Source organism: Massilia jejuensis (assembly GCF_042656795.1).
Taxonomy (GTDB): Bacteria; Pseudomonadota; Gammaproteobacteria; order Burkholderiales; family Burkholderiaceae_D; genus Telluria; species Telluria jejuensis.
Genome location: NZ_JBHSMS010000047.1, coordinates 56,751 through 113,400 on the forward strand (window position 1 = coordinate 56,751; position 56,650 = coordinate 113,400).

47 protein-coding genes, 3 tRNA genes and 1 pseudogene (2 of these 51 only partly in view) are annotated in these 56,650 nt (G+C 68.1%); 17 read left to right on the forward strand and 34 right to left on the reverse strand.

Annotation, left to right across the window (positions count from 1 at the left end; all coding sequences use genetic code 11):
• Positions 1-880 carry the 5' portion of a phosphoribosylformylglycinamidine synthase gene (gene purL, locus ACFPOU_RS15590; protein ID WP_379723052.1) on the reverse strand. The gene continues 3,170 nt to the left of window position 1, outside the view, so the window shows 880 of its 4,050 coding nt (coding positions 1-880); the start codon lies at positions 878-880; the stop codon falls past the left edge of the window.
• Between the two features lie 155 nt (positions 881-1,035).
• Between purL and ACFPOU_RS15595 the strand changes: the two genes are divergently transcribed.
• Positions 1,036-2,676, forward strand: a complete 1,641-nt coding sequence (locus tag ACFPOU_RS15595) for a tetratricopeptide repeat protein (RefSeq protein WP_379723055.1) — start codon at positions 1,036-1,038, stop codon at positions 2,674-2,676.
• Positions 2,677-2,724: 48 nt separating this feature from the next.
• Here the strand turns inward: ACFPOU_RS15595 and ACFPOU_RS15600 are convergent, their stop codons facing one another.
• Positions 2,725-6,336: a hydantoinase B/oxoprolinase family protein gene (locus tag ACFPOU_RS15600; RefSeq protein ID WP_379723058.1), complete on the reverse strand. Its 3,612-nt coding sequence runs from the start codon at positions 6,334-6,336 to the stop codon at positions 2,725-2,727.
• A gap of 95 nt (positions 6,337-6,431) precedes the next feature.
• Between ACFPOU_RS15600 and ACFPOU_RS15605 the strand changes: the two genes are divergently transcribed.
• A complete protein-coding gene (locus ACFPOU_RS15605) occupies positions 6,432-7,931 on the forward strand; it encodes an NAD(P)H-hydrate dehydratase (protein WP_379723061.1) in 1,500 nt (499 codons plus the stop codon).
• Between the two features lie 33 nt (positions 7,932-7,964).
• On the opposite strand, the gene ACFPOU_RS15610 is transcribed toward ACFPOU_RS15605, so the two are convergent.
• Positions 7,965-8,681, reverse strand: a complete 717-nt coding sequence (locus tag ACFPOU_RS15610) for an ABC transporter ATP-binding protein (protein ID WP_379723064.1) — start codon at positions 8,679-8,681, stop codon at positions 7,965-7,967.
• Here ACFPOU_RS15610 and ACFPOU_RS15615 point away from each other — a divergent pair.
• Together ACFPOU_RS15615 and mnmH are read left to right on the forward strand one after the other, a co-directional pair.
• The gene (locus ACFPOU_RS15615) at positions 8,680-9,306 is read left to right on the forward strand and encodes an arylesterase (protein WP_379723068.1); all 627 of its coding nucleotides are present in this window, start codon (positions 8,680-8,682) and stop codon (positions 9,304-9,306) included. The genes ACFPOU_RS15610 and ACFPOU_RS15615 overlap by 2 nt on opposite strands.
• Positions 9,303-10,358 carry a tRNA 2-selenouridine(34) synthase MnmH gene (gene mnmH / locus ACFPOU_RS15620; RefSeq protein WP_379723071.1) on the forward strand — a complete coding sequence of 352 codons (1,056 nt, stop codon included), beginning with the start codon at positions 9,303-9,305 and terminating at the stop codon, positions 10,356-10,358. Before ACFPOU_RS15615 ends, mnmH begins: the two co-directional genes overlap by 4 nt.
• A gap of 107 nt (positions 10,359-10,465) precedes the next feature.
• Here the strand turns inward: mnmH and ACFPOU_RS15625 are convergent, their stop codons facing one another.
• The 9 genes from ACFPOU_RS15625 to ACFPOU_RS15665 form a co-directional block, all read right to left on the reverse strand.
• A complete protein-coding gene (locus tag ACFPOU_RS15625) occupies positions 10,466-12,382 on the reverse strand; it encodes a SurA N-terminal domain-containing protein (protein ID WP_379723074.1) in 1,917 nt (638 codons plus the stop codon).
• A 158-nt stretch (positions 12,383-12,540) separates the two neighbouring features.
• Positions 12,541-12,617, reverse strand: a tRNA-Asp gene (locus ACFPOU_RS15630).
• 18 nt (positions 12,618-12,635) lie between these two features.
• Positions 12,636-12,712, reverse strand: a tRNA-Asp gene (locus ACFPOU_RS15635).
• Between the two features lie 79 nt (positions 12,713-12,791).
• The gene (locus ACFPOU_RS15640; protein ID WP_193685894.1) at positions 12,792-13,064 is read right to left on the reverse strand and encodes an HU family DNA-binding protein; all 273 of its coding nucleotides are present in this window, start codon (positions 13,062-13,064) and stop codon (positions 12,792-12,794) included.
• Positions 13,065-13,262: 198 nt separating this feature from the next.
• Positions 13,263-15,668, reverse strand: a complete 2,406-nt coding sequence (lon, locus tag ACFPOU_RS15645) for an endopeptidase La (RefSeq protein WP_379723077.1) — start codon at positions 15,666-15,668, stop codon at positions 13,263-13,265.
• 271 nt (positions 15,669-15,939) lie between these two features.
• A complete protein-coding gene (clpX, locus tag ACFPOU_RS15650) occupies positions 15,940-17,208 on the reverse strand; it encodes an ATP-dependent Clp protease ATP-binding subunit ClpX (RefSeq protein ID WP_056335789.1) in 1,269 nt (422 codons plus the stop codon).
• A gap of 165 nt (positions 17,209-17,373) precedes the next feature.
• Complete coding sequence (clpP, locus tag ACFPOU_RS15655; RefSeq protein WP_379723081.1) at positions 17,374-17,991, reverse strand: ATP-dependent Clp endopeptidase proteolytic subunit ClpP; 618 nt, start codon at positions 17,989-17,991, stop codon at positions 17,374-17,376.
• A gap of 65 nt (positions 17,992-18,056) precedes the next feature.
• Positions 18,057-19,397, reverse strand: coding sequence for a trigger factor (gene tig / locus ACFPOU_RS15660; RefSeq protein WP_379723084.1), 1,341 nt, complete (start codon positions 19,395-19,397; stop codon positions 18,057-18,059).
• 31 nt (positions 19,398-19,428) lie between these two features.
• A tRNA-Leu gene (locus ACFPOU_RS15665) sits at positions 19,429-19,515 on the reverse strand.
• 267 nt (positions 19,516-19,782) lie between these two features.
• Between ACFPOU_RS15665 and hpnC the strand changes: the two genes are divergently transcribed.
• From hpnC to ACFPOU_RS15695, 6 genes are all read left to right on the forward strand, one after another.
• Positions 19,783-20,592 carry a squalene synthase HpnC gene (gene hpnC / locus ACFPOU_RS15670; protein WP_379723087.1) on the forward strand — a complete coding sequence of 270 codons (810 nt, stop codon included), beginning with the start codon at positions 19,783-19,785 and terminating at the stop codon, positions 20,590-20,592.
• An 84-nt stretch (positions 20,593-20,676) separates the two neighbouring features.
• Positions 20,677-21,510, forward strand: a complete 834-nt coding sequence (gene hpnD / locus ACFPOU_RS15675; RefSeq protein ID WP_379723090.1) for a presqualene diphosphate synthase HpnD — start codon at positions 20,677-20,679, stop codon at positions 21,508-21,510.
• Positions 21,497-22,915: a hydroxysqualene dehydroxylase HpnE gene (gene hpnE, locus ACFPOU_RS15680; RefSeq protein ID WP_379723093.1), complete on the forward strand. Its 1,419-nt coding sequence runs from the start codon at positions 21,497-21,499 to the stop codon at positions 22,913-22,915. Before hpnD ends, hpnE begins: the two co-directional genes overlap by 14 nt.
• 41 nt (positions 22,916-22,956) lie before the next feature.
• Positions 22,957-23,106 (forward strand): hypothetical protein, encoded by a 150-nt coding sequence (locus ACFPOU_RS15685; protein WP_379723096.1) that lies wholly within the window; start codon positions 22,957-22,959, stop codon positions 23,104-23,106.
• Between the two features lie 4 nt (positions 23,107-23,110).
• Complete coding sequence (locus ACFPOU_RS15690; RefSeq protein WP_379723098.1) at positions 23,111-23,884, forward strand: DUF1700 domain-containing protein; 774 nt, start codon at positions 23,111-23,113, stop codon at positions 23,882-23,884.
• A 10-nt stretch (positions 23,885-23,894) separates the two neighbouring features.
• A complete protein-coding gene (locus tag ACFPOU_RS15695) occupies positions 23,895-24,698 on the forward strand; it encodes a head GIN domain-containing protein (protein ID WP_379723101.1) in 804 nt (267 codons plus the stop codon).
• Here ACFPOU_RS15695 and ACFPOU_RS15700 read toward each other — a convergent pair.
• Entirely contained in the window at positions 24,692-25,963 is a 1,272-nt protein-coding gene (locus tag ACFPOU_RS15700; RefSeq protein WP_379723104.1) for a TIGR03862 family flavoprotein, read from the reverse strand. The two genes, ACFPOU_RS15695 and ACFPOU_RS15700, sit on opposite strands and share 7 nt — an antisense overlap.
• Positions 25,964-26,189: 226 nt before the next feature.
• On the opposite strand from ACFPOU_RS15700, the gene ACFPOU_RS15705 reads away from it, so the two are divergent.
• Both ACFPOU_RS15705 and dctP read left to right on the forward strand, forming a co-directional pair.
• A complete protein-coding gene (locus tag ACFPOU_RS15705; protein ID WP_379723107.1) occupies positions 26,190-26,402 on the forward strand; it encodes a hypothetical protein in 213 nt (70 codons plus the stop codon).
• 219 nt (positions 26,403-26,621) lie between these two features.
• Positions 26,622-27,662: a TRAP transporter substrate-binding protein DctP gene (gene dctP, locus ACFPOU_RS15710; protein WP_379723110.1), complete on the forward strand. Its 1,041-nt coding sequence runs from the start codon at positions 26,622-26,624 to the stop codon at positions 27,660-27,662.
• A 78-nt stretch (positions 27,663-27,740) separates the two neighbouring features.
• On the opposite strand, the gene moaD is transcribed toward dctP, so the two are convergent.
• From moaD to kbl, 6 genes are all read right to left on the reverse strand, one after another.
• Positions 27,741-27,998, reverse strand: a complete 258-nt coding sequence (gene moaD, locus ACFPOU_RS15715) for a molybdopterin converting factor subunit 1 (RefSeq protein WP_379723113.1) — start codon at positions 27,996-27,998, stop codon at positions 27,741-27,743.
• 4 nt (positions 27,999-28,002) lie between these two features.
• Positions 28,003-29,271, reverse strand: a complete 1,269-nt coding sequence (locus ACFPOU_RS15720; protein WP_379723116.1) for a molybdopterin molybdotransferase MoeA — start codon at positions 29,269-29,271, stop codon at positions 28,003-28,005.
• A 2-nt stretch (positions 29,272-29,273) separates the two neighbouring features.
• Positions 29,274-30,749: a threonine synthase gene (thrC, locus tag ACFPOU_RS15725; protein WP_379723119.1), complete on the reverse strand. Its 1,476-nt coding sequence runs from the start codon at positions 30,747-30,749 to the stop codon at positions 29,274-29,276.
• A gap of 87 nt (positions 30,750-30,836) precedes the next feature.
• Positions 30,837-32,222, reverse strand: coding sequence for an L-serine ammonia-lyase (locus tag ACFPOU_RS15730; RefSeq protein WP_379723122.1), 1,386 nt, complete (start codon positions 32,220-32,222; stop codon positions 30,837-30,839).
• A gap of 39 nt (positions 32,223-32,261) precedes the next feature.
• The gene (locus ACFPOU_RS15735) at positions 32,262-33,218 is read right to left on the reverse strand and encodes an NAD-dependent epimerase/dehydratase family protein (RefSeq protein WP_379723125.1); all 957 of its coding nucleotides are present in this window, start codon (positions 33,216-33,218) and stop codon (positions 32,262-32,264) included.
• Positions 33,219-33,243: 25 nt separating this feature from the next.
• Entirely contained in the window at positions 33,244-34,470 is a 1,227-nt protein-coding gene (gene kbl / locus ACFPOU_RS15740; protein WP_379723129.1) for a glycine C-acetyltransferase, read from the reverse strand.
• Positions 34,471-34,661: 191 nt separating this feature from the next.
• Between kbl and ACFPOU_RS15745 the strand changes: the two genes are divergently transcribed.
• Both ACFPOU_RS15745 and ACFPOU_RS15750 read left to right on the forward strand, forming a co-directional pair.
• Positions 34,662-35,240 carry a helix-turn-helix domain-containing protein gene (locus tag ACFPOU_RS15745; protein WP_379723132.1) on the forward strand — a complete coding sequence of 193 codons (579 nt, stop codon included), beginning with the start codon at positions 34,662-34,664 and terminating at the stop codon, positions 35,238-35,240.
• A 177-nt stretch (positions 35,241-35,417) separates the two neighbouring features.
• The gene (locus ACFPOU_RS15750) at positions 35,418-37,064 is read left to right on the forward strand and encodes a DUF4394 domain-containing protein (protein ID WP_379723135.1); all 1,647 of its coding nucleotides are present in this window, start codon (positions 35,418-35,420) and stop codon (positions 37,062-37,064) included.
• Between the two features lie 43 nt (positions 37,065-37,107).
• Here the strand turns inward: ACFPOU_RS15750 and ACFPOU_RS15755 are convergent, their stop codons facing one another.
• From ACFPOU_RS15755 to ACFPOU_RS15810, 12 genes and pseudogenes are all read right to left on the reverse strand, one after another.
• A complete protein-coding gene (locus tag ACFPOU_RS15755; RefSeq protein ID WP_379723138.1) occupies positions 37,108-37,809 on the reverse strand; it encodes an anti-sigma factor in 702 nt (233 codons plus the stop codon).
• Positions 37,806-38,363 (reverse strand): sigma-70 family RNA polymerase sigma factor, encoded by a 558-nt coding sequence (locus tag ACFPOU_RS15760; protein ID WP_379723141.1) that lies wholly within the window; start codon positions 38,361-38,363, stop codon positions 37,806-37,808. The genes ACFPOU_RS15755 and ACFPOU_RS15760 overlap by 4 nt, the downstream gene beginning before the upstream one ends.
• Positions 38,364-38,459: 96 nt before the next feature.
• On the reverse strand, positions 38,460-40,598 hold the full coding sequence (locus ACFPOU_RS15765) for a prolyl oligopeptidase family serine peptidase (RefSeq protein ID WP_379723144.1): 2,139 nt from the start codon (positions 40,596-40,598) through the stop codon (positions 38,460-38,462).
• A 192-nt stretch (positions 40,599-40,790) separates the two neighbouring features.
• On the reverse strand, positions 40,791-41,063 hold the full coding sequence (locus ACFPOU_RS15770) for a tetratricopeptide repeat protein (protein WP_379723312.1): 273 nt from the start codon (positions 41,061-41,063) through the stop codon (positions 40,791-40,793).
• Positions 41,040-41,231: pseudogene (locus ACFPOU_RS15775) on the reverse strand (tetratricopeptide repeat protein); the annotation flags it as partial. The gene ACFPOU_RS15770 and the pseudogene ACFPOU_RS15775, both read right to left, overlap by 24 nt.
• A gap of 18 nt (positions 41,232-41,249) precedes the next feature.
• Positions 41,250-42,182: an SEL1-like repeat protein gene (locus ACFPOU_RS15780; RefSeq protein ID WP_379723147.1), complete on the reverse strand. Its 933-nt coding sequence runs from the start codon at positions 42,180-42,182 to the stop codon at positions 41,250-41,252.
• 188 nt (positions 42,183-42,370) lie between these two features.
• The gene (locus ACFPOU_RS15785; protein WP_379723150.1) at positions 42,371-43,138 is read right to left on the reverse strand and encodes a metal ABC transporter permease; all 768 of its coding nucleotides are present in this window, start codon (positions 43,136-43,138) and stop codon (positions 42,371-42,373) included.
• Positions 43,135-44,034, reverse strand: a complete 900-nt coding sequence (locus ACFPOU_RS15790; RefSeq protein WP_379723153.1) for a metal ABC transporter substrate-binding protein — start codon at positions 44,032-44,034, stop codon at positions 43,135-43,137. Before ACFPOU_RS15790 ends, ACFPOU_RS15785 begins: the two co-directional genes overlap by 4 nt.
• 23 nt (positions 44,035-44,057) lie before the next feature.
• Positions 44,058-45,464 (reverse strand): porin family protein, encoded by a 1,407-nt coding sequence (locus ACFPOU_RS15795; protein WP_379723156.1) that lies wholly within the window; start codon positions 45,462-45,464, stop codon positions 44,058-44,060.
• A 77-nt stretch (positions 45,465-45,541) separates the two neighbouring features.
• Positions 45,542-45,895 (reverse strand): DUF2946 family protein, encoded by a 354-nt coding sequence (locus ACFPOU_RS15800; RefSeq protein WP_379723159.1) that lies wholly within the window; start codon positions 45,893-45,895, stop codon positions 45,542-45,544.
• Between the two features lie 21 nt (positions 45,896-45,916).
• Entirely contained in the window at positions 45,917-46,564 is a 648-nt protein-coding gene (locus ACFPOU_RS15805) for a 3'-5' exonuclease (RefSeq protein WP_379723315.1), read from the reverse strand.
• A gap of 24 nt (positions 46,565-46,588) precedes the next feature.
• Positions 46,589-47,860: an Hsp70 family protein gene (locus ACFPOU_RS15810; protein ID WP_379723163.1), complete on the reverse strand. Its 1,272-nt coding sequence runs from the start codon at positions 47,858-47,860 to the stop codon at positions 46,589-46,591.
• A 157-nt stretch (positions 47,861-48,017) separates the two neighbouring features.
• On the opposite strand from ACFPOU_RS15810, the gene ACFPOU_RS15815 reads away from it, so the two are divergent.
• On the forward strand, positions 48,018-48,473 hold the full coding sequence (locus ACFPOU_RS15815) for a DUF2244 domain-containing protein (protein ID WP_379723166.1): 456 nt from the start codon (positions 48,018-48,020) through the stop codon (positions 48,471-48,473).
• Between the two features lie 250 nt (positions 48,474-48,723).
• Complete coding sequence (locus ACFPOU_RS15820; protein WP_379723169.1) at positions 48,724-49,605, forward strand: cyanophycinase; 882 nt, start codon at positions 48,724-48,726, stop codon at positions 49,603-49,605.
• 90 nt (positions 49,606-49,695) lie between these two features.
• On the opposite strand, the gene cphA is transcribed toward ACFPOU_RS15820, so the two are convergent.
• The 3 genes from cphA to ACFPOU_RS15835 form a co-directional block, all read right to left on the reverse strand.
• Positions 49,696-52,329 (reverse strand): cyanophycin synthetase, encoded by a 2,634-nt coding sequence (gene cphA, locus ACFPOU_RS15825; RefSeq protein WP_379723172.1) that lies wholly within the window; start codon positions 52,327-52,329, stop codon positions 49,696-49,698.
• An 83-nt stretch (positions 52,330-52,412) separates the two neighbouring features.
• On the reverse strand, positions 52,413-53,903 hold the full coding sequence (locus ACFPOU_RS15830; protein WP_379723175.1) for an iron-containing redox enzyme family protein: 1,491 nt from the start codon (positions 53,901-53,903) through the stop codon (positions 52,413-52,415).
• A 114-nt stretch (positions 53,904-54,017) separates the two neighbouring features.
• Entirely contained in the window at positions 54,018-55,151 is a 1,134-nt protein-coding gene (locus ACFPOU_RS15835; RefSeq protein ID WP_379723178.1) for a 6-phosphofructokinase, read from the reverse strand.
• Positions 55,152-55,358: 207 nt separating this feature from the next.
• On the opposite strand from ACFPOU_RS15835, the gene ACFPOU_RS15840 reads away from it, so the two are divergent.
• Positions 55,359-56,650: the 5' portion of an FAD-dependent monooxygenase gene (locus ACFPOU_RS15840; protein ID WP_379723181.1), read on the forward strand. Its footprint extends 229 nt past the window's final position; only the first 1,292 of its 1,521 coding nucleotides appear in the window; its start codon is at positions 55,359-55,361; the stop codon falls past the right edge of the window.

Sequence of the window (56,650 nt, forward strand, 5' to 3'; positions counted from 1 at the left end):
GGGCGTACTCATGGTCCGTGCCCGGGAAGAAGCGCGTCACGACCGCGCCCTCCATGATCGAGGAATTGTCGCTGTAGGCCACCACGGTGCCCTTCGGCTGCAGCTGGTGCGTATTCTTGATCATTCCGAACAGGGATTTTTCCTGCCTGACGCCGTCGATGATCCAGTCGGCGTTGAAGATCTTGTGGCGGCAGTGTTCGCTGTTGGCCTGGGCGAACATCATCAGTTCGACGTCGGTCGGGTTGCGCCCGGCCGCCGTGAACGCGTCGTTCAGGTAGTCGATCTCGTCGATCGACATGGCCAGGCCCAGTTCCGTGTTCGCGCGCAGCAGCGCATCGCGCCCTTCCTTCAACACGTCAATCGATTCGAGCGGCTTGCCTTCGAGTTCCTGGAACAGCTGCGAAGCCTCTTCGGCGTGGCGCAGCACGGTATCGGTCATGCGGTCGTGCAGGAGCGCGGCAACGCTGGCCAGTTCCTCTTCACCGAGTTTCTTGGGCGCGCCGAAGCTGCTGCCGAGGATGCCGCCCTTGAGCACCACCGTATAGGCCACGCCGCGCTCGATGCGGTGCACGTGGGGCATGCCGCAATTGTGCGCGATGTCGGTCGCCTTCGAGGCCCAGGGCGAGATCGTGCCCAGGCGCGGGATGACGAAGAACTCGACGGTGCTGCCCTCGTACAGCGTTTCGGGCACCGGCTCGCCGTAGGTCAGCAGCGCGGTGAGACGCTGCGTGTCGTCGATGGAGAGCGGCGCGGCGCTGTCGACGAAATGGACAAAGCGCGCCTGGACCGCCGCGATCGCGGGCGCGGCCGCTTGCAGTCGGCTCAGGAGGCGTTGGCTACGGAATACGGAGAGGGCATTGGAACCCGGCAGAATCAACATGGCTGGAAGTCGGTTGATGCAGCGTGGCTGCGGGTGGAAGATGGCCCGCTATTATACAGGGTTGACCATGTTGCCCATGCGTCGAGGCTGAGGTAGTTGCCCGCAGGGACGCTTGTGGGTATTGTAGCGAGTGCAAGCGGCGCACGAGCGCGCCCATGAAAGAGACGATGCAAGACAACAGCCAACTGTCGGTCCTGGTAATCGACCCCCATCCCGGCATGCGCGCCAACCTGCAGAACATGCTGAACCTGTCGGGCATCGGCAAGGTCGAATACGCCGTCAATGCGGGCACGGCGATCCGCCAGCTGACGCGCCGCTCCTACGATATCGTCCTCTGCGAATACGACCTGGGCGGCGCTGCGGGCGACGGCCAGGATGGCCAGCAATTGCTGGAAGACCTGCGCCACCACCGCCTGATCGCCCCCTGGTCGATTTTCATCATGCTCACCTCGGAAGCCGTCTACGGCAAGGTGATCGGCGCGGCCGAGCTGGCCCCGACCGACTACGTGCTCAAGCCCTTCACCGCCGACACCATCGGCGCGCGCATCGCGCGCGCGGTCGAACGGCGCGCCCTCTTCCTGCCGGCCTGGCAACTGGTCGCCCAGGGCAATGTGCGCGAAGCGATCCGCTCGGCCGTGGCGGCCGAGATCGCGCATCCCCGCTTCGCCCTCGACTTCGCCCGGCTGCGCGCCGAGCTGCATGCGAACCTGGGCGAGGATGGCGAGGCCGAGGAAATCTACCGCAAGGTACTCGCCTTCAAGCCGCTCGGCTGGGCCGGCCTGGGCCTGGCGCGCGCCCGGTTCGCGCTCGGCCGCGTCGACGAAGCGCGGGAAACGCTGCAAGCGCTGGTCGCCGCCCATCCGCGCCTGATGGCCGGCTACGACCTGCTGGCGCGCTGCCACGAAGCGGCCGGCAAGCACGCCCAGGCGCAACAGATCCTCGAACAAGCCGTCGCCATCTCGCCGCACCTGGTGCGCCGCCTGCGCAAGCTGGGCGAAGTGGCGCTGGCGGCGGGCGACGCAGCGGCGGCCGAAAAATCGTTCAGGCAGGTCGTGAGCAAGGCGCGCCACTCCGAGTTCCGCGACCCGGAAGACCATGTGCGCCTGGTGCAGGCCCTGGTCGGGCGCGGCGACCTGCCCGGCGCCGGTAGCGTCGTGCGCGAGCTGAAAAAGACGGCGCGCGCCTCGCCCGAACTCGATGCCTGCCTGGCGGTGGCGAATGCCGCCGTGCACGATGCGGCCGGTAACCGCGCCGATGCCCTGGCCGCCCTGCAGGCGGCGGTGGCCGCGCTGCGTTCCTGCGGCGGCCTGTCCACCGGCCTGAAACTGGGCCTGGTGCGTGCCTGCCTCGCGCACCGCTTCGACCAGGGCGCGCAGGACGTGATGATGGCGGTGGTGAACGATGCCGGCAGCGGCGTGACCAGCCAGGATGCGCTGGCCCTGTTTACCGAGGCCGGCCGGCGCGACCTGGCCGACGGCGTCCGGCAGCAGCTCACGGCGCAGGCCCGGATCCTGCTCGGCGTGGCCGACGAGAAGCGCAACATGGGCGACGTGCGCGGGGCGGTGCAGACCCTGGTCGAGGCCTTGCACATCGCGCCGGCGAATCTTCAGGTAATGATCGCCGTGGCGGGCGGGGTGCTGCGGCAGATCAACGAGCTGGGGTGGGACCACCCGCTGGGCGAACTGTGTTGCGCGCAGCTGGAGAAGATCCGGGCAATCGATACCGACCATCCCCGGCTGGCATCGCTGGAGGAAGAGTACCTGGCCATGCGCCGCAGGTACGGGATCTCGAGCTAGGCCGGGCGCGGGGCCGCTCCTGCGCCCGGGGCCGCCGCGCGGCGCCCGTCACGGTGTTCCATACCCTCCCCCGCCCGGCGTCTCGATCACGAACAGGTCGCCGGCGGCCATCTCGACCTGGCCGATGTGCCCGACCCGCTCGACGCGCCCGTTGGCGCGCACGACCGTGTTGACGCCGCGCTCGCCCGGCTCGCCGCCGGCCATGCCGAAGGGCGCGTGGATCCGGTTGTTCGACAGGATCGCGGCCGTCATCGGTTCCAGGAAGCGCAGCTTGCGCACGCCGCCGTTCCCGCCATGCCAGCGCCCCGCCCCGCCCGACCCGGGGCGGATCGCATAGCTCTCCAGGCGCACCGGAAAGCGGAATTCGAGGATCTCCGGATCGGTCAGGCGCGAGTTGGTCATGTTGGTCTGGACGACGTCGGTGCCGTCGAAGCCCTCACCCGCGCCGCTGCCGCCGGAAATGGTCTCGTAGTACTGGTATTGTGCGTTCCCGAAGGTGAAATTGTTCATCGTCCCCTGCGAAGCCGCCATCACGCCCAGCGCGCCGTAGAGGGCGTTGGTGATGCAGGTCGAGGTCTCGACATTGCCCGAGACGACCGGGGCGGGATGGCGGGGATTGAGCATCGAGCCGGGCGGGATGACGACCTCCAGCGGCTTGAGGCAGCCGCCGTTGAGCGGAATCTCGTCCGCCACCAGGGTGCGGAACACGTACAGCACGGCCGCCATGCACACCGCCGAGGGCGCGTTGAAGTTGTTCGGCAGCTGGGGCGAGGTGCCGGTGAAATCGATGCGCGCGCTGCGCTTTGTCTTGTCGACCGTGATGGCGACGGCGATCCGCGCGCCGTTGTCGAGTTCGACCGTGAAGGCGCCGTCCTGCAGCGCCGTGATCACGCGCCGCACGGCTTCCTCGGCATTGTCCTGCACGTGGCCCATGTAGGCGCGCACCACGTCGAGGCCGAAGTGCGCGACCATGCGGCGCAGTTCCTCGACGCCCTTCTGGTTGGCCGCCACCTGGGCGCGCAGGTCGGCCATGTTCTGGTCCGGATTCCTCGCCGGGTGGCGCGCGCCGGTGAGGAGCGCGCGCGCTTCCCGCTCGCGCAGCAGGCCGTCGGCGCCGTCGACGAGCTTGAAGTTGTCGATCAGGACGCCCTCGTGCTCGATGTGGCGCGAGTCCGGCGGCATCGAGCCCGGCGTGGTGCCGCCGATGTCGGCGTGGTGGCCGCGCGAGCCGACGTAGAACAGGATCTCGCGCCCCGCCTCGTCGAACACGGGCGAGATCACCGTCACGTCGGGCAAGTGGGTGCCGCCGTTGTAGGGGTCGTTGAGCATGTACACGTCGCCCGCCGCCATGCGGCCCGCGTTCTCGCGCATGACCGTCTTGATGCTCTCGCCCATCGAACCGAGGTGCACCGGCATGTGCGGCGCGTTGGCCACCAGGTTGCCGCCGGCATCGAAGATCGCGCAGCTGAAGTCGAGGCGCTCCTTGATGTTCACCGAATGGGCCGTGTTCTGCAGGCGCAGGCCCATCTGCTCGGCGATCGACATGAACAGGTTGTTGAAGATCTCGAGCATGACCGGGTCGGCCGCCGTGCCGATGGCGCGCCGCTCGGGCAAGGCTTCCACCCGTTTCATCACGAGGTGGTTGTAGGGCGTGACCTCGGCCTGCCAGCCCGCTTCGACCACGGTCGTCGCGTTGTCCTCGGCGACGATCGCCGGACCGTCGATGACGTCCCCCGGCCGCATGCCGGCACGGCGGTAGATGCCGGTCGCACGCCACTGGCCGGCGCCGAACACCGGCACGCTGGCCGCGGGCGCGAGCGGGCCGGTGCGGGGCGCGGGTGGCGCGACCGTCTCGGGCGGCGCTTCCGAGCGGCCCAGCGCTTCGGCCGACACGGCTTCCACGATCAGCGCGCGCGCCGGCATCAGGAAGGAGAAACGGCGCCGGTAGGCCGCTTCGAAGGCGGCCTGCATCGTGCCCGCGTCGGCAAAGTCCACCACCAGCGCCGAATCCGTGCCTTCGTAGCGCAGGTGCACGCGCCGGACCACGGCGATGCGCTCTTGGTCCACGCCCTGGGCGCGCAGGTCTGCCGAAGCGGCATCGGCGAGCATGTCGAGGCGCGCGGCCAGCGCCGCGCCGCCGGCCTCGTGCAAGCGTTCCTCGACCGCCTGCTCGCGCATCGCGCTCTGGTCGGCCAGTCCCATGCCGTAGGCCGACAGGACGCCCGCCAGGCTGTGGATGAAGACCGTCTTCATGCCCAGCGCGTCGGCCACCAGGCAGGCGTGCTGGCCGCCGGCCCCGCCGAAACTGGTGAGCGCGTATTCGGTCACGTCGTGGCCGCGCTGCACCGAGATCTGCTTGATGGCGTTGGCCATGTTCCCGACCGCGATCTCGATGAAACCCGCGGCTACCTGCTCGGGCGTGCGCGCGTCGCCGGTGGCCTCGAGGATGTGCGCGGCAAGCGCGGCGAATTTCGCGCGCACGATGTCGGGGTCGAGCGCCTCGTTCCCGCCCGGCCCGAACAAGCGCGGAAAATGGTCGGGCTGGATCTTGCCGAGGCAGACGTTGGCGTCGGTCACGGTCAGCGGTCCGCCGCGGCGGTAGCTGGCCGGACCCGGATCGGCGCCGGCGCTGTCGGGGCCGACGCGATAGCGGCTGCCGTCGAAATGCAGGACCGAGCCGCCGCCGGCGGCGACCGTGTGGATGCTCATCATCGGCGCGCGCATGCGCACCCCGGCCACCTGGGTCTCGAAGACGCGTTCATAGTCGGAGCAATGAGCGCCGGCGAAGTGCGAGACGTCGGTCGAGGTGCCGCCCATGTCGAAGCCGATGACGCGCTCGAAACCGGCCGTGCGGCTGGCGCGCACCATGCCGACGATGCCGCCGGCCGGCCCCGAGAGGATGCTGTCCTTGCCCTGGAAGGCGCGCGCGTCGGCCAGGCCGCCGCTCGATTGCATGAACTGCAGGTGCACGCCTGGCAGTTCGCCCGCGACCTGGTCGACGTAGCGCCGCAGGATCGGCGACAGGTAGGCGTCGACCACCGTGGTGTCGCCGCGCGCGACCAGCTTCATCATCGGACTCACCGCATGCGAGACCGAGACTTGCGTGAAGCCGATCTCGCGCGCGAGCCGCGCCAGCTGCGCTTCGTGCTGCGTATTGCGGTAGCCGTGCATGAGGACGATGGCCAGCGCGCGCGTGCCGCCGTCGAACACGCGCTGCAGGCCGGCGCGCGCGCCTTCGGCGTCGAGCGGGCGCACGATCTCGCCATGGGCGCCGATGCGCTCGTCGATCTCGACCACCTGGTCGTACAGCAGTTCGGGCAGCACGATGTGGCGCTCGAAGAGCCGCGGCCGGTTCTGGTAGGCGATGCGCAGCGCGTCGCGGAAGCCGCGCGTGATCGCCAGCGCCGTCGGCGCTCCCTTGCGTTCGAGCAGCGCATTGGTTGCCACCGTCGTGCCCATCTTGACCGCCTCGATCCGCGCGGTCGGCAGAGGGTCGCCGGCGGCGACGCCGAGCAGGTGCCGGATACCGGCCACGGCCGCGTCGCGGTACTGCCCGGGATGCTCGGACAGCAGCTTGTGGGTCACGAGTTGCCCGTCGGGGCGGCGCGCGACGATGTCGGTGAAGGTGCCGCCGCGGTCGATCCAGAACTGCCAATCCATATGCGCTCCCTGTCGCTGCAAGTATTCGCGTATTGTATGCGCCGAATGCCCTGAAATTGGCGACAATGCACGAACGGAAAATTTTTAGGAACACCATGGAGAATCGTCTTTACAGCGTCGCGCAGATCCGCGCTGCCGAAGCGGCCGCCGCCGCGCAACTCGAAGCCGGCGCGCTGATGCGCCGCGCCGGCCAGGCGGCGGCCGATGCCGCGCTCGCCTTGCTGGGCGAGGCGCGCGCGCGGCCGGTGCTGGTACTGGCCGGGCCCGGCAACAACGGCGGCGACGCGCTGGAAATGGCGGCCAACCTGAGCGAAGCCGGGGTCGACGTCGTCGTGCTGCACCTCGCCGGCGGCGGCAAGGTGTCGCCGGAAGCGGCGCAGGCCCTGGCGCGCGCCCGTGCCAGCCGCGCCAACTTCGCCGACGTCGCCCTCGACGTGCGCGACTGGGCGCTGGTGGTCGACGGCCTGTTCGGCATCGGCCTGGCGCGTCCGCTGGAGGGGCGCTACCGCGAGCTGGTGACCGGGATCGACGCGGTGCGCTGCCCGGTGCTGGCTCTCGACGTGCCGAGCGGGCTCGACGCCGACAGCGGCGCGGTCGTCGGCCCCAACGGGGTCGCCGTGCGCGCCACCCACACCGTCACCTTCATCGGCGACAAACCCGGCCTGCACACGGCCGAGGGGCGCGACCATGCCGGGCGCGTCGACGTGGCCGGCCTCGGGCTCGATCCGTCCCTGTTCGAGCCGGCCAGGGCCTGCATCGCCGCGCCGGCCATGTTCGCTTCCCGCCTCGCGCCGCGGCGCCAGAATTCGCACAAGGGCGAATTCGGCGACGTGGCCGTCGTCGGCGGCGCGCACGGGATGGCGGGCGCGGCCGTGCTGGCCGCGCGCGGCGCGCTGTACGCCGGCGCCGGCCGCGTGTTCGCGGCCATGCTCGGCCCGGCCCTGGCGCTCGACGCCACCCAGCCCGAGCTGATGTTTCGCGCCGCCCACGACTTCGAGATCGCGGACCGCGTGCTGGTGCTCGGGCCCGGCATGGGCGGCGCAATGGAAGCGATGCGCGCGCTCGGCGCCGGCATCGACGGCGCCACCCCGGTCGTGATCGATGCCGACGGCCTGAACCTGCTGGCGGCCAGCCTGGATCTGCAGGAGCGCGTGGCGCGGCGCCAGGCCGGGACGGTCGTGACGCCGCATCCGCTGGAAGCGGCGCGCCTGCTGGGCATCTCGGCACACGAGGTGCAGGCCGACCGGCTGGGCACGGCGCGCAGTCTTGCCCGGCGCCTGCAGGCGGTGGTGGTGCTCAAGGGGTCGGGCAGCGTGGTGGCGCGCCCGGACGGCGACGTGGCGATCAACCCGACCGGAAACCCGGGCCTGGCGACCGGCGGCAGTGGCGACGTGCTGGCCGGGGTCTGCGGCGCCTTGCTGGCCCAGGGCTGGCCGGCCTGGGAGGCCGCGCTCGGGGCCGTGTGGATGCATGGAGCGGCGGCCGACCGCCTGGTCGAGGAGGGAATCGGGCCGGTCGGGATGACGGCCGGCGAGTTGCCGGCGGCGATGCGCAGGGTGTTGAACGGCCTGGTTGCGAAAAGCGGGCGCGGCTGAACGCGCGCCGGCCGCATGCGCGCGGCCTGGACGCTAGACCAGCTTGCCCGCCGCGATCGTGATCGTGCGCCCGCAGCGCGCGGCCATCGCCGGATCGTGGGTGACCAGCACCAGCGTCGAGCCACGTTCGCGATTGAGTTCGAACATCAGTTGAATGACCGACTCGCCGGTCGCCGCATCGAGGCTGCCGGTCGGCTCGTCGGCGAACAGCAGCGGCGGTTCGGTCACGAACGCGCGCGCCAGGGCGACGCGCTGCTGCTCGCCGCCGGACAGGTACTTCGGATAATGCTTCAGCCGGCTGGACAAGCCGACCCGGCCCAGCATCGCCTCGGCCTTCTCACGTGCCTTGGCGTCGCCGCGCAATTCGAGCGGCAGCATCACGTTTTCCACCGCATCCAGGTGGGCCAGCAACTGGAAGGACTGGAACACGAAACCGAGCTTGGCCTTGCGGAAGGCGGCGCGGCCGTCTTCGTCGAGCGCGAAGATGTCCGTGCCGTCGAGCAGCACCTTGCCGCCGCTGGGCGTGTCCAGGCCGGCCAGCAGCCCGAGCAGGGTCGACTTGCCCGAACCGGAGGCGCCGACGATCGCCAGCGTCTCGGCCGGTTGCACGGTAAAATCGATGCTGTGCAGGATGGTGAGTTCGCCGCTGGCGTCCGCCACCCGCTTGGACAAGGCCGCCACCTCGATGGCGGCGGTCCCGCCTGCCTTGGCAGTGAACTCATTGTTGAATACCTCGGGGTTATCGCGCATGCTTGCTTTTCTCAAGAAATTATTTGTCGCAGGAAGCCTGGGGCTCGCTGCGGCGAGCGCCTATTCTGCACCAAAAACCGTCCTCGTGGTGGGTGACAGCCTGTCGGCCGAATACGGCCTGACGCGCGGCGCGGGCTGGGTGGCCCTGCTCGAACAGAAGCTGAAACGCGAAAGGATCGACGCCACCATCGTCAACGCCAGCATCAGCGGCGAGACCACCAGCGGCGGCCGGGCGCGCCTGCCGGCCCTGCTCGCGGCGCACAAGCCGCACATCGTCGTCATCGAACTGGGCGCCAACGATGGGCTGCGCGGCTTGCCGGTGGAAGCGGCGGCGTCCAACCTGCGCGAGATGATCGCCATGTCGCAGCAGAAACGCGCCAAGGTCATGCTGATCGGCATGCGCATGCCGCCGAATTATGGCCGCGCCTATACCCAGCGCTTCTTCGGCATGTTCGATACGCTTTCCAAGGAATACAAGGCGCCGCTCGTGCCCTTCATGCTCGAGGGCGTGGCCGACAAGCCGGCGCTGTTCCAGGCCGACCGCCTGCACCCGAGCGCCCAGGCGCACCCGATTATCCTGAATAACATCTGGCCGACTTTCTCCTCGCTGATCAAGACACGATGAAATACCCTGCCGTACTGAGTTTTGCCGACATCCTCCCCGAGCTCGACGGGTTCGACGCCATCATCGACGTGCGCAGCGAAGGCGAGTTCGCCCTCGACCACCTGCCGGGCGCGATCAACTGCCCGGTGCTCAAGGACGAGGAACGGGAGCGGGTCGGCACGCTCTACAAGCAGGTCAATGCCTTCGAAGCCAAGAAGGTCGGCGCCGCCCTGGTCGCGCGCAACATCGCCGAGCACCTGGAAACGCGCTTCTCGGACAAGCCGCGCGACTGGAAACCGCTCGTCTACTGCTGGCGCGGCGGCAACCGCAGCGGCGCGATGGCCCATATCCTGGCCAAGGTCGGCTGGCCCGCGATCCAGCTCGATGGCGGCTACAAGGCGTACCGCGCCCATGTCAGCGCCGCGCTCGACAACCCGCCCGAGCTGGCGTGGCGCGTCATCTGCGGCACCACCGGCAGCGGCAAGAGCCGCCTGCTCGAAACGCTCGATGCGCTCGGCGCCCAGGTGCTCGACCTGGAACGCCTGGCCGCCCATCGCGGCTCGGTGCTGGGCCACCTGCCGCACGCGCCGCAGCCGACCCAGAAGATGTTCGAGAGCCGGATCTGGGACACCCTGCGCCGTTTCGACCCGCAACGCCCGCTGTTCGTCGAGTCGGAAAGCAAGAAGGTCGGCAACCTGCGCGTGCCCGACGCGGTGATGGAGCGCATGCGCGGCGCGCCCTGCATCGCCCTGGCGCTGTCGCGCCGGAACCGGGTGCGCCTCCTGATGGAAGACTACCAGCACTTCGCATGCGACCCGCAAGCCCTGAACGGCCAGCTCGACCACCTGGCGCAGCTGCACGGGCGTGCCAAGATCGACGCCTGGCATGCGCTGGCCAACCGTGGCGCGATGCCGGAACTGGTCGAGCAGCTCCTGGTCGAGCACTACGACCCGGCCTATCTGCGCTCGATCGACCGCAATTTCGTGCAGTACGGGCAGGCGCGGGTGCTGGAGCTGGACGACATCGCGCCCGGCGATTTCGCGCGCGCGGCGCAAACGCTGCACGCGGCCTGAAGGGCGGCCCGCGCGGCTGCTTCCGGAAGGGGCGCATGACGTGAAAAAGCCCGGATGCTTGCGCATCCGGGCTTTTCTTTTCGTCCCGGGACCAACGCCCCGGCGCTCTACTCCGCCTTGGCCGGCTCGGCGCCGCCCGCGACGTTGATCTTCACCTTCGACTTGGCCTTGATCGCCTCGACGAAGTCGAACAATTCGGCCTGGCCCGCCAGGCCACCCATCTGTTCGGCTTCCTGGGCACGGCGCGCCGTGTCCACCTGGGCCGGCTGGGAGACCTTGCCGATCCGGTAGACCGCGTAGCCCTGGCCCGGCAGCTCGACGCCGACGTAGGCCGGCAGCTTGGTGACGTCGGCCTTGAACACGGCCAGCGCGCCCTGCGGGTTGATCGCCGGTTCCTTGGTGCGCGACAGGACCTTCACTTCGCCGAACCCGGTGGCGTCTCCCGATGCCTTGGCGGCGGCCAGCTTGGCTTCGCCGGCCTGGCGTGCCAGGCGGAGCGCTTCTTCCTGGGTCACGCGCTGGCGGATCGCCGCTTCGACCTCGGCCAGCGGCCGCTTGGCCGCGGGCTTGAACTCGACCACGCGGCCCGCGATCAGCACGGCCGGCGCGACTTCCACCGCTTCCGTGTTGCGCTTGTTCTTGAGCGCGTCCGCCGCGTACAGCGCAGCCAGGAATTTTTCGTTGTTGAACGGCGCCGCGCCCAGGGCCGGGTTCGGCTTGCGGCCCAGGTTCTCCGCCGTCTGGATGGCCAGGCCCAGCTTGTCGGCGGTAGGCTTGAGGCTGTCGGCCTGTTCGTAGACGCTGTCGTTGAACTGTTCGGCCAGCTCCGAATACTTCTTCGACAGCTTCGATTTCTTCAGTTCGGCCGCGATGTCTTCCCTGGCCTGATCGAGCGACTTCAGGCTCTGCGGCTTGACGGCGGTGACCTTGATGATGTGGTAGCCGAACTCGGAGGGCACGATGCCGGAGACTTCGCCTTCCTTCAAGCCATAGATCGCGTCTTCCACCGGCTTCACCAGCGAGCCGCGCTCGACGACGCCGAGGTCGCCGCCTTGCGGCGCCGAGCCCGGGTCCTGCGACTGGGCCTTGGCAATGGCCGCGAAATCGGCCGGGTTCTTGCGCACCTCGGCCAGCACCGCCTCGGCCTTCGCCTTGGCGGCCGCTTCCTCGGCCGGCTTGGCGTCCTGCGCCTTGGTGATCAGGATGTGGCTGGCGGTACGCTGCTCGGGCGTCGTGAAACGCTTGCGGTTGGCTTCATAGAAGGCGCTCACTTCGGCATCGCCGACGGCGACCTTGCTCTCCACGGCAGCGGCGTCGAGCACGATGTACTCGGCCTTGACGGTTTCCGGAATCTGGAACAGGTTGGCGTTCTTCTCGTAGAAGGCCTTGACCATCTCGTCGGTGACTTTCACCTGCGGCAGGTATTGGGCCAGCGGGAACACCAGTTCCTGCACCGCGCGTTCCTGGTCGTTGATGTCGGACACGCGGCTGGCGACCGAGCGCGGCACGAATGCGGTCGACTGGATCGAGCCGGCCAGCTGCTGGATCGCCATGTCGCGGCGCATGCGGGCGTCGAAGGATTCCGGGGTCATGCCCTGGGCGGCCAGGGCGGCGCGGTAGCCATCCATGTCGAAGCTGCCGTCGGGTTTGCGGAAGGTTTCGATGGCGTTGATCGCCTTGAACACGGCGCGGTCGCTGACGGTGAGGTGGTTGCGTGCGATTTCGGCGTTGACGGCGCGTTCGGCCACCAGGTTGTCCAGCACTTCGCGCTTGGCCTGGGGGGTATCGAACAGTTTCTGGTCGAACTGCGGGCCCATCTGCTGGCGCGCCTGGTCGATCTGGCGGCGCTGCGCATCTTCCCATTCCTGCTGGGTGATGTTGCGCCCGTCCACGCTGGCCACGCCGGTCCCGCTGTCACCGCGGTTCTGGTAGCTATCGACACCGACGAGCACGAATGAAGGAATGATCAGCAGCAGCAGGACGCCCTGCAGGATGCGCTTGTTGTTACGTACGAAATCAAACATGGTCCACCAATCGCTGTAGAAATGGCTTCAAAGCACAAGTTAAAAAAAAAGGCGAACTCGCGTTCGCCTCTTCTCTGTCGGAGCGCGGTGGTATCCGGCGCCCCTGGTATTGCTGATTTAGCGAGTCGGCCCCGACGGGATCCTTCCTTGCTAGAATTTGGCGGAGCGGACGGGGCTCGAACCCGCGACCCCCGGCGTGACAGGCCGGTATTCTAACCAACTGAACTACCGCTCCAAATTCGTTGTATTCAAGTGGCGGAGCGGACGGGGCTCGAACCCGCGACCCCCGGCGTGACAGGCCGGTATTCTAACCAACTGAACTACCGCTCCACATGAATACTGGGTGCTGCACCATCCTTCGGGCGAACGCTCCAGGATGGTTTTTCTGCATGTCGCTGCAGAGAAGGCATTAGTTTACAGCATCTTTTAGCGCTTTACCAGCCTTAAATTTCGGGACCTTCGCAGCCTTGATCTTGATGGGTTCCTTGGTGCGCGGATCGCGCCCGGTACGGGCGGCGCGCTCGCCGACGGTGAAGGTGCCGAAGCCGACCAGGGTCACGCTGTCGTTCTTCTTCAAGGTGTTCGTCACCGCTTCGATCATCGCGTCCAGCGCACGGGTGGCCGAGGCCTTCGTAATGTCCGCGGATTTCGCGATTTCTTCGATCAGTTCAGTCTTGTTCACTCGTATCCTCTAGGTCGTTCTGACGCGGCGGCGCTGCGCCTTCCTGCAAAAAGTGCAAGCGCGTATTAAACAAGGGGGGATTGCTTCTGTCAAGCAACATTCGCCGATGTCTGGTACGCCTGTGGCGAATCGCCGCCGCGCGCCCCAGGAAAATAAAAAGCGCCCGCGAGGGGCGCCTTCCGGCCGATTCGACCGCGCTTAGTGCTTGACCACTTCGCCCTGCCCTTCGGCGCTCGGGGACGGGGCCACCGCCACGGCCGGCACCTCGACCAGCGCTTCGGGCTGGCGTTCCAGTGCCACTTCCAGCACCTTCTCGATCCAGCGCACCGGGACGATCTCGAGCTTGTTCTTGACGTTGTCCGGAATCTCGGCCAGGTCCTTCACGTTCTGCTCGGGGATCAGGACCGTCTTGATGCCGCCGCGATGGGCCGCCAGCAGCTTTTCCTTCAGGCCGCCGATCGGCAGCACTTCGCCGCGCAGCGTGATCTCGCCCGTCATCGCCACGTCGGCGCGCACCGGGATGCCGGTGAAGGCCGACACCAATGCCGTCGTCATGCCGATACCGGCCGACGGGCCATCCTTCGGCGTCGCCCCTTCCGGCACGTGGATGTGGATGTCGTTCTTCTCGAACGCTTCGGCCTTGATGCCGAAGCGCTGGGCACGCGAACGCACCACCGTACGGGCCGCTTCGATCGATTCCTTCATCACGTCGCCCAGGGTGCCGGTGCGGATGATGGCGCCCTTGCCGGGCACGTTCACCGCTTCGATCGTCAGCAGGTCGCCGCCGACTTCGGTCCAGGCCAGTCCCACCACCTGGCCGACCTGGTTTTCCTTCTCGGCCACGCCGAAATCGTAGCGGCGCACGCCCAGGAACTTGTCGAGGTTCTTGCCGTTGACGACGACCGCCTTGTCCGACTTCTTCAGCAGCAGCATCTTGACGACCTTGCGGCAGATCTTCGAGATTTCACGCTCGAGCGAACGCACGCCGGCTTCGCGGGTGTAGTAGCGGATGATGTCGCGGATCGCCGACTCTTCGACCTTGATTTCGCCCTCGCGCAACCCGTTGGCCTTGATCTGCTTCGGCAGCAGGTAGCGCGTCGCGATATTCGTCTTTTCGTCCTCGGTGTACCCCGACAGGCGGATCACTTCCATCCGGTCGAGCAGGGCCGGCGGAATGTTGAACGAGTTCGAGGTCGCCACGAACATCACGTCCGACAGGTCGAAATCGACTTCCAGGTAGTGGTCCGAGAAGGTGTGGTTCTGTTCCGGATCGAGCACCTCGAGCAGGGCCGACGACGGATCGCCGCGGAAATCGGCGCCCATCTTGTCGATCTCGTCGAGCAGGAACAGCGGATTGCGCACGCCGACCTTCGCCAGCGATTGCAGCACCTTGCCCGGCATCGAGCCGATGTAGGTACGGCGGTGGCCGCGGATCTCCGCTTCGTCGCGCACGCCGCCCAGTGCCATGCGCACGAACTTGCGGTTGGTGGCACGGGCGATCGACTGTCCGAGCGAGGTCTTGCCCACGCCCGGCGGGCCGACGAAGCACAGGATCGGGGCCTTGAGCTTGTCGACGCGCTGCTGGACCGCGAGATACTCGAGGATGCGTTCCTTGATCTTGTCGAGGCCGTAGTGCTCGGCTTCGAGCACGCGTTCGGCGTTCGACAGGTCGTGCGTGACCTTCGATTTTTTCTTCCACGGCAGCGACACCAGGGTGTCGATGTAGTTGCGCACGACGGTGGCTTCGGCCGACATCGGCGACATCAGTTTGAGCTTCTTGATCTCGGCGGTGGCCTTGTCCAGGGCTTCCTTCGGCATCTTGGCGGCGATGACTTTCTTCTCGAGCTCGTCGATGTCGGCGCCGTCTTCGCCCTCGCCCAGTTCCTTCTGGATGGCCTTGACCTGTTCGTTCAGGTAATACTCGCGCTGCGACTTTTCCATCTGGCGCTTGACGCGGCCGCGGATGCGCTTCTCCACTTGCAGGATGTCCAGCTCGCCTTCCAGCTGGCCGAGCAGGTGCTCGAGGCGCTTGGCGACGTTGAAGATCTCGAGGATCACCTGCTTTTGCTCGAGCTTGAGCGGCAGGTGCGCGGCGACCGTGTCGGCCAGGCGGCCGGCGTCGTCGATGCCGGCGAGCGAGGCCAGGATCTCGGGCGGAATTTTCTTGTTCAGTTTGACATACTGGTCGAACTGCTGGACGATCGCGCGGCGCATCGCCTCGACTTCGGAATCGTCGCCGATTTCCGAGCGCAGCGGGGTCAGTTCGGCCACGAAGTGGGTGGCGCCGTCGCTGATGTTGTCGATGCGGGCACGCTGCGAGCCTTCGACCAGCACCTTGACGGTGCCGTCGGGCAGTTTCAGCATTTGCAGGATATTCGCGACGCAACCGATCTCGTAGATGTCGGCGGCGGAGGGTTCGTCCTTGGCGGCAGCCTTCTGGGCGGCGAGCATGATGCTCTTGCCCTGCTCCATCGCGGCTTCAAGGGCCTTGATCGACTTCGGGCGGCCAACGAACAGGGGTATTACCATATGGGGAAATACGACCACGTCGCGCAACGGCAGCAGGGGCAGCGTCGTTTGCTCGGTTAATTTCGGAGTTGTCATGGCATACCTTATAAAAAGCGTGTAGTCGATGTTGGGCGTACACGGTTAAAACTCAAGAGCGTTCCAGAATTTATTTCTGTGAATAAAACTAGCCAGTCACCGAAATGCAATCTGGACGTTCCAATAAAATCCCGATTTGAAATGAAAAAGCCACCACGTGACAGAGTGTCACGAGTGGCTTTTCGATTGAAGCCGGATGCTTTTATTGAGGTAAATTGTACCGCCAAGCTCCCTGCACACAAGTGCTTTTGTGGTTTCCTGACGGATATTTTTAATTTTCCCCAGACGCTTTTGCAGTTTCGCTATAAATCAGTAAAGGTTTGGCACCGTTCGTGATCGTATTTTCATCGACCACGACTTTGACGACGTTTTGCTGATTCGGCAATTCGTACATGACGTCGAGCAGCGCATGTTCCAGGATCGAACGCAGGCCACGTGCGCCGGTCTTGCGCGCCAATGCTTTCCTGGCAATCGCATGCAAGGCGGCGGGACGGATTTCCAGTTCCGCGCCTTCCATTTCCAGCAGTTTCGAATACTGCTTGATCAGCGCATTCTTCGGCTCGATCAGGATCTGGATCAGCGCCTCTTCCGTCAATTCGTTCAGCGTAGCTACGACAGGCAAGCGGCCAACAAGTTCCGGAATCAGGCCGAATTTGATCAGGTCTTCCGGCTCGGCTTCCATCATGATTTCGCTGTTGGAACGCTGGGTCGCGCTCTTGACGCTGGCAGCGAAGCCGATGCCGCCCTTTTCCGACCGGTTCTGGACGATCTTGGCCAGCCCGTCGAAGGCGCCGCCGCAGATGAACATGATGTTGGTCGTGTCGATCTGGACGAAGTCCTGGTTCGGATGCTTGCGCCCGCCCTGCGGCGGCACCGACGCCATCGTGCCTTCGATCAGTTTCAGCAATGCCTGCTGGACGCCCTCGCCCGACACGTCGCGGGTGATCGACGGGTTGTCGGACTTGCGCGAAATCTTGTCGATCTCGTCGATGTAGACGATGCCGCGCTGGGCCTTCTCGACTTCGTAGTTGCAGCTCTGCAGCAGTTTCTGGATGATATTCTCGACGTCTTCACCGACATAACCGGCTTCGGTCAGGGTGGTGGCGTCGGCGATCACGAACGGGACGTTGAGCATGCGCGCCAGCGTCTGGGCCAGCAGGGTCTTGCCGGAGCCGGTCGGACCGACGAGCAGGATGTTGCTCTTGGCCAGTTCGACGTCATCCTTCTTGCCCAGATGCTTGAGACGCTTGTAATGGTTGTAGACCGCCACAGACAGTATGCGCTTGGCAGTCTGCTGCCCGATCACGTACTGGTCGAGCAGTTCGGCGATCTCGTGCGGCGTCGGCAGGTCGGACTTGGCGCCCGCCACCGACTCGACGTTCGATGTCTCGTCGCGGATGATGTCGTTACACAGGTCGATGCACTCGTCGCAGATGAAGACCGAGGGGCCTGCGATGAGTTTTTTGACCTCGTGCTGGCTCTTGCCGCAGAACGAGCAGTACAGAAGCTTTTCGCCGCTGGAGGATTTTTTGTCAGACATGGGGGGCTTGTCTCTGGTGAATACTAGGAATATAACGCGAGAATATAACGGTAATATGGGGCATGCAACAATGCATGCTTACACCGCCATGCTACCCGAAAAAAAAAACAAACGCCCGAACGTGTTCGCGCCCGGGCGTTTTTTAAGCAACACCTGTGTGATGCCTCAAGCGCGGGTCGTCAACACCTTGTCGATGATGCCATACTCGACGGATTCTTCGGCGGACATGAAACGGTCGCGATCGGTATCCTTGTGAATCTGTTCCACGCTCTGGCCGGTATTCTCGGCCATGATGCGTGCCAGGCGCTCGCGCAGGTACAGGATTTCCTTGGCCTGGATTTCAATGTCCGACGCCATGCCCTGCGAACCGCCCGAGGGCTGGTGGATCATGACGCGCGAGTTCGGCAGCGAGAAACGCTTGCCCTTGGCGCCGGCGGCGAGCAGGAAAGCGCCCATCGAGGCGGCCAGGCCCGTGCACAGGGTCGACACATCGGGCTTGATGAAATTCATCGTGTCGAAGATCGCGAGACCCGCCGACACCGAACCGCCTGGCGAATTGATGTAGAGCGAGATGTCCTTGTCGGGATTCTCGCTCTCCAGGAACAGCATCTGGGCAACGATCAGGTTGGCCATCTGGTCGTTGACAGGACCGACCAGGAAAATCACGCGCTCCTTGAGCAGGCGCGAGTAGATATCGTACGCGCGCTCGCCGCGGCCGCTTTGCTCAACTACCATCGGCACGAGGCCGAGTGCTTGGGTGTCCAATGCCGGATTACGGTTCATACCTGTCTCGTTCCTTAGAAAAAAGCTATACAGCGGGGCTCAAGCCATCGAGCCTACGCCCTCGCTCAAGCCTGTGGGTTGCTGCCCATCAATTCGTCGAAAGCAACGGCCTTGGTGCTGACCTTTGCCTTGCCAAGCACATAGTTAACGACGTTTTCTTCCAATACAAGGGCTTCGACTTCACTCAGGCGGCGGCGGTCGCTGTAGTAGTACTTGAGCACTTCCTTCGGGTCTTCGTAGCTTTGTGCGAAATCTTCGATCTGGGCCTTGACCTGCTCTTGCGTCGCCTGCAGGTTGTTGTCGGCGACCAGCTGCGACAGGATCAGGCCCAGGCGCACGCGACGCTCGGCCTTTTCGGCGAACAGTTCGGTCGGGAACGGCATGTTCTTGACGTCCATGCCGCGCTGGGTCATATCCTGGCGGGTCTGCTCGGCCAGGCGCTCGGCATCCTGCTGGATCATGACGGTCGGCACGTCCATCCCGGTCACCTTGACCAGGGCGTCCATCACGGCTTCCTTGTTGCGGGCCTTGACGCGGGCGCTGACTTCACGCTCCAGGTTCATCTTGATGTCGGCGCGCATCTTCTCGATCGAGCCGTCTTCGATGCCCAGCGACTTGGCGAACTCTTCGTCCACGGCCGGCATGTGCGCCCATTCCAGCTTCTTCAGGGTGATGGTGAACTCGGCGGTCTTGCCGGCAACATCCTTACCGTGGTAATCCTCCGGGAAGGCCAGAGGGAAGGTCTTGCTCTCGCCGACCTTCAGGCCCACGGTGGCCGCTTCGAACTCCGGCAGCATGCGGCCTTCGCCGAGCACGAAGGCGTAGTCGTCGGCCTTGCCGCCCGAGAATTCGACGCCGTCGATCACGCCGACGAAGTCCACGGTCACGCGGTCGCCATCGGCGGCGACCGGTTCGCCGCCGTCGCCGTGCTCGCCTGCCTCACCCTTGGTGTGGTAGTGCACGCGCTGCTTGCGCAGGATGTCGATGGTCTTGTCGATCTCGGCGTCCGACACGTCGGCCGCCACGGTCTCGACTTCCACGCTGGACAAGTCGCCGATGACGACTTCCGGGAACACTTCGAACGTCGCGTCGAACGACAGCATGCCTTCGGCTGCATCTTCTTTCGGCTCGATCTTCGGGAAACCGGCCACACGCAAGCCGTTCTCGTTGGCGGCGTCGTTGAAGGCGCGGCCGACGCGGTCGTTGAGCACGTCCGATTCGATCTGGTAGCCGTACTGGGCTGCGACCATTTTCAGAGGCACCTTGCCAGGACGGAAACCAGGCGCCTTGGCGGTCTTGGCCTGCTTCTTGAGGCGTTTTTCAACTTCCGAACGGACGTCGCTCAGGGGAAAAGTGATCGTCAGGCGACGCTCGAGTTTATCCAGGGTTTCGACTGCAGTTGCCATCGTAAAAATCGTCCAAAAAAATAATTATTCGTGGTGCGAGGAGGGGGACTCGAACCCCCACACCATTGCTGGCGTCAGGACCTAAACCTGGTGCGTCTACCAATTTCGCCATCCTCGCGCAGGATTGCATATTGCCACATAAACAAAGGGCGCCCGTGGGAGAAACCGGCCGCCCTTGCACTCCATTGTTTAGGGGCTACAACTTCAACCCGGTATTTTACTGGATTTTCTGACACCATAGGAGTGAATTTTGCCGGCGCGCGCCTGCGCCGCCCGGATCAGGAAGCGGCCTTGCGCGGCGGCGCCTGTCCCGCAAACGCGCCAGCCGGGCCTTTATAATGCCGCACCAGATACCAATGCGGCCTGAACCGCCCGACCACATCCCATGGCCGTCGACCACTACGAAAACTTCCCCGTCGCCTCGATCCTGCTGCCGCGCCGCCTGGTCCCCGCCGTCGAAGCCATCTATGCCTTCGCGCGCGGCGCCGACGACGTCGCCGACGAAGGCGACGCCACCCCGCCCGAACGCCTGGCCGCCCTCGCCGCCTACGAAGCCGCGCTCGACGACATCGTCGCCGGGCGCGCGCCGGCGAACCCGGTGTTCGCCCGCCTGGCCGCGGCCGTCGCCGCCCACGGCTTGCCGCTGCATCCCCTGCGCGACCTGCTCTCGGCATTCCGCCAGGACGTGGTCACCACGCGCTACCCGGACTACCCCGCCCTGCTCGACTATTGCCGCCGTTCGGCCGACCCGGTCGGCCGCCTGATGCTGGCCCTGTACGGCGTCGGCGGCGGCGCCGAGCTGCGCGACGCCGACGCCGTCTGCAGCGCCCTCCAGCTGATCAACTTCTGGCAGGACGTCGGCATCGATATCGGCAAGGGCCGGATCTACCTGCCGCAGGAGGATTTGCTGCGCTTCGGGGTGAGCGAAGCCGATATCGCGGCGCACGCCGACACCCCGGCCTGGCGCGCCCTGATGGCCTTCGAGGTCGCGCGGGCGCGCGCCCTGATGCTGTCCGGCGCGCCGCTGGCCACCCGCCTGCCCGGACGCATCGGCTGGGAACTGCGCCTGGTGATCCAGGGCGGCCTGCGCATCCTCGAGCGGATCGAAGCGGCCGGCTACGACGTCTACCGGCGCCGCCCGCAGCTGGGCAAGCGCGACTACCTCGTCATGGCCTGGCGCGCCCTGCGCATGTGAGCGAAATACCGCCGGTTCCAGCCCGGCACCCGCGCGCATCGGCTAAGATAGCGAATTCGCATCGCCCAACCTTGCCTTTTTTACATGTCTCCTGACGAATACTGCCAGCAAAAGACGGTCCAGAGCGGTTCCAGCTTCTACTACAGCTTCCTGTTCCTTCCCGCCGAGCGCCGCCGTGCAATCACGGCCCTGTACGCTTTCTGCCGCGAGGTGGACGATACCGTCGACGAGGCGACCGACGCTTCGCTCGCGCGCATCAAGCTGGCCTGGTGGCGCACCGAGGTATCGGCCATGTACACGGGCACCCCGACGCATCCGGTGACCCAGGCACTGAAACCCCATCTCGCGGTCTATGGCCTCCAGGAGCAGCACCTGCAGGCGATCATCGACGGCATGGAAATGGACCTCGACCAGAGCCGCTACCTCGATTATCCGGGCCTGCGCAAATACTGCTGGCATGTGGCCGGCGTGGTCGGCGTCCTCTCGGCCAGCATTTTCGGCCATGCCAACGCGCAGACCCTGGCCTATGCCGAAAAACTGGGGCTGGCCTTCCAGCTCACCAACATCATCCGCGACGTCGGCGAAGACGCGCGCAAGGGCCGCATCTACCTGCCGGTCAACGAGCTGCAGCAGTTCGGCGTCACCGCGCAAGACCTCCTGAGCGCGCGCCACAGCGAGAAATTCGAAGCGCTGATGCGCTTCCAGACCGAACGCGCCCAGGCGATGTACGACGAGGCGCTGGCCCTGCTGCCGAAGGAAGACCGGCGCGCCCAGCGCCCCGGCCTGATGATGGCCGCGATCTACCGCACCTTGCTCGACGAGATCGCGCGCGACGGTTTCCACGTGCTGAACCAGCGCATTTCCCTCACGCCCCTGCGCAAGCTCTGGCTGGCGTGGAAAACCTATGTCCGCACCTAGCCGGAACGTCGCCGTCGTCGGCGGCGGCTGGGCCGGCTGCGCGGCGGCCGTGGAGCTCGCGCGCCGCGGCGCGGCCGTCACCCTGTTCGAGCAGGCGCGCACCCTCGGCGGGCGCGCGCGCGGCGTCGAGGTCCACGGCCGCACGCTCGACAACGGCCAGCACATCCTGCTCGGCGCCTACAAGCACACCCTGGCCCTGTTCAGGCGCGTCGGCGTCGATCCGGCCAGGGTCCTGCTGCGCCTGCCGCTGCAGATGCGTTATCCGGCCGGCAGCGGCGGCATGGACTTCGTCGCGCCGCGCCTGCCCGCGCCCTGGCACATGATGGTGGCCCTGGTCCGCGCAACGGGCCTGGCGCGCGCGGACAAGATGGCCATGGCGCGCTTCTCGACCGCCGCGCGCTGGATGGGCTGGCAGCTCGACGACGACGTCAGCGTCAGCGTCCTGCTCGATCGCTTCGAGCAGACGCCGCGTCTGCAGCGCCTGATGTGGCACCCGCTGTGCCTGGCCGCGCTGAACACGGCGCCCGAGCGCGCCTCGGCCAACGTCTTCCTTGCCGTGCTGCGCGACAGCCTGGGCGCCAAGCGCGCCGCTTCGGACATGCTGATCCCGCGCCTGGAACTGGGCGCGCTGTTGCCGCAGGCGGCCGGACGCTATCTGGAGGCGCGCGGCGGCAGCGTGCGGTCCGGCGCCAAGGCCGAAACCCTGGCACGCACGGCCGCCGGCTGGGAGCTCGCTGCCAGCGGCCAGGCGCTCGGCGGCGCCTGGCGCGGGGTGTTCGACGCCGTCGTCCTGGCGACCCCGCCGGCGCAGGCCGCGACCCTGCTCGCGCCTTTTGCCGAGGCCGCCGGCCTGGCCGCGCAACTGCACGCGTTCGAGCATGAGCCGATCGCCACCTGCTACCTCCAATACGGGCCCGACCTGCGCCTGCCGCTGCCCTTCTGCGCCCTGCTCGACGCACCCGGGCGGCGGCACTTCGGCCAGTTCGTCTTCGACCGCGGCCAGCTCGATCCGGGCCAGGCCGGCTTGCTGGCGGTCGTCGTCAGCGCCGCCGGCGAGGCCGCCGCGCTCGACCAGGAGACGCTGGCGCGCGGCATCGCCGCGCAACTCGATGCCGCCTTTCCCGGCCTCGGCCTGGCGGCGCCGCAGTGGCAGCGCGTGATCACCGAAAAGCGCGCCACCTTCGCCTGCACGCCCGGCCTGGCGCGTCCGGCCAACGCGACCGTCCTTGCCGGCCTCGTGCTGGCCGGCGACTACACGGCCGGCGACTACCCGGCCACGCTCGAGTCGGCCGTGCGCAGCGGCGAGGCCGCGGCCGCGATCATCCTGCGTGGGGACGCCTCAAGCGCCAAAAACGGCAGTCTGTCGCATGCCGGTGGCAAGCCGGGCGCCGACTCGGTAACGTAGCGGCATCGGACAATCAGATCGCTCGCCCGCGCCTACCCATTATGAATACCCGTCTCGGATTGCGCCTGCTGCTCCTGCTGGCCCTGGTCGCCGCCAGCACCGTGGTCCTGGTCGCGCCGGAACTGTTCGGCGCGCGCGCGAACGCCGCGGCGCCGGCCCTGGTGGCGATCCTCGCGCTGGGCTACGCCTGAACCCATGGGCAAGCTCGACTACCTCGACGCGCTCAAGCGCGCCATGCCGGGCCTGGCGCCGGCGGTGCAGGCCAAGACCCTGGCATGGTACGAGCAGCGCTTCGTCGACGGCATCGCCGCCGGCCGCAGCGAGGAAGACATCGCCCGCGAGCTGGACGATCCCAGAAAAGTGGCGCTGACCCTGCGCGCCAGCACCCACATGGACGCCTTCGCCGCGCAAAGGAACCCGGCCAGCCTGGTGCGCATGTTCGTCTCGGTGCTGGGCCTCCTGATCTTCAACCTGTTCATGGTGATCCCGGCCGCCGTCTTCGGCGCGCTGCTGGCCTTGCTCTATGTCGCCGCCTTCGCCTTCTACGTGGGTGGCATCGCGGTCGCGGCCGGCGGCCTGGCCGGCGCCAACGAGCTGGTGCTCGACGGCCCCCTGCGCCATGTCGTCGGCGGCGCCGCCGACGGCAGGCGCACCCGCGTGGCGATCGGCGAGAGCGGCATCGAGGTCAGCCAGGACAAGGACGCCGACGCGCAGGCGCAAGCCCGCCGCGAGGCCGGGCCGGCGTCCGGCTCGCGCGTGGTGCGCGGCGCCGAACGGGTGGCCGGCAGCGGCATCCGGATTTCGACCGGCGTCGACGAAGCCTCGCGCGCCACCCAGACCATGCTCGGCCTGGCTTCGGTGCTGGGCGGGATCGTGCTGTTGCTGGTGTCGATCGTCGTGACCCGCTATGCGGCGCTGGGCGTGAAGCGCTACCTGCAAATGAACATGTCGCTGCTGCGCGGCGGCTGAGGGAGGCGCGATGCGTTCTTTATTCCGGGTCGGCCTCGGCCTGTTGCTCCTCGCTTGCGTGCTGATCGGGCTGTTTTACGGCATGCTGCGCGCCCAGGGCGGCGCCGCGCGCATGGACGCGCGCATCGTGGGCGAGGAAACGCGCCCGCTGACGCGCCAGGCGCGCGCGGTCGAACTGCGCGGTCCGATCGACCTCACCCTGCGCTACGGCGCCCAGCCTGCGCTCGTCGTGCGCGGCGAACAGCGGCTGCTGGCCAACATCGACACCGTCCAGGAAGGCCGGGTGCTGCACATCGGCACCCGCGGCATCGTGCTGCGGCACCGCCAGCCGATCGAAGTCGAGCTGACCCTGCCGGGCCTGGAGCGGGTGGCCGTCGACGGCAGCGGCGACACCCGCGTCAACGGCTTTTCGGGCGAGGCGATCGAGGTGGAACTGAACGGCTCGGGCAGCCTCGATTTCAACGGCCGCTACCGCCAGGCGAAAGCCACCGTGCACGGCAGCGGCGACCTCACCCTCGACGCCGGCAACAGCGACAGCGTCGACGCCGCGCTCACGGGTTCCGGCACGATCACGCTGGCGGGCGCGGCGCGCAGTTTCCAGGCCGCCTCGAACGGTTCCGGCACCCTCGATGCCCAGCGCCTGCGCGCCGAAAACGTGAAGGTGCGCCAGACCGGGTCGGGCAATGCCAGCGTGACGGCGAATGCGGCGATCGCGGCGGCGGTGAGCGGCAGCGGCGACATCGACGTCCACGGCAATCCGTCCCGGCGCAGCGTCAGCCGCACCGGCAGCGGCGAAGTCCACTTCGATCACTGAGCCGCGAGGAAGCGCAGCATGCCCGCCGCAGCGGCCCGCCCGCTGGCGAAGCAGGCGCTGAGCAGGTAGCCGCCGGTCGGCGCCTCCCAGTCGATCATCTCGCCCGCCACGAATACCCCGGGAACGGCGCGCAGCATGCCGTTCGCATCGATCGATTCGAAGCGCACGCCGCCGGCGCTGCTGATGGCCTCGTCGATCGGGCGCGGGCGCTTCAATGTCAGCGGCAGGGCCTTGATCGCGTCGGCCAGCGTCTCCTCGTTCATGTAGTCGGCCTGCGCCAGGCATTCGCGCAGCAGGCCCGCCTTCACGCCCTTGATCCCGAGCCGGCTTTGCAGATGGCTCGACATCGAACGGGCGCCGCGCGGCCGCGCCACCTCGGCCCGCACGCGCCCGGCGTCGTGGTCGGGCGCGAGGTCGAGCCAGACCGTGGCCTGGCCGCGCGCCGCGATCTGGTCGCGCAGCACGCTCGACAGGGCGTAGATCAGGCTGCCCTCGACGCCGGTGGCGGTGACGACGAACTGGCCCTGGCGGCGCGCGCGCGCGCCGCCTTGCTCTTCGTAGGCAATCGCCACCGTGGTGAGGGGCGCGCCGGCATGCCTGGCGGCGAAATGCGGCGTCCAGCCGACGTCGAAACCGCAATTGGCCGGCAGCAGCGGCGCGACGGCGACCCGGCGCTCTTCCAGCAGCGGCACCCAGGCGCCGTCGGAACCGAGGCGCGCCCAGCTCGCGCCGCCCAGGGCCAGCAGCGTGGCGTCGGCCGTCGCCGTCGTCTCGCCCCCGGGCGCGGCAAAGCGCAGCGCGCCGCCCTCCCAGCCGCGCCAGCGGTGGCGCATGTGAAAGCGCACGCCGCTCTCGCGCAGGCGGTGCAGCCAGGCGCGCAGCAGGGGCGCGGCCTTCATGTCGGCCGGGAACACGCGGCCCGAGCTGCCGACGAAGGTGCCGATGCCCAGGCCATGGATCCAGGCGCGCACGTCGTCCGGCGCGAAGCCGTCCAGCCAGGCCGCGGCCTCGCTGCTGCGCGCGCCGTAGCGGCGCACGAAGTCCGCGTACGGCTCGGAATGGGTGATGTTCATGCCGCCCTTCCCGGCCAGCAGGAACTTGCGCGCGACCGAAGGCATGGCGTCGTAGAGGTCGACCCGCACACCGGCCCCGGCCAGCACTTCGGCCGCCATCAGGCCGGCGGGGCCGCCGCCGACGACGATCACGCGGCGCGAATTGTTCGGGTTGGTCGGCATGCTCGAAACGGTGGGGTGCGGGACGCGCATTGTAGTCGAAATCGCCGCATGGTTCAGCGCCCCCGCAAGCGCGGCCGGCGCTGCGCTGCCATGTCCAGCGCCGTCAAGGTAGCGTATCATCGGGAACCGATGACCGGCACCCGACGCCGGACGTCCATGCCATCGACAACGCGCGCCACTTCGCCATGCCGCACCCGGCCGCAGGCGGTGCACGACGCGTTGCGCCAATTCCTGAAAACGCTCTGAGGAGACCGCCATGCCGCCGCTTCGCCACTGGATCATGCAATACCTGTTCGCCGCCGTCTCGATGTTCGCCCTGCTGATCGGCGTCAACCTGCTGCAAGGAGAGTCGGTCGAGCGTGCCTGGCCTTCGGCCCTGGCCTGGGCGGCGGTGGCCTCGGCCATTTTCATCGGCAACCGTTACCGTAACCTCAAGCGCGGCGCGGGCGGCGCCCCGGGCAAGAAATAACTGCCCATCCTCCTTGAGCGCACCCAAGCCTGTGCCCACCGGCACGCGCGATACTATCGAGTTATTCACGGTCTATTTGTTAAGAAGGCAAGATACTGCTTGACAAGTATTGTCGAAGGAATATTCTTACTGGCGCCATCAGGTAACAGCAAACGATGCATGTCCACAGGCATGCACGATTTGCCCGTAAAGCAGTGTCAATCATCTTGGAGGATGAATATGTCGTTGAAGACAGGGCCGATCTTGGCCCGTAGAACCCTGCTGGGCGCGCTCGCGTCCAGTCCCCTGTGGCTGGGCAGTGCCTGGGCCGCATCGCAGTCGATGAAGATCTCGCACCAGTTCCCCGGCGGCAGCATCATGGAAGGCGATTTCCGCGACCGCCTGTGCCGCATGTTCGCGGCCGATGTCGAGAAACGCACCCGCGGCAGCCTGAAGTTCTCGATCTACCCGAACGCCTCGCTGATGGCCCCGAACGCCCAGTTCGGCGCCCTGCGCAAGGGCGGGCTCGACCTGGCCCTGATGCCCCTGTCGTATGCCGCCGCCGAGTCGCCCGAAGCCAACATCGGCCTGATGCCCGGCCTGGTGACGTCCTACGCCCAGGGCTATGGCTGGAAGAGCGCCGACGTGGGCAAGGAACTGACGCGCATCCTGGGCGAACAAGGCCTGGTCGTGATCAGCTGGATCTGGCAGGCCGGCGGCGTGGCCGCGCGCGGCGCCCCGGTCGTCGCCCCCGAGGACGTGCGTGGCCTGAAGGTGCGCGGCGGCTCGCGCGAGATGGACCTGGTCCTGCAGCAGGCCGGCGCCACCATCGTCAACCTGCCCTCGAACGAGATCCACGCCGCCATGAAGAACGGTGCGCTCGACGCCGCCTTCACGTCCTCGACCTCGCTCATGTCCTTCCGCCTGCACGACGTGTCGCGTTCGCTGACCACCGCGCGCAGCGGCGGCTACTGGTACATGCTCGAACCGCTCCTGATGTCGAAGACCGTCTTCGAGCGCCTGCCCAAGGACCAGCAGGCCGCCATCATGGCGGTCGGCGCCGACCTGGAAAGGTTCGCGCTGCGCATGGCCCGCAACGACGACGCGGCGGTGGCGAACGTCTACGCCCGCGCCGGCGCGCGCGTGGTCGACATGGATGCGGACACGCTCAGGAAGTGGCAGGACATGGCGCGCGCCACCGCCTGGGCCGACTTCGGCGGGCGCAGCGAAAACTGCGCCAGGCTGCTGGCACTGGCCGAGAAGTCGGTCATGGCCTTGTAGGCGCATCCTTGAAACCGATGCCGGCAGGAGTCGCGTCCCAGCCATGCATCGTCAACGGCTTCCTGCCGGGACAGGTTTCTAGCCGCCTGTCACCGGCGGGAAGAACGCCACTTCCCCGCCCTCCGTCACTGGCGTGTCCGGCCCGCACATGACGTGCTCGAAAGCCATGCGCAGGGCCCGTTCGTGGCCCAGCGCCTCGCGCCAGGCGCCGCCGCGGGCGATCAGGTGCTCGCGCACGGCGCCCACCGTGGCGACGCCGGCCGGGAGTTCGATGCGTTCGCTGGCCAGGCCGACGGCCTCGCGCACGGACGCGAAAAATCGCAGTTCGATATTCATGGGATCAGTGCTGTAGTTCGGCGAACGGGATGAAGCGCACGATATCGCCTTCGTTGATGACGCGGCCCGGCGGATTGTCGATCAGGCCGTCGCCCCAGACCGTGGAGGTCAGCACGCCGGAACCCTGGTTCGGGAACAGGTCGAGGCCGCCGCCGGCATTCACCCGCGCGCGCAGGAATTCGTTGCGGCGGTCCGCCTTGGGCAGGCTGAAGTCGGCGCGCAGCTGCCAGGCGCGCGGTTCGACCGGTCCCGTCACGCCCTGCAGGCGCAGCAGGAAAGGCCGCACGAACAGCAGGAAGGTAATGAAGCTCGAGACCGGATTGCCGGGCAGGCCCAGGAAGAACGCGGCGCCGCCCTGCGCCGTGCCGTCCTCCCGGTGCACTTCGCCGAAGGCCAGCGGCTTGCCCGGCTTGACCGCGATCTGCCACAGGTTCAGCTGTCCCTCGCGCTCGACGGCCGGCTTGATATGGTCTTCCTCCCCGACCGAGACGCCGCCCGAGGTGATGATCAGGTCGTTCTCGCGCGCCGCGGCGCGCAGCGCGGCGCGCGTGGCCTCGAGCGTATCGGGCACGATGCCGAGATCGGTGATCACGCAGCCGAGATTCTCCAGCAGCGCGCGCAGCGTAAAACGGTTCGAATTGTAGATCGCGCCGGGCGCGAGCACGCCGCCCGGCGCTTCGCCCGGCATCGTCAGCTCGTCGCCGGTGAAGAAGACGGCCACGCGCACGCGCCGCCGCACCGGCAAGCTGGCCAGTCCCACGGAAGCGGCCAGCCCCAGTTCCTGGCTGCGCAGGCGCGTGCCGGCCGGCAGGATGGTGGCGCCGGCCCGGATGTCCTCGCCGCTGCGGCGAATCCATTCGCCGCTTTGCGGCGTGTGGCGGATGGTGACCATGTCGCCGGCCAGCTCGCACTGCTCCTGCATCACGACCGCGTCCGCGCCGGCCGGGATCATCGCCCCGGTGAAGATGCGCGCCGCGGTGCCCGGTTCGAGGGGGGCGCCGACATGGCCGGCCGGGATGCGCTGGGCCACGCGCAGGACCGCGCCGCCGTTCACGCAATCGGCGGCGCGCACGGCATAGCCGTCCATCGCGGTGTTGTCGGCGGAAGGCACGTCGATCGTCGAAGCCTGGTCGCGCGCCAGTACGCGCCCGTTCGCATCGAGGGTCGCCACCTGTTCGATATCGGCGACCGGACGCGCGCCCGCCAGCAGTGCGTCGAGCGCTTCGCGCACCGACAGCAGCGGGCGCGCCGGCGTTTTTTCGGGAATCGTCATCGTCACAGCCCCGTGTGCGCGGCGATGAAGGTCTTCATCTCGTCGACATTGGGCTGCATGACGACGAATTTCTGCGGCAGCGCCTCGATGTCCTCGAAACCGGCCGGCCGCTCGGCGTCGGTGCCCAGCGCTTCCAGGATGGTCTCGTTGAATTTCGCGGCCAGCGCGGTTTCCAGCACGATCATCGGCACGCCGGGCGCCATGTGCTCGCGCGCGACCTTGATGCCGTCGGCGGTATGGGTGTCGATCACGATGCCGTAGTCGTCGGCCACCATGCGGATGGTGGCGAGACGGTCCGCGTGGGTCGATTTGCCGGAAACGAAGCCGTACTCGGACACGCGCTTGAATTCGTCGCCGTCCGCCCCCGGCCCGCCAGACAGGTCGAAGCCGCCGTGGGTATCGACCTTGCGCATCAAGGCGCGGGTGCGCTCGCTGTCGCGACCCACCAAGTCGTAGACGAAGCGCTCGAAATTCGAAGCCTTCGAGATATCCATCGACGGGCTGCTCGTGTGCAGCGTTTCGCTGGCCTTGCGCACGCGGTAGCGGCCGGTGCGGAAGAATTCGTCGAGGACGTCGTTCTCGTTGGTCGCCACCACCAGCTTGTCGATCGGCAGGCCCATCATGCGCGCGATGTGGCCGGCGCAGACGTTTCCGAAATTGCCTGACGGAACGGTGAACGACACCCGCTGGGTGTTGTCCGTCGTCGCGGCGAGATAGCCGCGGAAGTAGTACACCACCTGCGCCACGACGCGCGCCCAGTTAATCGAATTGACGGTGCCGATCTTGTGGCGCGCCTTGAACGCCAGGTCGTTCGAGACGGCCTTGACCAGGTCCTGGCAGTCGTCGAACACGCCGTCGACGGCGATGTTGAAGATGTTCGGGTCCTGCAGGCTGAACATCTGCGCGGTCTGGAAGGGGCTCATCTTCCCGGCCGGCGAGAGCATGAACACGCGCACGCCGCGCTTGCCGCGCATCGCGTATTCGGCGGCGCTGCCGGTGTCGCCCGAGGTCGCGCCGTAGATGTTGAGCTCATCGTCGTCCTTGGCCAGCGCGTACTCGAACAGGTTGCCCAGCAACTGCATCGCCATGTCCTTGAAGGCCAGGGTCGGGCCGTTCGACAGCGCCTGCAGGACCAGCATGCCTCCAGGCCCGTCTTCGAGCGTGCGCAGCGGGGTGATGTCCCGGGCCGACTCGCCGGCGCGGGCGTTGCGGTAGACCTCGGGCGTATAGGTTTTGGCGGTCAGGGCCTTGAGGTCGGCGTCCGGGATGTCGGTGGCGAACTTGCGCAGGATGGCATGGGCCAGCTCGGCATAGGACAGCGCGCGCCAGGCGCTCAGTTCCTCGCTGCCGATCTGCGGGTACTCGCCCGGCATGAACAGGCCGCCATCGGGGGCCAGGCCTCCCAGCAGGATCGTGGAAAAGGTTTCCGGATTGCGGGAAGCGGACGCGCTCGTTGCGCGGGTAGACACGTATTGCATACTTTGGATGATCCGGTTGGGCTCGCGATGATGCTTTTATTATAGTGCGGGTGCCGGATTCCTGTCTGCGGACGAGTCGGGCCGCTCTCAGCAGGCCGCGTGGTTGACGGTCACCACGTGGATCGCAAGGCCGCCGAGCGACGTCTCCTTGTACTTCACCTGCATGTCCGCTCCGGTCTGGCGCATCGTCTCGATGGCGTTGTCGAGGCTGACGAAGTGGGTCCCATCTCCCTTCAGGGCCAGCGACGCCGCCGTGATCGCCTTGATCGCCCCCATCCCGTTGCGCTCGATGCAGGGAATCTGCACCAGCCCGCCAATCGGGTCGCAGGTCATGCCCAGATGGTGTTCGATGCCGATTTCAGCCGCGTTCTCGATCCGTTCGTTCGAGCCGCCGAGCGCCGCCACCAGCCCTGCCGCGGCCATCGCGCAGGCGACGCCGACCTCGCCCTGGCAACCCACCTCCGCGCCCGAGATCGAGGCGTTCCTCTTGCACAGCATGCCGATCGCGGCGGACGTCAGCAGGAAGTCGCGGATGCCCATCAGCGCGTCCGTCGGCCGGCAGTCTTCGGCGTAATAGCGCAGCACCGCCGGGATGATGCCGGCCGCGCCATTGGTCGGCGCCGTCACCACCCGTCCGCCGGCGGCGTTTTCCTCGTTCACCGCCATCGCGTAGAGCGTGACCTGGTGCGTCGCATCGTGCGGCAATTCGTTCACGCGCCTGCCCTCGACGCAGTGCGCCTGCTTCCACAGCGCGGCCGCGCGCCGCTTGACCTTGAGCCCCCCCGGGAGCTGGCCGGAAGTGGCCAGGCCGTGGTCGATGCAGTCGCCCATCACCTGCCAGATGCGCACCAGGCCCGCGTCCAGCTCCGCTTCGCTCATGCGCGCCAGTTCGTTGGCGCGCAGCATGTGCGGGATCGACAGGCCGTGCTCGCGGCCCTGGGCCAGCAGCTCGGCCATGGTGGCGAACGGGTATGGCACCCGGACGGCGCCCGGCGCCTGTGGACGCTGGGCTTCGCCGGCGGCGGTGACGAAGCCGCCGCCGACCGAATAGAAGACGCGTTCGATGACGCTGCCGTCGAGCAGGCGCAGCACGAAGCGCATGCCGTTCGGATGCTCGGGCAGGCTCGACTGCTTGTGCCAGACCAGGCCGGTGCGCATCGAGAACGGCACTTCCTTGACGCCCAGCAGGCGCAGCACGCCATCGAGTTCGGCTTCGGCCAGCTTGTCCTCGACCGTGTCCGGGTCGATGTCCTGCGGCGTCTCGCCCATCAGGCCCAAAATGACGGCCTTGTCGGTCGCGTGGCCGACGCCGGTCAGCGCGAGCGAACCGTACAGGTGCGCCTCGACGCCGGCGGCCTGGTCGAGCGGACCGCATTCGAGCAGGAAGCGGCGCGCCGCGACCATCGGCCCTACCGTATGCGAGCTCGATGGCCCGATACCGATCTTGAAAAGATCGAAAACACTCATGTCCATGGACGGCGTCTCGCAATGTTCGTTGTGATGGTGACCGGATCAGGCGGTGGCGCCGACGTCGATATTTTCGAGCATGCTGGTCACCATCTCCTCGATGCCGACCCTGGCCTGCCAGCCCCAGTCGCCCGCGGCCCGGCTGTCGTCCAGGCTGCGCGGCCAGGTATCGGCGATTGCCTGGCGGCTGTCCGGTTTGTAGGCGATCTCGAAAGCCGGCAGGCTGCGCCGGATCGCGGCGGCCAGTTCGCGCGGGTTGAACGAGACGCCTGCCACGTTGTACGAGGAGCGGATCGCCACTTTCCCGGCCGGCGCCTCCATCAGCTCGATCGTGGCGCGGATCGCGTCCGGCATGTAGATCATCGGCAGCGTGGTCTCCGGGCCGAGGAAGCATTCATAGGTCTCGCCCTTGAGCGCGGCGTGGAAGATCGCGATCGCGTAGTCGGTGGTGCCGCCGCCCGGAGGCGACTTGAAGCTGATGATGCCCGGGTAGCGGATCGAGCGCACGTCCACGCCGTACCTGGCGTGGTAGTACTCGCAAAGGCGTTCGCCGGCGAGCTTGCTGATGCCGTAGATCGTGGTCGGGTCCATCACCGTGTATTGCGGCGTGTCCTGCGCCGGGGTGTTGGGGCCGAAGGCGGCGATCGACGAGGGCCAGAACACCTTCAGCGGCTTGCCCGCTTCCAGGCGTTCGCGCGCCACTTCCAGGATGTTGAGCAGCCCGTCCATGTTCAGGGTCCAGGCCTTCAGCGGCGCCTTCTCGCCGGTCGCCGACAGCAGCGCGGCAAGCTGGTAGACCTGGGTCGCACTCTCTTGCTCGACCAGCGCCGTCAAGCGGTCCTTGTCCAGCACGTCGAGCTGGGCATAGCGCGCTGCGCCGTAGACGTTGTCGGCGCCGATGTCGGTGGCGAGGACATTGGCGGCGCCGTGCCGCTGCGCCAGGGCGGAGACGAGCTCGCTGCCGATCTGGCCGTTGGCGCCGATGATGAGGATGCGTTCCATGTGGATTCCCGGGTTGCTGTACAGATTAGTTGTTCTTGATGAGACCGAGTTCGCGGCCGGCCTGCGCGAAAGCGGCCAGCACGGTGTCGAGCTGTTCGCGGGTGTGCGCCGCCGACAGCTGGACGCGCACGCGCGCCTGCCCCATCGGCACCACCGGGTAGAAGAAGCCGGACAGCAGCACGCCCAGCTCGAACATGCGCGCCGCGAATTTCTGCGCGACCGGCGCGTCGAACAGCATCACCGGCACCACCGGATGGGTGCCCGGCTTGATCGTGAACCCGATGCGCTCGATCTCCTTGCGGAAGTAGGCCGTGTTCTCGTGCAGGCGGTCGCGCAGTTCGGTCGATGCCGAGATCCGGTCCAGCACCGACAGCGAGGCGCCGGCGATCATCGGCGCCAGGGTGTTCGAGAACAGGTAGGGACGCGACTTCTGGCGCAGCGTTTCGATCAATTCCTTGCGGCCCGAGGTGAAGCCGCCCATCGCGCCGCCCAGGGCCTTGCCGAGGGTGCCGGTGATGATGTCGATCTTGCCCATGACGCCGCAGTGCTCGTGCGTGCCGCGCCCGGTCGCGCCCATGAAGCCGGAGGCGTGCGACTCGTCGATCATGGTCAGGGCGCCGTAGCGTTCGGCCAGAGCCACGATCTTGTCGAGCTGGGCGATGGTGCCGTCCATCGAGAAGGCGCCGTCGGTGACGATGACCTTGTGGCGCTTGCCGGCCGCCGTCGCGGCCTGCAGCTGCTGCTCCAGGTCCGCCATGTCGTTGTTGGCATAGCGGTAGCGCGCCGCCTTGCACAGGCGGATGCCGTCGATGATCGAGGCGTGGTTCAGCGCGTCGGAGATGATGGCGTCGTTTTCGTCGAACAAGGGTTCGAACACGCCGCCGTTGGCGTCGAAGGCCGCCGCGTACAGGATCGTATCCTCGGTGCCGAGGAATGCGGACAGCTTGCGCTCGAGCTCCTTGTGCACGGTCTGGGTGCCGCAGATGAAGCGCACCGAAGACAGGCCGTAGCCGTACTTGCGCAGCGCTTCCTCGGCCGCCTGTTGCGTGGCGAGGTCGCCCGACAGGCCCAGATAGTTGTTGGCGCACATATTGATCAGGGTGCGGCCGTCCTCGGACCGCACCTCGGCGCCCTGGCGCGAGGCGAGCACGCGCTCGGGCTTGAACAGTCCCTGCTCGCGCAGGGTGGACAGGTTCTGCTGCAGGCCGCTGTAAAACCCTTCCCTGGACGCGTTCTTCGCTTGCTCGCTCATCTCGTTACCTCGTCGTTGATGCCGGCTTGACCGGCGGTTGGACTATGCTGTACCGTTGCCCATGCCGGCCGTGTCCAGTAGGGCGCGCTGTTTTCGGTATCTCGAACTGAAATTCAATATAATGGATATTACGCCGACGTGCTGAACTTGGCAAGGTCCGGCCACCACCCAAACACGAGAGCTGGCTACCGATGAAAACCCTGGTCCCGACCAATAACGCGCCGCCCGAAGTCGGCGCCACCCTGCAGCGCCTGCGCCTGGCGCGCGGCCTGACGCTGGAAGACCTGTCGCGCATCGCCGGCGTGTCGAAGTCGATGCTCTCGCAGATCGAGCGCGAAAAGGCGAATCCTACCATTGCCATTACCTGGCGTCTCGCCAATGCGCTGGGCGTGCAGATCGGCGAGCTGCTGGCGTCGGAAACGCGCGACGTCGAGGCGATCCGGGTGCTCGACGCCCACGAGACGCCGACCCTGCCCGGCAACCACGCCGGCTATGTGCTGCGCATCCTCGGTCCGATGGAGCTGGCCGGGCAATACGAATGGTATGAGCTGACGCTGGCGCCCGGCGGCGAATTGAAGTCGCAGGCGCACGATCCCGGCACCAAGGAGCACATGACCGTGCTCAATGGCGCGTTGGAAGTCGAAGTCGGCCTGGAAAAGCGCAAGGTCAAGACCGGCGGCACGGCGCGCTATCCGGCCGACCAGGACCACGTGCTGCGCAATGTCGGCAAGGCCGAGGCAAGAGCCCTGCTGGTGGTCGTGCACCGCTAAGGTGCGTGCCGGGCGTGCCGGACGCGCCGGTCGTGTTTAGCCCGGCAACACGGTTTTCACATATATTTTGCGGTGACTGCATCCAAATCCTGGCCGACGACGTAGTAAGGGAATCGACAGCGTTGATCCGTTGATCCTTTACCGCACAGCCCGTGCCAACATTTCAGGAGGCAGACCATGAACAAGCACTTTTTCCCGAAGCTGATCCTTGCCACTTCCATCGCCCTGGCCCTGAGCGCCTGCGGCGGGGACGACGATGACATGGCCGACGCGCCCATGGCGCCGGCCCCGGCGCCGCCTGCGATGACCGCGGGCGACGTGTTCGCCCTCACGGCCAGCAACCGGCTCGTTTCCTTCAACCGCGATGCGCCCGGCACGATCCGCACCAGCGTCGCCATCGGCGGCCTGCAGAGCGCCGAAACCCTGCTCGGCATCGATTTCCGCCCGGCCGACGGCCTGCTGTACGCGCTCGGCAGCAGCGGCCGCGTCTACACGGTCGACACCGGCACCGGCGCCGCGACCGTGAAATCCACCCTGGCGGCGGACGCGGCCGACACCACCCTGCCCTTCACCGCCCTGGCCGGCACCGGCTTCGGGGTCGATTTCAACCCGGCCGCCGACCGCCTGCGCGTGGTCAGCAATACCGGCCAGAGCCTGCGCATCAACGTCGACAGCGGCGCCACCACGACCGACGGCGCGATCAACGGCGGCGTCGCCAACGCCGTCACGGCCTCGGCCTACACCAACTCCTTCGCCGGCACCGGCAGCACGACCCTGTACGCGCTCGACACCACGGACGACACCCTGTATGTGCAGAATCCGCCGAACAACGGTACCCTCAGCCTGCCCGTCGCCCTGGGCTTCGACGCCGGCGCGGCCAACGGTCTGGACATCGACGCCCGCACGAATGTCGGCTATGCCGTGCTCACCGTGGGCGGGGTGCGTACCCTGTATACGATCAACCTGGCCGCCACGGCCACGCCGGCCACCAGCGTCGGCGCCCTCGGCGTGAGCGAGGACATCCGCGGCATCGCCCTGCGCACCCCCGCCGCACCCCTCGCATATGGCCTGGTCGACGACGGGCGCCTGCTGGCCTTCAAGCCGGCCACGCCGAACACGATCGACGCCACCGTGTCCGTGACCGGCCTGGGCGGCGGCGAAAGCCTGCTCGGCATCGACTTCCGCCCGAAAGACGGCTTGCTGTACGGAATTACCTCGGCGGGACGCATCGTCACCATCGACCCGGCCAGCGGCGCGGCCACCGCCAAGGCGACCCTCGGCGCCGACCCGGCCGACACCACGGCGCCGTATGCGGCGCTCGCCGGCACGGCGTTCGCGGTCGACTTCAATCCGGTGGCCGACCGCCTGCGCGTGCTGGGCGACACCGGGCAGAACCTGCGCATCAACGTCGACACCGGCGCTACCACGACCGACGGCGCGCTCAACCGCATGGGCGCGGCGCCGGTCGTCACCGCCGGCGCCTACACCAACAGCTATCACGGCGCCACGGCCACCATGCTCTACGACATCGACAACGCGAGCGCCAGCCTGGCGCTGCAGAATCCGCCGAACGACGGCACGCTCACGCTCGTCGGTCCGCTGGGCGTGGCGGCGGCGGGCGACGCCGGCATCGATATCGCGGGCGGGGCGAACGGGCTGGCGCTGGCGGTGCTGCGCACGGGCGCGGGTGCGCCGTCGTCGCTGTACCGGGTCGATCTGGCAAGCGGGGCGGCGACCATGATCAATGGGCCGGCGACGCCGGCCGCGTCGGCGATCGGGAACGGTCAGGTCGGGCTGCGCGACATCGCGATCCTGATCAAGTAGCCGGGCAAGCGCGGCCGCCGCGCACTGCCCGGCCGCCGCCGGTCTACAGCACCTGCACGGCGCGGCCGATGTAGAGGATCGGCCCGGTCGGCCGCCCGGTCGGCGAGCCGGCTTTCGGTTCCAGCGTGATCTCGAACAGCTGGTTCGGCTGCAGCGGCGGCAATTTTGCCAGCGACACGCCGGCCGCCTTGCCCGGCTCGACCAGGCCGAGCGACACCGGCCCGGTCCAGCCCTCGGCCTTGGTCCATAGCTGCAGCGACCGGTCCGGCGGAACGCGGGTGGTGCCCAGCGGCACCAGCTCGAGCGCGCCCTCGGCCTTCACTTGCACGATCCAGCCGGGCGCCATGTCGGCCGGCGCGGCCAGCACGACCAGGTAGCGCGGCGCGGCGACCGGCGCCTGCAAGCGCGGCACGACGGCCATGACCGCCGCGGCGGCAAGGCCGGTGGCGGCCAGCGCGCGCCAGAGGCCCAGCCTGTCCCACCACCTGGCGGTGACCGGGAGCGGCGCGCCCGGACGCGTGGCTGCGAGCGAGGCTTCGACCCGCGCCCACAAGCGCGGCGACGGTTCCACCGGCTGCGCCAGCGCTGTCAAGGGCTGCAGGCGCGCTTCCCAGGCCTGCACGGCCGCGCGCAGGGCCGGCTCGTGCGGCAGCGACAACGCGATGCGGCGCCGTTCGCCCGCACTCGAGGTGCCGAGTACGTATTCGCCGGCGAGGTCGTCGGTATCGTCATCCATCGGGCTCATCCCATGCATTCCTTCAGGGCGCGCAGGCCGCGCCGGATCCAGGCCTTGATCGTGCCCAGCGGCGAGTGCATGCGGGCGGCGATTTCGGCGTGCGAGCAGCCGTCGATGTAGGCATAGAGGATGCTGCTGCGCTTGGCCTCGTCGAGTCCGACCAGGCAGTCGTGCAGGCGGCCCAGGTCCTGGCGCCGTTCGAAGGCATCGGCAATGCCGTCATCGGCGCCCGGCGCGGCGCCGAGGCTGTCGAGCGCATCCGCGTCGGCCTGCACTTCGCGCCCGCTGCCGCGCACCGCGTCCAGCGCCTGGTGGCGCACGACGCTGTAGATCCAGCCGCGGCCGGCGCCGCGGCCGGGGTCGAAGCTGCCCGCCCTGGTCCAGATGGAAAGGAAAGCGTCGTGCAGCACGTCCTCGGCCACCTGGCGCCGCCGCACGATGCGCAGCGCAACCCCCAGCAGGTGGCGGCCGTCGCGGTCGTAGATGCTGCGCAGCGCGTGCTGGTCGCCGCGCGAGCAGGCGGCCAGCGCGGCATCGTAATCGAACTCAATCGGCGCATTCATCGGCGGCGCATCTCCGGTCGAAGGTGGCGGGCCGCCGGGGCGGCGGCCCGTCGCGGCGGCGCCGGCCCCGTGCAGGCGGCCGGCGCCTGCGCGCAGTTACATCCTCAGGGCCTTGCTCAGGAAGCCCCAGCGGTCCGCCACTTCCTCGATCTGCTTGGCGGTCGGCTTGCCCGCGCCATGGCCGGCCTTGGTGTCGATGCGGATCAGGACCGGGTTGCAGCCGGCTTGCGCTGCCTGGGCCGCCGCGGCGAACTTGAAACTGTGCGCGGGGACGACGCGGTCGTCGTGGTCGGCCGTGGTGACCATGGTCGCCGGATAGGCGGTCCCGGACTTGAGGTTATGCAGCGGCGAATACTTGACCAGGGCCTTGAACTCGTCGGCATTGTCGGCCGAACCGTAGTCCGAGGTCCAGGCCCAGCCGATCGTGAACTTGTGGAAGCGCAGCATGTCCAATACGCCCACCATCGGGATCGCCGCCCCGAACAGGTCCGGCCTCTGGGTCATCGCCGCGCCCACCAGCAGGCCGCCATTGCTGCCGCCGCCGATCGCCAGTTTCGCCGGCGAGGTCACCTTGTTCGCCACCAGCCATTCGGCCGCGCCGATGAAGTCGTCGAACACGTTCTGCTTTTGCAGCTTGGTGCCGGCCTGGTGCCAGGCCTCGCCATACTCGCCGCCGCCACGCAGGTTGGCCACCACGTAGACGCCGCCCATTTCCATCCACGCCAGGTTGGCCGGCGAGAAGCCCGGGGTCATCGAGATATTGAAGCCACCGTAGCCGTAGAGGTAGGTCGGGTTGTTGCCGTCGAGTTTCAGGCCCTTCTTCGAGACGATGAACATCGGCACCCGGGTGCCGTCGCGGCTGGTGAAGAACTGCTGGCGCGTTTCATAGGCGTTCGGGTCGAAGTCGACCTTCGGCTGGCGGAAAATGCTGGTCTTGCCGCTCTTCATGTCCATGCGGTAGATCGTGGTCGGGGTGGTGAAGCCGGTGAAGGAGAAGAAGGTCTCCGAGTCGCCGCGCTTGCCGGTGAAGCCCGACACCGAACCGATGCCCGGCAGGGCGATCTCGCGCAGCGGCTTGCCGTTCAGGTCGTTGACGCGCACGACGCTGCGCGCATCCTTCAGGTATTCGAGGACCAGGCGGTTGCCGACGATGTGGGCATTCGCGAGCGTCTCGCTGGACTCGGCGACGACCTGCTTCCAGTTGCGCTCATCCGGCCGGTTGACGTCGATGGCGACGATCCGCTGGCGCGGGGCCTTGCGGTCGGTGCTGAAGTAGAAGGTCGATCCGACGTTGTCGATGAAGTCGTAGGCAGCCTCGAAATTGTCGACCAGCGGCACGACCTTCGAATCGGGTGTGCGCAAGTCCTTGATGAAGACTCGGTACTTGTGGGCCGTGCCCTTGGTGGCCGTGATCAACAGGTAGTTGCCGTCGTCGGTGGTCTGGGCGCGGAAGCCCCACTCCTTTTCGTCCGGACGGTCGTAGACCAGGACGTCCGCGCTTTGCGGGGTGCCGATCTTGTGATAATACAGTTTCTGGAAGTAGTTGATGCCGGCCAGCTTGGCCGCTTCCGCCGGCTCGTCGTAGCGGCTGTAGAAGAAGCCCTTCCCGTCCTTGGTCCAGGCGGTCTGCGAGAACTTGACCCACTTGATGTGGTCTTCGAGATCCTTGCCGGTCTCGATGTCGCGCACCTTCCACTCGTTCCAGTCCGAGCCCGACGCGGCGGTGCCGTAGGCCATCAGCTTGCCGTCCGGGCTGATCTCGACGCCGGCCAGGGCAACCGTGCCGTCGGCCGCCAGCGTGTTCGGGTCGAGCAGCATGCGCGGGGTGTCGGCCAGGGACTTCATCGTGTAGAGCACCGACTGGTTCTGCAAGCCGTCGTTGCGGCTGTAGAAATAGCGGCCGCCTTCCTTCGACGGCACCGAGTAGCGCTCGTAGTTCCACAGCCTGGTCAGGCGCTCGCGGATCGCCCGGCGCTGCGGGATCTGGCCGAGGTAGCCCTGCGTGACCGCGTTCTGGGCGTCGACCCAGGTCTTGGTCTGGGCGCTGTTCGCGTCTTCCAGCCAGCGGTAGGGGTCGGCGATCGTGGTGCCGTGGTAATTGTCGGTGTGCGCGACCTTGGCGGTGACCGGATAGGTCAGCGCCGAGTCCGCCACGCAGCGCGCCGGTTCGGCGGCGTGCGCGGCGCCAAAGACCGTCATCAGGGCGACGGCAATCGTTGCATGTCTCATGTGCATATTCTTTTCGGAACGGTGAAAGGCGAAATGTGCCGAGGGGAATCATAGCGCACAACCCGGCAGGAAGCGATATGGACGAAAGGCGGCGAGTGCGCCGCAGTGCGAGCACTGCAAGGCCCGCGAGCGCGGTGGAGCCAACGCAGCATCGCGCTGGTTCTGGCAGCCAGAAACGCATTGGGTTCCCGGCGGGGCTCAGGCCGGCCGCCGCGCCAGCAGCGCGCGGTGGCTCAGCTGCCACTTGTGGGACTGGTCGATCGCCCAGCCGATCTCGGAGGGACTCAGGCGGCGCGCGACGATGGTCTTGTTGACGTTGGCGGCGCTGTCGCCAGCCTCGGCCGCCAGCAGCATCCACATATAGGCGCGCACCGGATCGCGCGCCACCCCGAGGCCGCTGCCGTACATGCCGCCCAGGTTGTACTGGGCCAGGGCGTGGCCCTGCTCGGCGGCCTGCTCGTACCAGCGCACGGCCTCCCGGTCGTCCTGCGGCACGCCCTGGCCGCTGGCGTACATCACGCCCAGGTTGTTCTGCGCGCTGGCATCGCCCTGCTCTGCCGCCAGGCGATACCAGTAGGCGGCGCGCGCCTCGTCCTTCTCGACGCCCTGCCCACCGGCGTAGATGACGCCGAGGTTGAACTGGGCGTTGGGCGCGCCCTACTCGGCGGCCCGCCGGTACCAGTCGAAGGCGCGCGCCGGGTCGCGCGCCGTACCGCGGCCGTGCGCGTACATGTTGGCCAGGTTGTACTGGGCCGCCATGTGCCCGCCGCCGGCCGCGCGCGTGTACCACTGGAGGGCGCGCGCCTCGTCGCGCTCGACGCCGCGCCCGTTCACGTACATGGTGGCGAGGCGGAACTGGGCTTCGCAGTCGCCGTGTTCGGCCGCCCGCTGCAGCCAGGCGCAGGCGCGGCGCGCGTCGAGCCGCACCCCCTTGCCCTCGGCGTAGGCGATGCCGAGCTCGCGCTGGGCGCCGCGCTCCCCGGCCGCCGCCGCCTTGCGGAACCAGTACAGCGCCTGGCTGGCGCTCGCGTCCACGCCCTGCCCGGCCTGGTACATCAGGCCCAGGTTCAACTGGGCGGCGGCCTCGCCCTGCAGGGCCGCCTTGCGGAACCAGGCCATCGCGAGCGGATGGTTGACGGCCGCGCCCACGCCGTTCAGGTAGCATTCGCCGAGCTGGTTCTGGGCGCCCGCCATGCCCTGCTCGGCCGCCCGGTAATACCAGGCCAGCGCGCGCTCGGGGTCGACGGCCATGCCGCGTCCCTGGCGGCACATGTGGCCCAGGTTTTGCTGGGCCGAGGCATCGCCCTGCTCGGCGGCGCGGCGAAACCAGCGCGCCGCCTCGTGGTCGCAGCGTTCGACGCCGCGCCCGTGGTAGTACATGGCGCCCAGGTGGTTCTGGGCGAAGGCCAGTCCCTGCCCGGCCGCCAGGCGCAGCCAGTGCACGGCGCAGGCGTCGTCGCGCTCCACGCCGTTGCCCTTCTTGTACATCATGCCGAGGTTGAACTGGGCGTAGGCATTGCCGCGCTCGGCGGCGTCGCGGAACCACAGATAGGCCTGGTGGCTCTCGTTCTGGAGCTTCTGGTGGTTCATGCTGATCCCCGGTATGGAACGCGTTCGTTCGGCGCCCGTTCGTGTCAGGCGGCCTCATAAGTATTAACAAAATTTTAACGACGGTGACCCGCAACGGGTTTGACCGTGCACAATCGTGCCGGCCCGCGTCCATGAAAAAAACCCGCCGGGCGCGAGCGCGGCGGGTCCGTGGACGAGGCATGCGAAGCTCAGGACGGCACCGGCCGGTCCGGGCCCAGGGCATGCACGAGCATCGCCAGCAGCGCCAGGCACCACACGATCAGCGCGCCCGACGGCAGGTCGATCAGCACCGACAGCACCAGGCCCGCGGCAAAGCCGGCGATGCCGACCAGGTAGGCGATCGGCAGCCTGCGCCGCTCCGGGTAATGGCGCACCGCGAGGCTCGGCACGATCAGGGTCGCGAACACCAGGTACACGCCGACCAGCTGCACCGAGGCGGTCACGGCCAGCGCGAACACGAGATAGAAGCCGAGCCGCCCGAGGCTGTTGTGAAAGGCCGCCAGCACGGCCAGGATCGGCACCGCCCCGATCGCCGGCAGGATGAGCTGGTCGTAACTGACCCACAGGATCTGGCCTGCGAGCAGGTCCTGCATGTGCTCGCCGCCGTGCGGGTTGTGAGCCAGCAGCAGCAGGCCCGCCGTGGCCGCCAGCACGAACAGCACGCCGATCTGCGCTTCCTGCACGTCGGGCCAGCGCTTTTCGGTCCAGGTCAGCAGCAGGGCACCGAGCACGGCCGCCACGCCCGCCGCCACCTGCACGGTCCAGCCGTGCGGGTCGAAGTCGAGCGAGCCGGCGGCGATCACGCCGAGCGCGGCGATCTGGGCGATCGCCAGGTCGATGAACACGATCCCGCGCCGCAGCACCTGGGCACCGAGCGGGATGTGGGTGGCCAGCACCAGCAGTCCGGCGGCGAACGCCGGCAACACGATCATCAGGTCGATGCCGTCCGCGCTCACTTGAGCGCTTCCGTCAGGCGCGCCACGGTGGTGTCGAACAGGGCGAACAGGTTGCCGCTGCCGGCGTCGGCGCCGACCGTGTAGGGAATCACGACGGCCGGAATGCGCGCGCGCTGCGCCAGCCACTGCGAGGCGCGCCCGTCCTGGTAGGCCGCGCGCAGCACCATCCTGGCCGGTTCGCGCTGCAACTGCGCCAGCAACTGGCCGAGCTGGGCCGCGCTCGGCTCGACGCCGGGTTTCGGTTCCAGCGTGCCGACCTGGCGCATGCCGAGCCAGCCGAGCAGGTACCCCATGTTGCGGTGGTGTTCGACGACGGTGGCGTCGCGCAGCGGCGCCGCCTGCGCTTCCCACTTGCGGATCGCCTGCGACCAGCGGCCGGCGAAATCGGCCTGGCGCGCGCCGTAGTGGGCGGCGTTGGCCGGATCGATGGCGGCCAGGCGCTTGGCCAGCTGGGCGCTGATCAGGGCGATGTTGTGCGGGTTCAGGTGCACGTGCGGGTTGCCGTAGGCATGCACGTCGCCTTCGGCGCGATCGAGCCTGGCCGGGATGTCGAGACGGGGAACGAAGCTGCCCGCCTCGAAGAATCCCGGCTGACCGCGCGCGATTTTCGGGTTGCCCGACTGCTGGATCAGCAGCGGCAGCCAGCCCGCTTCCAGGTCCAGGCCGGTGCAGACCAGCAGGTCGGCGTTGCGCGTACGGGCGATCAGGCCCGGCCGCGCTTCCACCCGGTGCGGGTCCTGCAAGGCATTCGTCGCGCTCGATACCCTGGCCTTGTCGCCGGCGATTTCCTGGGTCAGCGCCGCCCATTCCGGTTCGCAGGCCAGCACGTTGACCGCCGCCTGCGCCGGGGCCAGCACGGCCGCCAGTGCCAGTGCGCAGCCGGTTATGAGTCTCATTCGAAAGGTTCGCATGGCGTGCCTCAGAACGTGTGGCCGGCGTGGGTGCCCAGGCTCATGATGTATTGCAGGAACACCTGGTTGTCCGGCTGGCCGGGACGCGCCTCGTCGCGCGCGAACTGCAGGCGCAGGCGCGAGAACTCGGACGGGCTCCAGTCGAGCATCACGCTGGAGCGCTTCGGCTTGTAGCCGGCCAGCGCCGGGAAGGCGTCGGCCGGCAGCGCGCCGCTGTCGACCAGGCCGATGAAGGGACTGTTCGAGGCCAGGCGGTCGTGGCGCAGGCCGACGCGCCAGTTCGGCATGAATTGATAGACGCCCTGCAGGTACCAGCCGGACTGGGTGCTGGCATAGGCGTCGGCCAGCTCGCCGGAGGCCAGGGTGCCGCTTTCCTTGCGCCGCATGTATTCGCCCTGCAGCTTGAAGTTGGTCTGGGTCGGATTCCCGTTCGGCGCCCATTTATAGACGGCGTCCGCCAGCCAGATCGTGCTGCGGCCGTCGAACACGTTCGGCACGCCGCCGTCTTCGTATTCGCGTCCCGCGGCGCGCGTGCGCAGCCAGGACACGCCGGCGCGCCAGCTGCTCGAGTCGCCGATGTCGTCACCGGCGTGCGCGAACAGGCTGGTGGCATTGAAGCCGTTCTTGTTGCGGTCGTTGCCCGGGAAGCTGCGGCCGCTGCCCAGTTCCGCGCCCATCTCGAGGAAGGTGTCCAGGGGCGCCAGCCAGCGCGCCTGGATGCCGTCCGGCCGGTACTGGCCGCCGAGGAAGGCCTGGTAGGCCAGCGGCGCGTCGACGAAATCCCAGGTGTGGCTGTGCTGGCCGTTCAGGTAGCCGACGCTTGACAGGAAGCGGCCCGCCTTGAGGTTCATGCCGCCGCCGAGGGCGCGGGTACGGACGAACGCTTCCTCGACTTCGGCTTCGTTCTCGGCCGTGAGCGCGAAGGTCAGCTGGCCGGCGAACATCGGGTCGATGTTGGCCGTCATCGTCAGTTCCGACTCGCCCAGGTTGAAGCTGCGGCTGCCCGGACCGATCTCGCCGTCGGGCGGGATGAAGCCGCCGAAGCGGTAGGTGCCGGGATCGCGCTGGAGGTCGGCGAAGGTGCCGCCCAGGACCAGCGAGATGCTCGGATTGAAGCTGTTGTCGGGCTGCGCCACGCGCGCGCCCGGCGCAGCTGCCATTGCCGCTGGCGCCGGCGTGGCCGGGGCCGCGGCGGCGGCCTGCTGCGCGCCGACGGCCGCGTTCTGCGCGGCAGCCGCGGCGGCCTGCGCGTCCTGCAGGCGCCGTTCCAGCGCTTGCAGGCGGGCTTCGTAGGACTGTTTCATCTCCGCGACCTGGGCGCGGATCGCGGCCAGTTCAGGGGTGTCGGCGGCGGCGGACAGGGGCAGCGAGAATGCGGCGGCGAGCGCCAGCGAAAGGCCGGACTGTTTCAGCATGCTGTTCTTTCGATCGAATAGAGAATGACGGGCAGCTTCCGGCAAGGTGCAGGAAGGCCATGGGCAAGACGGGGGCGCTAGACGAAGGAAGGCGGCGCGCGCGAATCGAAGAGGCGGACGGTACGCGGCGCCAGGGCGCTGCCGGCCAGGGCGGCGACGCGTTCGGTCCGCAGGTCGAGCGGGAAGAAGTGGCGCGTGCCGCTGCCGATGGCGGACGCCACCTGGGCGAAGGCAAGACACTGGCCGCATCCCTGGTCCCGTGCGACCGCGCGCGCCGGATCGCGATCGGGGTCGCCCTGGACCAGGGAAGCGGCGGCCTTGTTCGAGCCGAGCTTGACGGTCCAGTGCGACATCGCATGCGCGAACGCCATCTGCTGGGAAGCCAGCAGGACCAGCGAGAGCAGGACGTGGACGAGACAACGACGCATCATGATGGCGGCATTGTAATGCGATCAGGGCGATAGTGCTGCGTTTTTTTCCGAAGCGTATTTACCCAGCCAGGTCGGGACCTTGGCCGCCGCCAGCTTGTTGATCGACACCAGCAGCTCCGGCCCGACCAGCTGCAAGCCGTAGGACGCGCCGATGTGGCGCCCGATATGGATCAGCACTTCGGCCGCGACCTCGGCATCGGCCTCGGCCCGGTGGGCCGCGCTGCGAAAGGCGATGCCGAGCTGGCGCGAGAGCGTCCCCAGCTTGTAGCTGGGCATGCCGGGGAACATGCGGCGCGACAGTTTCAGCGAACAGACCAGGCCGACGTGGCCGCAGGCGCGTCCCAGGCGTTCGCTCTCGGCGGCCAGGAATTTCTCGTCGAAACTGGCATTGTGGGCCGACAGCGTATCGCTGCCGATGAAGTCGAGCAGCTCGGGCACGACCTTGCGCACCGACGGGGCCGAGTCGACCATCTCCTGCGTGATGCCCGTCAGCTGCGTGATGAAGCCGGGAATGCGCGCGCCGCAGTTCACCAGCGAGACATAGCGTTCGGTAACCTGTCCGCCGACGATGCGCAGGGCGGCCACCTCGGTGATGCGGTCGCCCATGGCGGGCGAGAGTCCGGTGGTCTCGAAGTCGAGCATCACGATGGGGCGTTCGAAGGGGGACATGTGATTCGGGGACATGCAATCCTTTTAACCGAATTTGCGCAGGGCGTCCAGCGCCAGGCCGGCGCCGATGCTGCCGAAGAGATCGCCCTCGACCTTGCGCGCATCCGGCACCAGGGCGCCGACGCGCTCGCGCAGCAAGCCCACGCCGCTCGAACCGCCGGTGAAGAAGACGGTGTCGACCGCGCCGGCTTCCACCCCCGCGTCGGCCAGCAGGCGCAGCACCGTGCCGTCGATCGCGTCGAGCAGCGTGCCGATGGCCGCCTCGAAGCCGGCGCGTTCGACCATCAGGGTTTCCGGCGGCGCCAGGCGCTCCAGTTCGAGCGCGACCTGCGCGCGGTCCGACAGCGCGATCTTGGCGCCCTCGACCTGCATCGCCAGCCAGTGGCCGGCGCGATCGGCGATCAGCTGCTGCAGGCGCGCCAGCCTGGCCGGCTCGCGCGCGTCGCGCACCAGGTCGTCGAGCTGGGCGATGCTCTTTCGCGTATAGGCCTGGTTGATCGTGTGCCAGGTCGCCAGGTTGAAATAATAGCTCGACGGGATCTCGGCGCCCGAACGCAGCGCGCTCTTGTAGCCCAGCAGCGGCATCACCGCGGACAGGCTCAGGTACTTGTCGAAGTCGGTGCCGCCGACATGCACGCCGCCGGTGGCAAGGATATCGTCGCGCCGTTCGGGCTTGGCGGCGCGCTCCGGTCCCAGGCGCACCAGCGAGAAGTCGGAGGTCCCGCCGCCGATATCGGCGATCAGGACCAGTTCCTCGCGCTCGATCCGGGATTCGTAGTCGAAGGCGGCGGCGATCGGCTCGTACTGGAAGGCGATCTCGCGGAAGCCCACGCTGCGCGCGATCTCGAGCAGCGTATGCTCGGCCAGCTGGTCGGCAGCCGGATCGTCGTCGACGAAAAACACGGGCCGCCCGAAGACGGCATGGTGGAAGGCCTCGCCGGCCTGGCTTTCGGCGCGCCGCTTGACCTCGCCGATGAACTGGGCCAGCAGCAGCCGGAACGGCAGCGCCCGGCCGCCGACCTCGGTCTGGCCATCCATCAGGCTCGTCCCGAGCAGGCTTTTCAGCGAGCGCATCAGGCGGCCGTCGTAGCCGGCCAGGTAATCGGCCAGGGCCGCGCGTCCGTAGCGCACCTCGTCGTCGTCGGCATTGAAGAACACCACCGAGGGCAGCGTGGCCTTGCCATCCTCGAGCGCCAGCAAGGCGCGCGCGCCCTCCGCCGCCCGGCCCGGCCCTGGCTTGATCCAGCCAACAGTGGAGTTCGACGTACCGAAGTCGACGCCGCAAGCGTTCGTCATGTCTGCCTTTTTGGAGGGACGCGTTTTGAAGGGGCGAAATCTTAACAGAAAACAGCTTCCTTGGCGAAGTGCCTGGCCAGCCCGTTGCGTGCCGGTCACGCGCAAGGCCGCGCGCAATGCCGGCGGCATCGGAAGCGGCGCCCTCCTATAATGCAGCATGGCCCATACCTGGATCCTCAAGCGCAATTGCTCGCTGACGCCGCGCCAGTCGGCCGCCGTCTATCTGCTGCTGTGTACCGGGTCGTTCGGCATCGCCCTCCTCTTCCTGTTGCAGGGCGTCTGGGTCGTGCTGGCGTTCGCGTTCGTCGAAATGGCGGCGGTCGGCTGGGCGCTGCTGCACTACGCCCGCCACGCGCTCGACGTGGAACGGATCGCCCTCACCGAGCAGGCCCTGGTCGTCGAGCGCATCGATGCCGGGCGCCGGAGCCGGTTCCAGCTCGATCCCGCCCGCACCCGGATCGCCCCTCCGCAGGCGCGCGTGCACAAACTGATCCGGCTCGAGTCGCCGGCCACCTGCCTCGAGATCGGCAGCTATGTATCCGAACCGATCCGCCAGCAAGTGGCGCAGGAACTGGCGCGCGCCATCCGCAGCCACCCACGGCGCCTGCGCTGAACCGGGCCGGTACGCGGGGGCCCCGGCGCCGCAAGCTTGCCTTCTTTGTAAGTTTCTTCTTACATGCGCACGGCTGGGGTACCGATAGGTATGCCCGATCCGGTTTTGCATAATTCTCGATCGAATATGCCAAGCGTCACAAGCGCGGAGCCAACCACAAAAAGGAAGCCAGCCATGCGCAGCAAGCAACAGGAACCAGCCATCGCCGTCCACGGCGGCGATGCGCGCATGTCCACCGCCACCGCATGACATGAAAACAGAACCGCAGCGGCGCGCCCGGCACGGCCACCTCGTCATCATCGGCGGCCACGAAGACCGCCAGCACCGCAAGGAAATCCTGACCCGTTTCGTGGAACTGGCCGGCGGCGTCCAGTCCAGCATCGTTGTCATCACCGCCGCCAGCAGGGTCGCCGACCAGATGTGGAGCATCTATGAGCAGGCCTTCGCCGACCTGGGCGTCACCCGCCACGCCCACCTGGTGCTGGAAAACCGCCAGGATGCGAACGACGAAGAGAAGGTGCGCATGGTGGCCGAGGCCGACGGCATCTTCATGACCGGCGGCGACCAGAAGCGCCTGCTCGCCATCGTCGGCGGCACCGCCCTGGACGCCGCGATGCATGCCGCCCTCAAGGTGCGCGGCGCCTGCATCGCCGGCACCAGCGCCGGCGCCTCGGCCATGTCGGGCCACATGCTGGCCCAGGGCCGCACCGACCTGCTTCCCGAAAAGGGCGCGGTCAGCCTTGCCGCCGGCCTCGGCTTCGTGCACCGCGTCGTCATCGACCAGCATTTCTCGGAGCGCCAGCGCCTCGCGCGCCTGCTCTCGGTGGTGGCGCAGAACCCCTATTTGCTAGGCATCGGCATCGACGAGGACACCGCCCTCGTGATCGAACGCGGGCGCGGCATCGAAGTGCTGGGCGAAGGCTCGGTGACCGTGATCGACGGCCGCACGATGGATACCAACATGGCCGACATCGCCGAGCGCGCCACGCCCGAACTGATCGACGTGCGCCTGCACCTGCTGCCCGCCGGCAGCCGCTACTACCTGCCCGAAGACGGCGAACCGGCAAAGCCGATGTCGCCCTCGCTGCGCGATTTCCTGGAGAACGTCACGAAACGGAACCCGCTGTCATGACGCCGCCCGCGAGGCGAACCTGGCCGCCACGCGTCGACCACGCCCACGACTGCGCGCCCCATGCCGCCCGTCATGCCGGGCGCGAGGGGCTCACGCGCCCTGCGACGCGATTCTGTCCGCGCTTTCGGGATCGTCCAGGCGCAGTGCATCGATGAAGGTCTGCAGGGACGAGCCGCAGGCGAACACCAGCACATCCCCGGCCCGGCACAGCGACAGCCCGAGGCGGATCGCCTGCTGCACCTCGAGTTCGCGGTGGATCGTATCGGAAGGCCCCACCACCTTCTCGATGCCCTCGATGATCAGGTCCACCGCGCCGCCCGGCGCCCGGCCGCGGCTTTGCGACTCGTACACCACCAGCTCGTCGAAACCCTCGCCGCAGACTTCCCCGACCTGCAGCAGGTCGCTGTCGCGGCGGTCGCCGGGCGCGGTGACGATGCCCACCAGATGGCCCGGCAGCAGCGCGCGCGCCATCTCGGCCAGCGCGGCGTAGGCGGCCGGATTGTGGGCGTAGTCGACGACGACGGTCACGCCGCGCACGTCGAACACGTTGGTGCGCAGCGGATTGGTCTTGCCGTCGGAGACGAAGCTCGACAGGCCGTCCGCTATCTGCAGGTTCGAAAAGCCCGATGCCATCAGCGCCGCGCTGGCCGCCAGGGCATTGGCGATGTTGTAGCGCGCGCGCCCGCCGATCGAGGATGGCATCGCTTCCACCCGCATCAGTTCCTGCTGCAGCGTGCCGTCGGCGATCACGATCGCATTGTCCTGCAGGTAGGTGCCGCGTCCGCCGTCTTCCAGATGCTGCAGCAGGACCGGGCTTTCGGCGTCCATCGAGAAGAAAACGATCTCGGCGTCCGGCCGCGCGCGCCGCCTCATGGCCACGCAGAGCGCGTCTTCCGCGTTGAGCACCAGTGCTTTCGCGGCCGACGAGGCGACCACCGCCTTGACCTGCGCCAGGTCCTCGATGGTGTCGACGCCGTCGAGGCCGAGGTGATCGGCCGCCACGTTCAGCACCACGCCGACGTCGCACTGGTCGAACCCCAGGCCGCGCTTGAGGATGCCGCCGCGCGCCGTTTCCAGCACCGCGAAATCGACGTCCGGTGCCGACAGGACGGTGCGCGCCGACCAGTAGCCGGTGCAGTCGCCCTTGACCAGGCGCTTGCCGTTGACGAACACGCCTTCGGTGGTGGTCACCCCCGTCCCCAGGCCGGCCACGCGCGCCGCGTGCGCGATCATCAGGGTGGTCGTGGTCTTGCCGTTGGTGCCGGTCACCGCCACCACCGGGATGCGCCCGTTCGACGGGCCCATCAGGCCGTCGACGATGGCATCGCCGGCGTCGCGCGGCTTGCCGGCGCTCGGGTGCTGGTGCATGCGGATGCCCGGCGCGGCGTTCACCTCGATGACGGCGCCGCCCTGCTCGTCGAGGGGAACCGTGATGTCCCGGCAGACGATGTCGATGCCGGCCACGTCCAGGCCGATCTTGCAGGCGGCGCGTACGCACAGGGCGCGCGTGCTCTCGGGCAGCAGGTCGGTGCAGTCTTCGGCGGTGCCGCCGGTAGACAAGTTGGCGTTGCTGCGCAGTTCGACGCAGACGCCCGGGCCCGGCACGGCGTCGGGCGAATAGCCCTGGCGGCGCAGCATGTCTTCGGCGTGGGCGTCGAGCGCCAGGCGCGTGAGCACGTTGCTGTGGCCCGCGCCGCGCGCCGGATTCTGGTTTTCGATCTCGACCAGCTCGGCGATCGTCGAGACGCCGTCGCCCACCACGTGCGCCGGTCGGCGGAACGAGGCGGCGGCGATCCGGCCGCCGGCCACGAGCACGCGGTAGTCGCGCCCTTCGACGAAACGCTCGACGATGATGCGGCGCCCGTACTGGCGCGCGAAGTCGAAGGCGGTAGCCACTTCCTCGGGCGTCGCGCACCTGGTGGTGACGCCCTTGCCCTGGTTGCCGTCGAGCGGCTTCAGGGTGACCGGCACGCGCAGGCGGCGCGCGATGCGCTGGGCTTCCTCGAGCGTGGCGGCGGTGCCGCCTTCCGGCACCGGCACGCCCGCTTCCATCAGGAGCGCCTTGGTCAACTGCTTGTCGCTGGCGATCTTCACGGCGACATAGCTGGTGTCGCTCGTGGTGGTGGCCTGCAGGCGTTTCTGTTTCGAACCCCAGCCGAGCTGGAACAGGTTCGCCTCGTCGGTGATGCGGTGGGTCGGGATGCCGCGTTCGTGGGCGGCGGCCAGCACGGCCGCGGTGCTGGTGCCGACGGCGTAGCGCGCGCCGAGCGCGCGCAGCTCCTGCAGCCGCGGCGCCAGGTCGAAGCCGGCGCCGCTGGCCATCGCCGTGACGACGTCGACGGCCAGCTGGAAGCTCGGCTCGGCCAGCTTCTCGATCGCGTACTGGACGACGACGCGGTACTGGCCGGGACGCCCGGCCGCGGGCCGCGTGCGGCCATAGCCGACCGCCGGACCGGCCACCGACTGCAGCGCGAGCGTGACGTGTTCGACCACGCGCGCCAGGTAGGTGCCGGCGCGCAGGCGCTGGGCGAAGCCGCCGTCGCGGCCGAGCGGCAGGAGCTGGCCGTGCAGCGAGGGCAAGGCGGCGAGCAGCGCGTCGTTGAAGCCGGGGATGTCTTTCGAGGAGATGCCGTACAGGTCTTCCAGATCGATCACGCTGAGCAGGCAGGGGGTATCCGCGTGGACGTTGGGGCCGCGCAGGAATCGTTGTTCGAGGATATACACGAGAAAGTCCCTGTCGTTCGAATTTTGATGGGTCGCCGGCCAGGCCGCCAGGCGGCGCCGGCCGTGTGAAGCCTGCCCGCGCGTCAGATGTCGAGCAGCTGGGTGTACATGCGGGTGGCCATCAGGCCGGCGGCGCCGTGGTGCCGGCTGGGCGCCATCAGCTCGACCAGCAGGGCCATCGCCTCGGCCTTGCCGGCCGCGCCCGCGACGCGCTGTTCGAGCAGCGCGAGTTCGTTCTCGCTGCCGCTGTCGTGCGCGGCGCGGCGCCGGATCAGGCCGCGCTCGGGGAAGCTCCCGCTGCGCTCGGCATGCTGGCCGAGGTTGTCGAGCGTGCGCTGGCGCGCGCGATGGGTCAGTACCCGTTCCGGTTTTACATTGCTACCGGGCACACTGACGATCCAGTCGCGCAGCACCTGCTGCTCGTAGGCGGAAAAGACGCCGAACATCTCGGCGCGCTCGCCTTCGATCAGGCGCCAGAAGCGGCTGTGCTCGACTTCTTCGCCGCGCTTGATCCAGCCGGCCGCTTCCATCGCCGCCAGGAAGCGCGGGATCTGGCCCGGCTCGCCCAGCCATTCGTTGACCGAGCGGCCGGCGACACGGCAGTAGTCGGAATGCATGTTCTTGCCGACCACGCTCTTGTGGGCCAGGATGCGCACCAGCTCGTCCTCGAGGTCGAAGCCGGCGATCACGGAATTGGTGCTCGCGCCCAGTTCGTTGAGGCGGTAGCCGTCGATCACGCGCTGGTAAAAGGCGGCGCGGTCGCCCACGCGCGGCATCAGATCGACCAGGGCCTGGACCGCCTTCTGGGCGTGGCCGGTGGCCGCGTTGTCGACGGTGACATGCAGCGTGAAGTAATACGGATCGATGCCGAATTCGTTCAGCTCGTACGACGTGATGAGCAGGTGCAGGGGCAGCTGTTCGTAGCCGAGATTGAAGCCGATCACCTCGGGCAGGAAGTGCTCGGCGTTCTGGCCGAGCGCGAGCTGGATCGCGCCCTGCACGAAGTGCTCGTCGTCGAGGCTTTCCCAGTTGTCGATGCCATGCGTGGCCAGCAGCTTGCGGTAGATGGTGACGTGGTTCTTGCTCGGCGCGCCCTCGCCCAGTTCTTCGAGATAGGTCTTGATCAGCGGATGGAAGTCCGGGCTGTTCCAGTGCTTGAGCATGCCGTACAGCCAGGAGCCGTCGACCAGCTTGGTCGGCGCGACCGCCTTGATGAAATTGAGCGCATGCGCCTTGCTGGAAAAATAGCGGCGCGGCGCCCCGCCCTTGCGCGCGGCGAGGTATTCGCGGTACTGGATGCCGACCGCCTCGCTGCGCGCTTCGACCCAGCCCGGCAGCTGGGCCGGGGTCGGCGGCAAGTCGGCCGGAATGTCCTGCACGGCGGCGATCCGGTCGCGCAGGTAGGCGTCGGCCGCGCGTGCATTGTGCAGCGGATCGGCGTACAGGGCGAAATACAGGTCTTTCGCAGGCGTACGCGCGCCGGCCGCGTACGGCGGCGCCTGCACTGCATCGGGTAGATCGGTAACGAGCGGTGGCATCATGGGCGTGTGTTCGCAATCTTGTTGAATGATCACGGGAATTATCCGGGCTGGGCTATGCAGGGGACATCGGCACGCGCGCCCCATCAATGTAAGACAAGCCTTACAAAATTGTAAAAATGCTCACGCCTGGTGCGTGAAGCCGACATTTCACGCGGCGTCGCCCAGGCAAATGCCCAGCTCCCGCGCGGTGGCGACCGTGTCGCCGTCGACCGGGACCGTGCGCGTGCGCCCCGCGACGGCGTCCAGGGGCACCAGTTCGATCGCCTGCGGCCCCAGGGCGACCATCACGCCGCGCTGTCCCGCCGCCAGCGCGCGCACCGCCGCGGCGCCGAAACGCGCGGCGACGATCCGGTCGAAGGCCGACGGACTGCCGCCGCGCAGCAGGTGGCCGAGCACGACGCTGCGGCATTCCTTGCCGGTCAGGTCCGCCAGCTCCGCTTCGAGCCGCTCGCCGATGCCGCCGAGGCGTTCGGCCCGGCCGACCCCGGCCGCCGCCGCCACCACGCGCGCGCCGCCGGCCGCCTGCGCGCCTTCGGCCACGACGACGAGCGCGTGGCGGTGGCCGCGCGCGCCGCGGCGCGCAATGGCGGCCGCCACCGCGTCGGTGCGGTACGCGATTTCCGGAATCAGGATCGCGTGCGCTCCGCTGGCGATTCCCGCATGCAGCGCGATCCAGCCGGCGTAGCGCCCCATGACTTCCACCACCATCACCCGGTGCTGGCTGTGCGCCGTCGTGTGCAGGCGGTCGATGCATTCGCTGGCGAAGCCGACGGCGGTGTCGAAGCCGAAGGTGAAGAAGGTGCGGTCGAGGTCGTTGTCGATGGTTTTCGGCACCCCGACCACGCGCAGTCCCCGGGCATGCAGGGCTTGCGCGATCCCCATCGAACCGTCGCCGCCGACGATCACCAGCGCGTCCAGCCCGCGCGCCCGGCACAGCGCGACCACCTCGCCGCTGCGGTCCTGCTCGACGGGCTGGCCGTCGGGTCCGGGCGTCGGAAAGCGCAAGGGATTGCCGCGGTTGGTACTGCCGAGGATGGTGCCGCCGAGGTGCCCGATCGAGGCGACATCCGCTTCGAGCAGGCGCCGGACCGGCTCGCCGGCGCAGGTATCGGGCGCGAGCAGGCCGTTGAAGCCGTCGCGGATGCCGTGGCATTCCCAGCCCAGGCGCGCGGCGGCCAGCACGACCGCGCGGATCACGCCGTTCAGGCCGGGCGCGTCACCGCCGCCGGTGAGGATGCCGATGCGGCCGATGGCGCCTGCCTGCTCGTGCTGCGCTGTCATGCTTGCTCCTGTCCTGGAAGGCGGTCGAGGCCGCGCTGCCGGCCCTGCGCCCATGATGCAGGCGCAGGCGGCGCCGCGGCGCACGCCTGCGGTTCAATGACAACGCTCTCGCGGCGCGCCCGGCAAGCAGCCCGCGAGACGCCAGGCACGCGTGCGAAGAAGAAGCCGCCGGCGTAGGATGGCTGCAGGAGCTGCGAGGGAGACGCCATGAAAGCATCGGACGTGTTGATCGTGGGCGCCGGCCCGAGCGGGCTGGTGCTGGCCCTGTGGCTGAAGGCCATGGGCGTCGACGTGCGCATCGTCGACGCCGCCGGCGGACCCGGCACGACGTCGCGCGCGCTGGCGATTCAGGCGCGCACGCTCGAACTCTACCGCCAGCTCGGCCTGGCCCAACCCGTGCTCGAGGCCGGCTACCCGATCGACTACTTCAACCTCTGGGCCGAGGGCAAGCATCGCGCGCGCATCGCGCTGGGGGCTGTCGGCGCCGGCTTGACGCCCTACCCTTTCCTGCACATCTACCCGCAGGACAGGCATGAGCGGCTGCTGGTCGAGCGCCTGGCGCAAGCGGGACTGGAAGTGGAACGCAATGTTTCCCTGTCCGGCTTCGACGAACATGGCGACCATGTGGTGGCCCGGCTGCACGACCTGCACGACGTCGAGGAACGCTGCGCCGCGCGCTGGCTGATCGGCTGCGACGGCGCCCGTTCGGCGGTGCGCAATGCCATCGGCGTCGGTTTTCCGGGCGGCGCCTACCGCCAGATGTTCTACGTGGCCGATATCGAGGGCGACAGCCCGGCCCTGAACGGCGAGCTCAACGTCGACCTGGACGAATCCGACCTGCTGGTCGTGTTCGCGACGGCCCCCGGCGGGCGCGGGCGGCTGGTGGGCACGGTGCGCGAGGAACTGGCCGAGCGCGCCGAATCGCTGCAGTTTGCCGACGTGGCCGGACGCGCCATCGACAACCTGATGATCAAGGTCACCCGGGTCGACTGGTTCGCGACCTACCGCGTGCACCACCGCATTGCCGAACACTTCCGGCGCGGGCGCGCCTTCCTGGTCGGCGACGCCGGCCACATCCACAGTCCCGCCGGCGGCCAGGGCATGAACAGCGGCATCGGCGACGCCGTCAACCTGGCCTGGAAGCTGGCCGCCGTGCTCCAGGGCCAGGCGCCGGAAAGCATGCTCGACAGCTATGAAGCCGAACGCCTGCCCTGCGCGCGGCGCCTGGTGGCCACCACCGACCGCGCCTTCGGCTTCCTCACGGCCGACGGGCCCGTCGCGGAGATCGTGCGCACGGGAATCGTGCCGAGCATCATGCCCCTGATCGGCAGGCTGCCTTCCGCGCGCGAGTATTTTTTCCGCACCATTTCGCAAACGCTGCTGCGCTACCGCCACGCGCCGCTCAATGCTGGCCGTGCCGGCAGGGTGCGCGGCGGCGACCGCCTGCCCTGGGTTGCCTATGACACCGGCGACAATTTCGCGCCCCTGCCCAAGCCCGG

Excerpts from the sequence above, each read along its gene's own strand:
- ACFPOU_RS15595 (WP_379723055.1), top strand. The coding sequence starts at position 1,036 with ATGAAAGAGACGATGCAAGACAACAGCCAACTGTCGGTCCTGGTAATC.
- ACFPOU_RS15600 (WP_379723058.1), bottom strand. The coding sequence starts at position 6,336 with ATGGATTGGCAGTTCTGGATCGACCGCGGCGGCACCTTCACCGACATC.
- ACFPOU_RS15605 (WP_379723061.1), top strand. The coding sequence starts at position 6,432 with ATGGAGAATCGTCTTTACAGCGTCGCGCAGATCCGCGCTGCCGAAGCG.
- ACFPOU_RS15615 (WP_379723068.1), top strand. The coding sequence starts at position 8,680 with ATGCTTGCTTTTCTCAAGAAATTATTTGTCGCAGGAAGCCTGGGGCTC.
- ACFPOU_RS15610 (WP_379723064.1), bottom strand. The coding sequence starts at position 8,681 with ATGCGCGATAACCCCGAGGTATTCAACAATGAGTTCACTGCCAAGGCA.
- mnmH (WP_379723071.1), top strand. The coding sequence starts at position 9,303 with ATGAAATACCCTGCCGTACTGAGTTTTGCCGACATCCTCCCCGAGCTC.
- ACFPOU_RS15625 (WP_379723074.1), bottom strand. The coding sequence starts at position 12,382 with ATGTTTGATTTCGTACGTAACAACAAGCGCATCCTGCAGGGCGTCCTG.
- lon (WP_379723077.1), bottom strand. The coding sequence starts at position 15,668 with ATGACAACTCCGAAATTAACCGAGCAAACGACGCTGCCCCTGCTGCCG.
- clpX (WP_056335789.1), bottom strand. The coding sequence starts at position 17,208 with ATGTCTGACAAAAAATCCTCCAGCGGCGAAAAGCTTCTGTACTGCTCG.
- clpP (WP_379723081.1), bottom strand. The coding sequence starts at position 17,991 with ATGAACCGTAATCCGGCATTGGACACCCAAGCACTCGGCCTCGTGCCG.
- tig (WP_379723084.1), bottom strand. The coding sequence starts at position 19,397 with ATGGCAACTGCAGTCGAAACCCTGGATAAACTCGAGCGTCGCCTGACG.
- hpnC (WP_379723087.1), top strand. The coding sequence starts at position 19,783 with ATGGCCGTCGACCACTACGAAAACTTCCCCGTCGCCTCGATCCTGCTG.
- hpnD (WP_379723090.1), top strand. The coding sequence starts at position 20,677 with ATGTCTCCTGACGAATACTGCCAGCAAAAGACGGTCCAGAGCGGTTCC.
- hpnE (WP_379723093.1), top strand. The coding sequence starts at position 21,497 with ATGTCCGCACCTAGCCGGAACGTCGCCGTCGTCGGCGGCGGCTGGGCC.
- ACFPOU_RS15685 (WP_379723096.1), top strand. The coding sequence starts at position 22,957 with ATGAATACCCGTCTCGGATTGCGCCTGCTGCTCCTGCTGGCCCTGGTC.
- ACFPOU_RS15690 (WP_379723098.1), top strand. The coding sequence starts at position 23,111 with ATGGGCAAGCTCGACTACCTCGACGCGCTCAAGCGCGCCATGCCGGGC.
- ACFPOU_RS15695 (WP_379723101.1), top strand. The coding sequence starts at position 23,895 with ATGCGTTCTTTATTCCGGGTCGGCCTCGGCCTGTTGCTCCTCGCTTGC.
- ACFPOU_RS15700 (WP_379723104.1), bottom strand. The coding sequence starts at position 25,963 with ATGCGCGTCCCGCACCCCACCGTTTCGAGCATGCCGACCAACCCGAAC.
- ACFPOU_RS15705 (WP_379723107.1), top strand. The coding sequence starts at position 26,190 with ATGCCGCCGCTTCGCCACTGGATCATGCAATACCTGTTCGCCGCCGTC.
- dctP (WP_379723110.1), top strand. The coding sequence starts at position 26,622 with ATGTCGTTGAAGACAGGGCCGATCTTGGCCCGTAGAACCCTGCTGGGC.
- moaD (WP_379723113.1), bottom strand. The coding sequence starts at position 27,998 with ATGAATATCGAACTGCGATTTTTCGCGTCCGTGCGCGAGGCCGTCGGC.
- ACFPOU_RS15720 (WP_379723116.1), bottom strand. The coding sequence starts at position 29,271 with ATGACGATTCCCGAAAAAACGCCGGCGCGCCCGCTGCTGTCGGTGCGC.
- thrC (WP_379723119.1), bottom strand. The coding sequence starts at position 30,749 with ATGCAATACGTGTCTACCCGCGCAACGAGCGCGTCCGCTTCCCGCAAT.
- ACFPOU_RS15730 (WP_379723122.1), bottom strand. The coding sequence starts at position 32,222 with ATGGACATGAGTGTTTTCGATCTTTTCAAGATCGGTATCGGGCCATCG.
- ACFPOU_RS15735 (WP_379723125.1), bottom strand. The coding sequence starts at position 33,218 with ATGGAACGCATCCTCATCATCGGCGCCAACGGCCAGATCGGCAGCGAG.
- kbl (WP_379723129.1), bottom strand. The coding sequence starts at position 34,470 with ATGAGCGAGCAAGCGAAGAACGCGTCCAGGGAAGGGTTTTACAGCGGC.
- ACFPOU_RS15745 (WP_379723132.1), top strand. The coding sequence starts at position 34,662 with ATGAAAACCCTGGTCCCGACCAATAACGCGCCGCCCGAAGTCGGCGCC.
- ACFPOU_RS15750 (WP_379723135.1), top strand. The coding sequence starts at position 35,418 with ATGAACAAGCACTTTTTCCCGAAGCTGATCCTTGCCACTTCCATCGCC.
- ACFPOU_RS15755 (WP_379723138.1), bottom strand. The coding sequence starts at position 37,809 with ATGAGCCCGATGGATGACGATACCGACGACCTCGCCGGCGAATACGTA.
- ACFPOU_RS15760 (WP_379723141.1), bottom strand. The coding sequence starts at position 38,363 with ATGAATGCGCCGATTGAGTTCGATTACGATGCCGCGCTGGCCGCCTGC.
- ACFPOU_RS15765 (WP_379723144.1), bottom strand. The coding sequence starts at position 40,598 with ATGCACATGAGACATGCAACGATTGCCGTCGCCCTGATGACGGTCTTT.
- ACFPOU_RS15780 (WP_379723147.1), bottom strand. The coding sequence starts at position 42,182 with ATGAACCACCAGAAGCTCCAGAACGAGAGCCACCAGGCCTATCTGTGG.
- ACFPOU_RS15790 (WP_379723153.1), bottom strand. The coding sequence starts at position 44,034 with ATGAGACTCATAACCGGCTGCGCACTGGCACTGGCGGCCGTGCTGGCC.
- ACFPOU_RS15795 (WP_379723156.1), bottom strand. The coding sequence starts at position 45,464 with ATGCTGAAACAGTCCGGCCTTTCGCTGGCGCTCGCCGCCGCATTCTCG.
- ACFPOU_RS15800 (WP_379723159.1), bottom strand. The coding sequence starts at position 45,895 with ATGATGCGTCGTTGTCTCGTCCACGTCCTGCTCTCGCTGGTCCTGCTG.
- ACFPOU_RS15805 (WP_379723315.1), bottom strand. The coding sequence starts at position 46,564 with ATGTCCCCCTTCGAACGCCCCATCGTGATGCTCGACTTCGAGACCACC.
- ACFPOU_RS15810 (WP_379723163.1), bottom strand. The coding sequence starts at position 47,860 with ATGACGAACGCTTGCGGCGTCGACTTCGGTACGTCGAACTCCACTGTT.
- ACFPOU_RS15815 (WP_379723166.1), top strand. The coding sequence starts at position 48,018 with ATGGCCCATACCTGGATCCTCAAGCGCAATTGCTCGCTGACGCCGCGC.
- ACFPOU_RS15820 (WP_379723169.1), top strand. The coding sequence starts at position 48,724 with ATGAAAACAGAACCGCAGCGGCGCGCCCGGCACGGCCACCTCGTCATC.
- ACFPOU_RS15835 (WP_379723178.1), bottom strand. The coding sequence starts at position 55,151 with ATGACAGCGCAGCACGAGCAGGCAGGCGCCATCGGCCGCATCGGCATC.